General features: G+C 71.9%; 44 protein-coding genes and 1 pseudogene (1 of these 45 running past the window's edge). 23 read left to right on the forward strand and 22 right to left on the reverse strand.

Features of this window, described 5'->3' with window-relative positions; all coding sequences use genetic code 11:
• The 3 genes from AB0G15_RS15820 to AB0G15_RS15830 all read right to left on the reverse strand — a co-directional run.
• The coding region (locus tag AB0G15_RS15820) for a CoA-binding protein (RefSeq protein ID WP_362839684.1) at nt 1-497 on the reverse strand (497 nt) is incomplete at its 3' end.
• On the reverse strand, nt 497-1,678 hold the full coding sequence (gene sucC / locus AB0G15_RS15825) for an ADP-forming succinate--CoA ligase subunit beta (protein ID WP_362839687.1): 1,182 nt from the start codon (nt 1,676-1,678) through the stop codon (nt 497-499). The genes sucC and AB0G15_RS15820, both read right to left, overlap by 1 nt.
• Before the next feature lie 378 nt (nt 1,679-2,056).
• The gene (locus AB0G15_RS15830) at nt 2,057-2,464 is read right to left on the reverse strand and encodes a cobalamin B12-binding domain-containing protein (RefSeq protein WP_362678679.1); all 408 of its coding nucleotides are present in this window, start codon (nt 2,462-2,464) and stop codon (nt 2,057-2,059) included.
• Nucleotides 2,465-2,895: 431 nt separating this feature from the next.
• Here AB0G15_RS15830 and AB0G15_RS15835 point away from each other — a divergent pair, with 431 nt between their 5' ends.
• Nucleotides 2,896-3,807: a hypothetical protein gene (locus tag AB0G15_RS15835; RefSeq protein ID WP_362839689.1), complete on the forward strand. Its 912-nt coding sequence runs from the start codon at nt 2,896-2,898 to the stop codon at nt 3,805-3,807.
• 263 nt (nt 3,808-4,070) lie between these two features.
• On the forward strand, nt 4,071-4,979 hold the full coding sequence (locus tag AB0G15_RS15840; protein ID WP_362839692.1) for a hypothetical protein: 909 nt from the start codon (nt 4,071-4,073) through the stop codon (nt 4,977-4,979).
• A 154-nt stretch (nt 4,980-5,133) separates the two neighbouring features.
• On the opposite strand, the gene pcrA is transcribed toward AB0G15_RS15840, so the two are convergent.
• Nucleotides 5,134-7,392 (reverse strand): DNA helicase PcrA, encoded by a 2,259-nt coding sequence (gene pcrA, locus AB0G15_RS15845; RefSeq protein WP_362839977.1) that lies wholly within the window; start codon nt 7,390-7,392, stop codon nt 5,134-5,136.
• A 126-nt stretch (nt 7,393-7,518) separates the two neighbouring features.
• On the opposite strand from pcrA, the gene AB0G15_RS15850 reads away from it, so the two are divergent.
• Both AB0G15_RS15850 and AB0G15_RS15855 read left to right on the forward strand, forming a co-directional pair.
• The gene (locus tag AB0G15_RS15850; RefSeq protein WP_362678670.1) at nt 7,519-8,238 is read left to right on the forward strand and encodes a PIG-L deacetylase family protein; all 720 of its coding nucleotides are present in this window, start codon (nt 7,519-7,521) and stop codon (nt 8,236-8,238) included.
• A gap of 168 nt (nt 8,239-8,406) precedes the next feature.
• Entirely contained in the window at nt 8,407-9,192 is a 786-nt protein-coding gene (locus tag AB0G15_RS15855) for an ABC transporter permease (protein ID WP_362839695.1), read from the forward strand.
• Here the strand turns inward: AB0G15_RS15855 and AB0G15_RS15860 are convergent.
• The 6 genes from AB0G15_RS15860 to AB0G15_RS15885 form a co-directional block, all read right to left on the reverse strand.
• Entirely contained in the window at nt 9,141-10,142 is a 1,002-nt protein-coding gene (locus AB0G15_RS15860) for a CPBP family intramembrane glutamic endopeptidase (RefSeq protein WP_362839980.1), read from the reverse strand. The genes AB0G15_RS15855 and AB0G15_RS15860 overlap by 52 nt on opposite strands.
• Nucleotides 10,143-10,245: 103 nt before the next feature.
• On the reverse strand, nt 10,246-10,524 hold the full coding sequence (locus AB0G15_RS15865) for a WhiB family transcriptional regulator (RefSeq protein WP_362839698.1): 279 nt from the start codon (nt 10,522-10,524) through the stop codon (nt 10,246-10,248).
• 213 nt (nt 10,525-10,737) lie between these two features.
• Nucleotides 10,738-11,412: a neutral zinc metallopeptidase gene (locus AB0G15_RS15870; protein WP_362839701.1), complete on the reverse strand. Its 675-nt coding sequence runs from the start codon at nt 11,410-11,412 to the stop codon at nt 10,738-10,740.
• 181 nt (nt 11,413-11,593) lie between these two features.
• Complete coding sequence (locus tag AB0G15_RS15875; protein ID WP_362839705.1) at nt 11,594-13,063, reverse strand: glutamate-cysteine ligase family protein; 1,470 nt, start codon at nt 13,061-13,063, stop codon at nt 11,594-11,596.
• 110 nt (nt 13,064-13,173) lie between these two features.
• Nucleotides 13,174-13,812, reverse strand: a complete 639-nt coding sequence (locus AB0G15_RS15880) for a response regulator transcription factor (RefSeq protein ID WP_362839708.1) — start codon at nt 13,810-13,812, stop codon at nt 13,174-13,176.
• A 139-nt stretch (nt 13,813-13,951) separates the two neighbouring features.
• Nucleotides 13,952-15,166, reverse strand: coding sequence for a PspC domain-containing protein (locus tag AB0G15_RS15885; RefSeq protein WP_362839711.1), 1,215 nt, complete (start codon nt 15,164-15,166; stop codon nt 13,952-13,954).
• Nucleotides 15,167-15,308: 142 nt separating this feature from the next.
• On the opposite strand from AB0G15_RS15885, the gene AB0G15_RS15890 reads away from it, so the two are divergent.
• From AB0G15_RS15890 to AB0G15_RS15920, 7 genes are all read left to right on the forward strand, one after another.
• A complete protein-coding gene (locus tag AB0G15_RS15890; RefSeq protein ID WP_362839714.1) occupies nt 15,309-16,910 on the forward strand; it encodes a PspC domain-containing protein in 1,602 nt (533 codons plus the stop codon).
• On the forward strand, nt 16,900-17,109 hold the full coding sequence (locus tag AB0G15_RS15895; RefSeq protein ID WP_362839716.1) for a hypothetical protein: 210 nt from the start codon (nt 16,900-16,902) through the stop codon (nt 17,107-17,109). Before AB0G15_RS15890 ends, AB0G15_RS15895 begins: the two co-directional genes overlap by 11 nt.
• A gap of 75 nt (nt 17,110-17,184) precedes the next feature.
• Nucleotides 17,185-17,760, forward strand: coding sequence for an ABATE domain-containing protein (locus tag AB0G15_RS15900; protein ID WP_362839720.1), 576 nt, complete (start codon nt 17,185-17,187; stop codon nt 17,758-17,760).
• 197 nt (nt 17,761-17,957) lie between these two features.
• Nucleotides 17,958-18,401: a VOC family protein gene (locus tag AB0G15_RS15905; protein ID WP_362839723.1), complete on the forward strand. Its 444-nt coding sequence runs from the start codon at nt 17,958-17,960 to the stop codon at nt 18,399-18,401.
• 6 nt (nt 18,402-18,407) lie between these two features.
• A complete protein-coding gene (locus tag AB0G15_RS15910; RefSeq protein WP_362839726.1) occupies nt 18,408-19,298 on the forward strand; it encodes a pyridoxamine 5'-phosphate oxidase family protein in 891 nt (296 codons plus the stop codon).
• A gap of 180 nt (nt 19,299-19,478) precedes the next feature.
• On the forward strand, nt 19,479-20,579 hold the full coding sequence (locus AB0G15_RS15915; RefSeq protein ID WP_362839728.1) for an SRPBCC domain-containing protein: 1,101 nt from the start codon (nt 19,479-19,481) through the stop codon (nt 20,577-20,579).
• 257 nt (nt 20,580-20,836) lie between these two features.
• Nucleotides 20,837-22,075, forward strand: coding sequence for an MFS transporter (locus tag AB0G15_RS15920; RefSeq protein ID WP_362839732.1), 1,239 nt, complete (start codon nt 20,837-20,839; stop codon nt 22,073-22,075).
• 126 nt (nt 22,076-22,201) lie between these two features.
• On the opposite strand, the pseudogene AB0G15_RS15925 reads toward AB0G15_RS15920, so the two are convergent.
• Nucleotides 22,202-22,717, reverse strand: a pseudogene (locus tag AB0G15_RS15925) (WYL domain-containing protein); the annotation flags it as partial.
• A gap of 94 nt (nt 22,718-22,811) precedes the next feature.
• On the opposite strand from AB0G15_RS15925, the gene AB0G15_RS15930 reads away from it, so the two are divergent.
• From AB0G15_RS15930 to AB0G15_RS15940, 3 genes are all read left to right on the forward strand, one after another.
• On the forward strand, nt 22,812-23,453 hold the full coding sequence (locus AB0G15_RS15930; RefSeq protein ID WP_362839735.1) for a class I SAM-dependent methyltransferase: 642 nt from the start codon (nt 22,812-22,814) through the stop codon (nt 23,451-23,453).
• Between the two features lie 136 nt (nt 23,454-23,589).
• On the forward strand, nt 23,590-26,397 hold the full coding sequence (locus tag AB0G15_RS15935; protein ID WP_362839738.1) for a CDP-glycerol glycerophosphotransferase family protein: 2,808 nt from the start codon (nt 23,590-23,592) through the stop codon (nt 26,395-26,397).
• 50 nt (nt 26,398-26,447) lie between these two features.
• The gene (locus tag AB0G15_RS15940; protein ID WP_362839741.1) at nt 26,448-27,566 is read left to right on the forward strand and encodes a glycosyltransferase; all 1,119 of its coding nucleotides are present in this window, start codon (nt 26,448-26,450) and stop codon (nt 27,564-27,566) included.
• A 133-nt stretch (nt 27,567-27,699) separates the two neighbouring features.
• Here the strand turns inward: AB0G15_RS15940 and AB0G15_RS15945 are convergent, their stop codons facing one another.
• From AB0G15_RS15945 to AB0G15_RS15960, 4 genes are all read right to left on the reverse strand, one after another.
• Entirely contained in the window at nt 27,700-28,743 is a 1,044-nt protein-coding gene (locus tag AB0G15_RS15945; RefSeq protein WP_362839744.1) for a sulfotransferase, read from the reverse strand.
• Nucleotide 28,744: 1 nt separating this feature from the next.
• On the reverse strand, nt 28,745-29,755 hold the full coding sequence (locus AB0G15_RS15950) for a sulfotransferase (RefSeq protein ID WP_362678619.1): 1,011 nt from the start codon (nt 29,753-29,755) through the stop codon (nt 28,745-28,747).
• Between the two features lie 25 nt (nt 29,756-29,780).
• Complete coding sequence (locus tag AB0G15_RS15955; protein ID WP_362839747.1) at nt 29,781-30,782, reverse strand: CDP-alcohol phosphatidyltransferase family protein; 1,002 nt, start codon at nt 30,780-30,782, stop codon at nt 29,781-29,783.
• Nucleotides 30,783-30,974: 192 nt separating this feature from the next.
• Nucleotides 30,975-34,463: a bifunctional glycosyltransferase family 2 protein/CDP-glycerol:glycerophosphate glycerophosphotransferase gene (locus tag AB0G15_RS15960; RefSeq protein WP_362839750.1), complete on the reverse strand. Its 3,489-nt coding sequence runs from the start codon at nt 34,461-34,463 to the stop codon at nt 30,975-30,977.
• A 491-nt stretch (nt 34,464-34,954) separates the two neighbouring features.
• Between AB0G15_RS15960 and AB0G15_RS15965 the strand changes: the two genes are divergently transcribed.
• The 3 genes from AB0G15_RS15965 (at nt 34,955) to AB0G15_RS15975 (ending at nt 40,774) form a co-directional block, all read left to right on the forward strand.
• Complete coding sequence (locus AB0G15_RS15965; protein WP_362839754.1) at nt 34,955-36,568, forward strand: NAD(P)/FAD-dependent oxidoreductase; 1,614 nt, start codon at nt 34,955-34,957, stop codon at nt 36,566-36,568.
• A 121-nt stretch (nt 36,569-36,689) separates the two neighbouring features.
• Entirely contained in the window at nt 36,690-39,590 is a 2,901-nt protein-coding gene (locus AB0G15_RS15970; RefSeq protein ID WP_362839757.1) for a bifunctional glycosyltransferase family 2 protein/CDP-glycerol:glycerophosphate glycerophosphotransferase, read from the forward strand.
• A 56-nt stretch (nt 39,591-39,646) separates the two neighbouring features.
• A complete protein-coding gene (locus AB0G15_RS15975; RefSeq protein ID WP_362839760.1) occupies nt 39,647-40,774 on the forward strand; it encodes a glycosyltransferase in 1,128 nt (375 codons plus the stop codon).
• A gap of 181 nt (nt 40,775-40,955) precedes the next feature.
• Here AB0G15_RS15975 and AB0G15_RS15980 read toward each other — a convergent pair whose 3' ends face one another.
• Complete coding sequence (locus tag AB0G15_RS15980) at nt 40,956-42,515, reverse strand: hypothetical protein (RefSeq protein WP_362839763.1); 1,560 nt, start codon at nt 42,513-42,515, stop codon at nt 40,956-40,958.
• A 273-nt stretch (nt 42,516-42,788) separates the two neighbouring features.
• On the opposite strand from AB0G15_RS15980, the gene AB0G15_RS15985 reads away from it, so the two are divergent.
• Nucleotides 42,789-43,643, forward strand: coding sequence for a polysaccharide deacetylase family protein (locus AB0G15_RS15985; protein ID WP_362839765.1), 855 nt, complete (start codon nt 42,789-42,791; stop codon nt 43,641-43,643).
• Here the strand turns inward: AB0G15_RS15985 and AB0G15_RS15990 are convergent.
• The 3 genes from AB0G15_RS15990 to AB0G15_RS16000 all read right to left on the reverse strand — a co-directional run bounded on the left by AB0G15_RS15990 (nt 43,613) and on the right by AB0G15_RS16000 (nt 47,560).
• Nucleotides 43,613-44,869 carry an acyltransferase gene (locus tag AB0G15_RS15990; RefSeq protein WP_362839769.1) on the reverse strand — a complete coding sequence of 419 codons (1,257 nt, stop codon included), beginning with the start codon at nt 44,867-44,869 and terminating at the stop codon, nt 43,613-43,615. The genes AB0G15_RS15985 and AB0G15_RS15990 overlap by 31 nt on opposite strands.
• 206 nt (nt 44,870-45,075) lie before the next feature.
• On the reverse strand, nt 45,076-46,626 hold the full coding sequence (gene guaA, locus AB0G15_RS15995) for a glutamine-hydrolyzing GMP synthase (RefSeq protein WP_362839772.1): 1,551 nt from the start codon (nt 46,624-46,626) through the stop codon (nt 45,076-45,078).
• 49 nt (nt 46,627-46,675) lie between these two features.
• Complete coding sequence (locus AB0G15_RS16000) at nt 46,676-47,560, reverse strand: SDR family NAD(P)-dependent oxidoreductase (protein ID WP_362839775.1); 885 nt, start codon at nt 47,558-47,560, stop codon at nt 46,676-46,678.
• 330 nt (nt 47,561-47,890) lie between these two features.
• On the opposite strand from AB0G15_RS16000, the gene AB0G15_RS16005 reads away from it, so the two are divergent.
• Nucleotides 47,891-48,637, forward strand: coding sequence for an SDR family oxidoreductase (locus AB0G15_RS16005; protein WP_362839779.1), 747 nt, complete (start codon nt 47,891-47,893; stop codon nt 48,635-48,637).
• Between the two features lie 49 nt (nt 48,638-48,686).
• On the opposite strand, the gene AB0G15_RS16010 is transcribed toward AB0G15_RS16005, so the two are convergent.
• Entirely contained in the window at nt 48,687-50,210 is a 1,524-nt protein-coding gene (locus AB0G15_RS16010) for a DUF885 family protein (RefSeq protein ID WP_362839781.1), read from the reverse strand.
• A 503-nt stretch (nt 50,211-50,713) separates the two neighbouring features.
• On the opposite strand from AB0G15_RS16010, the gene lanL reads away from it, so the two are divergent.
• Nucleotides 50,714-53,620 carry a class IV lanthionine synthetase LanL gene (gene lanL / locus AB0G15_RS16015; RefSeq protein ID WP_362839784.1) on the forward strand — a complete coding sequence of 969 codons (2,907 nt, stop codon included), beginning with the start codon at nt 50,714-50,716 and terminating at the stop codon, nt 53,618-53,620.
• 195 nt (nt 53,621-53,815) lie between these two features.
• On the opposite strand, the gene AB0G15_RS16020 is transcribed toward lanL, so the two are convergent.
• Complete coding sequence (locus tag AB0G15_RS16020; RefSeq protein WP_362839787.1) at nt 53,816-54,655, reverse strand: NAD(P)H-binding protein; 840 nt, start codon at nt 54,653-54,655, stop codon at nt 53,816-53,818.
• A gap of 84 nt (nt 54,656-54,739) precedes the next feature.
• Here AB0G15_RS16020 and AB0G15_RS16025 point away from each other — a divergent pair, with 84 nt between their 5' ends.
• A complete protein-coding gene (locus AB0G15_RS16025; RefSeq protein ID WP_362678573.1) occupies nt 54,740-55,147 on the forward strand; it encodes a helix-turn-helix domain-containing protein in 408 nt (135 codons plus the stop codon).
• 14 nt (nt 55,148-55,161) lie between these two features.
• Here the strand turns inward: AB0G15_RS16025 and AB0G15_RS16030 are convergent, their stop codons facing one another.
• The gene (locus tag AB0G15_RS16030) at nt 55,162-56,556 is read right to left on the reverse strand and encodes a pyridoxal-dependent decarboxylase (protein ID WP_362839790.1); all 1,395 of its coding nucleotides are present in this window, start codon (nt 56,554-56,556) and stop codon (nt 55,162-55,164) included.
• 65 nt (nt 56,557-56,621) lie between these two features.
• Between AB0G15_RS16030 and AB0G15_RS16035 the strand changes: the two genes are divergently transcribed.
• A complete protein-coding gene (locus AB0G15_RS16035; protein ID WP_362839792.1) occupies nt 56,622-57,089 on the forward strand; it encodes an Lrp/AsnC family transcriptional regulator in 468 nt (155 codons plus the stop codon).
• 338 nt (nt 57,090-57,427) lie between these two features.
• Nucleotides 57,428-57,671, forward strand: partial view of a hypothetical protein gene (locus AB0G15_RS16040; RefSeq protein WP_362839796.1) — the beginning only. The gene runs 293 nt beyond the window's last position; 244 of the gene's 537 nt are visible here — the first part of the coding sequence; its start codon is at nt 57,428-57,430; its stop codon lies beyond the right edge, outside the window.

The raw sequence follows: 57,671 nt of genomic DNA on the forward strand, positions 1-57,671 counted from the left end.
TCGTACATGAGCTGGTAGGTCAGCGTGCCCGACTTCGAGACCAGGCCGATGCGGCCCGCGCTGGTGATGTCGGCCGGGATGATCCCCGCGTTGGAGGCGCCGGGCGAGGCGATGCCGGGGCAGTTGGGCCCGATGATCCGGGTCTTGCCGCCCTTGGCGACCGCGTACGCCCAGAACTCGGTGGTGTCGTGGATCGGGACACCCTCGGTGATGACCACGCACAGCGGGATCTCGGCGTCGACGGCCTCCTTGACGGCGTCCTTGGTGAACGCCGGGGGCACGAAGACGACCGACACGTCGGCGCCGGTCTCCTTGATGGCCTCGGCGACGGTGCCGAAGACGGGCAGGCCCTCGTGGACGGTGCCCGCCTTGCGGGCGTTGACGCCGCCGACGACGCGGGCGCCGGAGGCGAGCATCCGGCGGGTGTGCTTGGTGCCCTCACCGCCGGTCATGCCCTGGACGATGATCTTGCTGTTCTCGTTCAGCCAGATGGCCATTACGCACCTACCGCGGCGAGCTCGGCGGCGCGCTTGGCCGCATCGTCCATGGTGTCCACCAGTTCGACGCCGGAGAGCTTGGCGTCGGAGAGAATCTGACGCCCGAGTTCGGCGTTGTTGCCGTCCAGACGGACGACCAGCGGGCGGCTCACGCTCTCACCGCGGGCGTCCAGCAGCTGGAAGGCCGAGACGATGCCGTTGGCGACCGCGTCACAGGCGGTGATGCCGCCGAAGACGTTGACGAAGATCGACTTCACCGCGGGGTCGGAGATGATGATCTCCAGGCCGGCCGCCATCACCTCGGCCGAGGCGCCGCCGCCGATGTCGAGGAAGTTGGCGGGCTTGGGCTGACCCGGGAACGCCTCACCCGCGTAGGCGACGACGTCCAGGGTCGACATGACCAGGCCGGCGCCGTTGCCGATGATGCCGACGGAACCGTCGAGCTTGACGTAGTTGAGGTCCTTGGCCTTGGCCGCGGCCTCCAGCGGGTCCTCGGCGGCCTTGTCCTCGAAGGCCGCGTGGTCCGTCTGGCGGAAGGACGCGTTGTCGTCGAGGGTGACCTTGCCGTCGAGGGCCTTCACCTGGCCGTCGGCGGACAGGATCATCGGGTTGACCTCGACGAGGGAGGCGTCCTCGTCGACGAAGGCGCACCAGAGCTTCTCGATGAGCTCGGCGGCGCCGTCGAGCGCGGCCTCCGGCAGCCCTCCGGCCTGGGCGATCTCGCGGGCCTTGGCCCGGTCGACGCCGTCCAGGGGGGAGACCGGGACCTTGGCGACCTTCTCGGGGGTGCTGTGCGCGACCTCTTCGATGTCCATGCCGCCGGCCGCGGAGCAGATGGCGAGGAACGTACGGTTGGCGCGGTCGAGCAGGAAGGAGAAATAGTACTCCTCCGCGATCGCGCTGGCCTCCTCGATCAGGACCTTGTGGACCGTGTGGCCCTTGATGTCCATGCCGAGGATGTCGGTGGCCTTCCGCTCGGCGTCGGCGGCGTCGTCGGCGACCTTCACGCCACCGGCCTTGCCTCGACCACCGGTCTTGACCTGGGCCTTGACAACGACACGGCCGGTCAGCTGCTCGGCTGCCGCCCGTGCCTCCTCCACGGTGTGCGCGACCACGCCGCGCGGCACCGGGATGCCGTACTCCGCGAAGAGCTCCTTCGCCTGATGTTCGAACAGGTCCACGAGGGTCCGTCCTTGCTTGTCCGGCTGGTGTACAGATGTGAGCGAGCCGACTCCATGATCCAAGGGGGAGCCCGGCGGTTTTGCGCCAATGAAGCCTAGCCCGCCTCGTGGCATGACCAGGTAACCGGGTTCCAGATCGTACGCCCCGAACGCTGTTCGCGCCGAACCGGCCGGTCCGGCGGCCGGTCCCGCGAGCCGGTTCACCGGGCCGGCGGGCGATCCGTCGGCGATCCGTCAGAGGTTCGCCGGACACCGGCTCGGGCGCTACGGCGAGAGACCCGTCGGGCGGGTGGGGACCGCCAGACGGATGAGGCGTCGTCGAACGGGCGAGAGGACCGTCAGACGGGTGAGGGGACCGTCAGACGGGCGAGAGAACCGTCAGACGGGTGAGGGGACCGCGCTCCGCACCCAGTCGACGATCTCCTGGGTGGTGGCTCCCGGGGTGAAGACGCGTGCGACGCCCATCTCCTGGAGGGCGGGCATGTCGGCCTCGGGGATGATCCCGCCACCGAACACCACGATGTCGCTCGCGTCGTTCTCCTTCAGCAGCTCCAGCACCTTGGCGAAGAGCGTCATGTGCGCGCCCGACAGGATGGACAGCCCGACCGCCGCGGCGTCCTCCTGGATCGCGGTGCGCACGATCTGCTCGGGCGTCTGGTGCAGGCCGGTGTAGACGACCTCCATCCCGGCGTCCCGCAGCGCCCGCGCCACGATCTTCACGCCCCTGTCGTGACCGTCCAGCCCCGGCTTGGCGATGACGACGCGGATCCTTGACACGGCATCCATCCAGACCTCCTTGTCTGCGCTCCCCTCGCGACGTGGGAGCTGTCCGCAGCGTAACCGGCCGCGCCGCGCCGGGCTCGGCGGGTCACCGCGAACCACGGTACAGCGCTGCAAACTCCACCGCCTTTTCCGTACGGCGCCGCGGTTCGCCTCCTCCCCGCGGCGGCGCCTCGGTTAAAACCGGCCGGAATGCACGGCGGAACCGAGGCCGTACGGAAAAAGGGAAACTAACCGTCCGTGATTGTCCGGAAACGAATTCCCGTTCCGGCGCCGCCGGATGACGGCCACAAAGGCCGGAAGGACGCCTCTGCACCGAACATGCACAATTAATTCAGACCGGCCCTTCAAATGCGCTACCGTTTTGTGATCTTTCCCCGCCAGACTATTCCTCCCCTCCCCCATCAGGGCGGGGGGTCAATCAGGAGGACTTTCCTTTGAAGCGATACATCGCCGGGCTGGCGTGCGCCGCTACGGCCGCGCTGAGCGTTCCGGCGCTGGCATCGACCGCGCACGCGCAGGCCGCCGATCCGGTCAGCGCGCTGAGGAGCCAGCTCAAAAGCGGCAACGGCGTCGCGTTCGTCGACACCGTCAAGATTCGAAGCGGCAAGAAGAGCACGCTTCTCGCCGACCGCAAGGGTGAATTGCAGCTCGGCCCCTCCGGAGTCGAGGCGTCGGACCACACCACCCAGTTGCGGGTCGAGGGGGACCTCTTCGCGTTCGGCACGGAAGAGAATACCTTCGGCCCGAAGGATGACGACGCCGAGGAAAAGAGCGAGGCGCAGAAGGACCTCGACAGGCTGTTCGCCGGGATGGCCGAGCCGGAACGAGTCGTGCGGGTCAAGAAGAAGGCGTATATCTGGGGCGGGGCGTTTGGCCAGTTCCTGCCGGCGGACAGGCCCTGGCTCGCGTACCCGAAGGACACGTTCGGCCTGACCGGCTCGCTGGGCCAGTTCGTCAACCCCGCCGAACCCGCGACCCTCAAGGCCCTCCTCGCGCGCGCCACGGTCAAGCGTCCGACCGCCTACTCGGGGAAGATCACTTTTGGTGAGCTCAACAAGGTCTCACCGTGGTTCCGTGCCAGGCAGGAGATCCCCCTGTCCAAGCAGCAGGCGAAGCTCACGGTCAGCTGGCGGCTGTTCCTCAACGCCGACCGCCTCCCCGTGCGGCTGACGACCTCGTCCCTGGATTTCACGGACGGGCCTACCACCACGATCGACACCCGCTACAGCGGCTGGGGCTCGAAGGTCACGATCGAAGCCCCGCCCGCCGACCAGATCTCCACGGTCAAGGAGCTGAACGAGCGGTTCGCGGCCGACACGCCCATTCCGCTGCTCACCGTCAAGTGATCCCTCCGCGCTGATCGCACCCCGGATCACCCGAGCCGCGCCCGGCGGGCCTCACCCGCCGGGCGCGGCTCGCGGCGTTCCGCGCCCCGCACAAGACCCGGCCCGTCGAGGAGTCTCCGCTCCCCCGATGGCACCCATGGCGTTCTCCATTCGCAGGGTCCCGATACCTCTGTCGATTCTTGATCCGATATTTCGGGATATAGGTAAGAATCTTGGTCCACCCTCCGCGACGACGCGAGGACACCTACGGGAGGACCCCCTCGATGAGGCGAATCATCGCCACCCTGACCGGCGCCACCATGGCAGCTCTGATCGTTCCCACGCTGGTGACCGTCACCCCGGCGGGCGCCAAGACCACCTTGACCGCCCAGGCCGCCGCGACCGACCCGGTCTCGGCGCTGAAGCGACAGTTCAGGACCCACCGGGGCGTGAAGCTCACCGAGAACACGAAGGTCATCGGTGAGGGCAAGAAGAACCGGACGATCTTCACTCGGCGGAACGGGGTGCTGGAGTTCGGCAGGACCGGCATGGTCGCCTCGGACCTGACCACCAAGTTCAACCTGCCTCTTCCGGACAGCGAGCTCAAGGGCCTGTTCGCCCCGTCACGGACGATCTCGCTGAAGGGCGTCAGCTACACCTCGGGCGGCATCTTCGCCGAGTCCATGCCCGAGGGCAAGAAGTGGCTGCGTACGCCCAGCGGCAAGGTCTCCCTGGTCAGCGCCGTCCAGCAGATCATCAGCACCGTCGAACCCGGCACGCTCAGGGCGACCCTCGCCCACACCCGCGCCAAGCGCCCCGGCGGGACGTGGGACGGCACCCGGACCACGGTCCACTCGGGCACGATCACGCTGGCCGAGCTCTTCAGGGTCTCTCCCGCGGTGCGCACGATGCTGGGCAAGAAGCCCACCGGCAGGTCCGCGACGCTCCCGGTGACCTGGAAGATCTATCTCGGCTCCGACCAGCTGGTCCGCCGGATCGTGTCGTCGTACACGGAGTCCACCCGGGGCCTCAACAGCACCGAGCTGACCTACGTCAACGACACCCGCTACACCGGCTGGGGCACCAAGGTCACGATCAAGGCACCGCCCGCCGGCCAGGTGGTCGAATTCGACGAGCTCCTCGGCGACGTCAACCAGCCCGAGGACCCCATCCAGGAGCTCTTCCAGGGCTGAACCGGCCCGAGGTGATCGGGGACGAACCGGCCGCGCCGATTCGCGGGCCGAACCGGCCCACGGTGCTCGGGAGGGCACCGCGGACACGGGAAGGGCCCGGGAGCAGCCACTCCCGGACCCTTCCCGGACTTCCCCGGGCGCCATCCGGCGGGGGTTAGAGCTTCTCCAGGGGCGCGTACGCCAGCAGCAGGGTCTTCTCTCCCCCGCCACCGAAGTCGATCTTGACCTTGGTCTTCTCCGCGATGCCGTCCACGGACACGACCGTGCCCAGGCCGAACTGGTCGTGGGTGATCCGGTCGCCGGGGGTCAGGTTGGGGATCTGCCTGCCGCCGGGCTTCCTGGCCGGGGCGGGGCGGGAGTCGCGGCGGGTGGCGGCGCTCCAGGCGCTCTTCTCCGGGTCGCTGCGCCAGTCGACGAGATCGGACGGGATCTCGGCGACGAACCGGGAGGCCGGGTTGAACGCGGGCGAGCCCCAGGAACTGCGGACGGCCGCCCTGGAGATGTAGAGGCGCTGCTCGGCCCGGGTGATGCCGACGTAGGCCAGGCGGCGCTCCTCCTCCAGCTCCTTGGGCTCGCCGAGCGAGCGCATGTGCGGGAAGACGCCGTCTTCCATGCCGGTGAGGAACACCACCGGGAACTCCAGCCCCTTCGCGGTGTGCAGCGTCATCAGCGTCACCACGCCCTGGCCGCCGTCGGCCGCAGGGATCTGGTCGGCGTCGGCGACCAGGGAGACCTGCTCCAGGAACTCCACCAGCGTGCCCTCGGGGTTGGCCTCCTCGAACTCGGAGGCGACCGAGACCATCTCGTCCAGGTTCTCCAGGCGGCTCTCGTCCTGCGGGTCGTTGGAGGCCGTGAGCTCCAGGCGGTAACCGGTGCTCGCCAGCACCTCCTGGGCCAGCTCCGAGGGCGTCATGTCGTCGGCCTTCACCATGAGCTCGTCCATCAGCGCGACGAACTCCTTGATCGCCTTGAGCGAGCGGGTGGCCATGCCCGGCGCCTCGTCCGCCCGGCGGAGCCCCTCCCAGTAGGGGATCCGCTCCCTGGTCGCGAACGCCTCGACCATCGCCTCGGCCCGCTCGCCGATGCCGCGCTTGGGCACGTTGAGGATGCGGCGCAGCGACACCACGTCGTTCGGGTTGGACAGGAAGCGCAGGTAGGCGAGCAGGTCGCGGACCTCCTTGCGCTCGTAGAAGCGCACCCCGCCCACCACCTTGTACGGCAGGCCGGTCCGGATGAAGATCTCCTCGAACACCCGGGAGGCGGCGTTGGTCCGGTAGAACACCGCGACCTGGCCGGGCACGACGTCCTCGTGGTCGGTGAGCCTGTCGACCTCCTGCGCGACGAACATGGCCTCGTCGTGCTCGTTGTCGGCGACATAGCCGATGATCTTCGCCCCGGCGCCCTGGTCGGACCAGAGGTTCTTGGGCTTGCGGCTCGCGTTGCGCGAGATCACCGCGTTGGCGGCGGACAGGATCGTCTGGGTGGAGCGGTAGTTCTGCTCCAGCAGGATCGTCCTGGCCTCCGGGTAGTCGCGCTCGAACTCCAGGATGTTGCGGATCGTCGCGCCGCGGAAGGCGTAGATCGACTGGTCGGCGTCACCGACCACGCACAGCTCGGCCGGGGCGACCGCGCCCTCTCCGCCCTCCCTGACCACGTCCCCGTCGGCGGTGCGCGGCTCGGGACGGCCGGCGATCTCGCGGATCAGGGTGTACTGGGCGTGGTTGGTGTCCTGGTACTCGTCCACCATGATGTGGCGCCAGCGGAGCCGGTAGTGCTCGGCCACGTCGGGGAAGATCTGGAACAGCGTCACCGTCAGCATGATGAGGTCGTCGAAGTCCATCGCCCCGGCCTCGGTGAGCTTCTGCTGATAGTTGCGGTACGCCTCGGCGAGCTTGCGCTCCAGGTGGGTGGACGCCTGGGCCGACGCCGTCTCGTAGTCGATCAGCTCGTTCTTGAAGTTGCTGACCTGGGCGGAGAACGACCTCGGCGGGTAGCGCTTGGGGTCGAGGTCCATCTCGCGGCAGACCATCGCCATCAGCCGCTGGGAGTCGGCCTGGTCGTAGATGGAGAAGCTCGTGGGGAAGCCCAGGCGCCTGGCCTCGCGGCGCAGGATCCGCACGCACGCGCTGTGGAAGGTCATCACCCACATCGCCGCCGAGCGCGGGCCGATGAGCCGGTCGACCCGGTCCTTCATCTCCCTCGCGGCCTTGTTGGTGAAGGTGATCGCCAGGATCTCCTGCGGCTGCACGCCCCGCTCGCCCAGCAGGTAGGCGATGCGGTGGGTCAGCACCCGGGTCTTGCCGGAACCCGCGCCCGCGACGATGAGCAGGGGGCTGCCGTGGTGCACGACGGCCTCGCGCTGCTGGGGGTTGAGCCCGTCGAGCAACGGATGGGTCAGGGAAGAGGCTGGGATCGACACGTCCCCTAGGTTAGAGCGACCGACCGACAACCGGGTCCAGCCACCGCAAAGGAATGCGGGTGGACTCCCTCTCGGTTGTGATGACGGAGCGGTACGCGGAAAAAACGGAAAGGCCTTCTCATGCTGTCCGAGAACGAGATCAACCGCGTATTGGCGGTCACCGCACACCCCGACGACGTCGACTTCGCCGCCGCGGGCACGATCGCGCTGTTCACCGACCGAGGCGTCGAGGTGACGTACTGCGTGGTCACCGACGGTGACGCGGGCGGCTTCGACCGCGAGCTGGACAACGGCGGCATGGCCGAGCTGCGCCGGGCCGAGCAGTCCAACGCCGCCAAGGCCGTCGGCGTGACCGACGTGCGCTACCTCGGCCACCACGACGGGACCGTGGTGCAGAGCCTGGAGCTGCGGCGTGACATCACCCGGGTCATCCGCCAGGTCAGGCCCGACCTGGTGATCACCCACAGCCCCGAGCGCAACTACCGGTTCATCGCCCCCAGTCACCCCGACCACCGCGCGGTCGGCGGCTGTGCCCTCGACGCCGTCTATCCCGACGCGCGCAACCCGTACACCTTCCCGTCGCTGCTGCTCGACGAGGGGCTGGAGGCGTGGACCGTCCGCGAGGTGTGGCTCAACGGCGGTCCGGCGCCCGACCACCACGTGGACGTCACCGACACCTTCGACCGCAAGCTCGCCGCCCTGCGCGCCCACGCCAGCCAGATCGGCCACCTGGAGGACTTCGAGAGCTTCCTGCGGGGCCGTTTCTCGCAGATCGCCGTCGAGGCGGGCTTCGGCGAGGGCCGCTACGTCGAGGCCTTCCAGCGGGTCTCCACCGTCTGACCCTCCCGAAGGTTCGAAGAGCGCCGCCGGAGGCGGGCCGCGACCGGGCCGCCGCTCCCGCCGTGAGCCCGGAGGGCACCCGGCCGGAGGAGCCGTAGCCGGGTCCTCCTCGCGGTCGCCGCCGGAGACCTGGCAACCTGGAAGGCACCCGACGGGAGGTCCGCGCCGTTGAACGGCATCGATCTGTCTCTCGCCACCGCCGTCGTCGTCCTCCTGCTGGCCACCGGGGCCGCCGCCGTCGCCCGGCTCGGCCGCCTCGGGCACGCGCCCGCGGTGCTCGTGGCGTGCCTGCGCGCCGCCGCCCAGCTCGGCGCGGTGTCCCTGATCATCGTGTGGGCCGTCGAGCGCGCGCTCGCGGTGACGGTCTTCGTGCTGGTCATGTACGGGGTGGCGAGCGTGACCGCCGGACGCAGGATCACCTCGGGTCCCGCCGCCTGGTGGGCCACGGTGCCCATCGCGGCCGGGACCCTGCCGGTCCTGGCGCTGCTGTTCGGCAGCGGCGTCGTCCCTCCGCTGGGCATCACGCTGATCCCGGTCGCGGGCATCCTGCTGGGCGGGTGCCTGACGGCCACGGCCCTCGCCGGACGGCGGGCCCTGGACGAGCTGGCCCACCGGCGCGGCGAGGTGGAGGCGGCGCTCTCGCTGGGTTTCTCCGAGCGGGACGCGGCACTGGAGATCTGCCGCCCGCCCGCGGCGCAGGCGCTGGTGCCCGCGCTGGACCAGACGGGAACCGTGGGCCTGGTCACGCTGCCCGGCGCCTTCGTGGGGATGCTCCTGGGCGGGGCCGGCCCGCTCCAGGCCGGAGTGGTGCAGCTCGTCGTGCTGGTCGCGCTGCTGGCCGCCGAGGCGGTGGCCGTGGTCGTCACGATCGAGCTCGCCGCCCGCGGCCGCTTCGGCGGCGGTCAGCGGCCGGGAGCGGGCCCCTCCGGCGGGGCCAGGCGGGCGAACAGGTAGCCCAGGGAGTTGGTCGCGACGTGGAACATCGCGGGGGCGGCCAGGCCTCCCCTCCTGCGCAGCTCGGTGAAGAGCACCCCCGCGAGGCCCGTCATGATCACCGACCCGGCCACGACGCGTGCCACCTGCCACGCGGGCGCCCTCCCGGGGACCCCGGACACGCCCGGTGTGCCCTGCACGTCCCGCGTGTCCGATCCGGCGGGCGTGCCCTGCGCGTCCTGCGCGTCCTGCGCGTCCGATCCGGCGGGCGTGTCCGGGGTGCCGGGCGTGTCCGGGGTGCCGGGGGTGTGCTCGCTCCCCGGCCCGCCCCCGGGACCGCTCCCCGTGCCCTCCGCGCCGGGGTCGCGGGCGGCCGTGATGTCGAGGGCCTCCCCCGCGGCCAGGCGGCTCAGGGCGGGGTTGGCGGCCATCATGTCGACGGCGGGCAGGACGTGCCAGAGGCCGAAGAGAACCGAGGAGATCGCGGTCGCCGTACCGTGGCCGTGGGAGCGGGCGACGAGCGCGTGCAGCACCCCGCGGAAGCCGACCTCCTCGAGCAGGACCGTGCCGACCGGCACCTGGAGCAGGGCCTCCTCCAGCGCGCGGGCGCGGGACAGCGACAGGGCGCGCTCGTCGCGGAAGAACCGGCGGGTGGCCGGGACGGCGACGCCCACGGTGTAGGCCGCGGCCACGGCGGAGGCGAGCGCGCCGCCGATCCGCAGGCCCCGCGCGCGCCGGTGGAATCCCAGCTCGGCCCAGGAGAGCCCGGAACGGCGGGCCATGACGACCAGCGCGCCGGTGGCCGCGGCCGAGGTCAGCGGCGCCAGCCTCGGCGCCACGCGGTTGTTGAGCACGTTGGCCGCCACCAGCACCGCCACCGCGCCCGCCTGCACGCCCGCCCGCACGCCCACGGACACACCGGGCACCGCCTCGGGTCCGGCGCAGGCGGCTCCCCCCGGCTCGCGCTCCATGCCCACGACTGCCCACGACTCCCTCGGACGCCGTCCCGCGCCCCGCGTGCCGGGCCGCGCCGGGGATCATGATCTTCGGGATCCCCTCGAATCCGGTTCGAGGCTACGCGATCGGAACTCGGCCCGCGGCGGCCTGGCGCCAGCCGGCGGGGAAGCGCAGGAGACGGCGTTCACGTACCGTCAGGCCGCCCCAGATCCCCTCGGGCTCGGCCGCGCGGAGCGCGTAGGCCCGGCACTCCTTCAGCACCGGGCACCGCTCGCAGACCGCCTTCGCCCGTGCCTCGTGCTCGGCCGACTGCGTCAGCGGGAAGAACAGCTCGGGGTCGCTCGTACCGCAGGCACCCCGCGCGGCCCAGCCGATATCCCGCATCGTCGTCAGCATGACATCGCCCCCTGATCGCCCCCTGGTGGCCAGCTGGTGGCCCGGCGTCCCCAGCCAGACTAGGCGGGCCCCGGCGGCGGGACATCAGCCTCTCGGCGGATTCACCCGTACCCATCGCGGCGTACTCCGGCGGCGCGCCACTCCCGTGACGCCCCCGCGGCGCCCCGGCGCCACCTCGTGGCCCGCCCCGGCGCCGCGTCGCGCGTCGCGGCCTCAGCAGGCTGTCGTCCCCTGGTTGTATCCCTTGGCGAACAGCTCCTGGCGCTGGCCCGCCGTGCCGTGGGCGTCCGGGCGCAGCCAGTCGTCGGTGGGATCGCCCGCCGCGGCGAGGTTGATCAGGAGCTCGTCCTCGTCGCCGGGCTCGGTCTGCAGCGAGCCGCCCTTGACGAGCGCCCCCAGGGTTCCCCCGGCGTAGCAGTCGGCCTGGAGCTCCTGCTCGATGTTCAGGCGGAACGCGGTGTTCAGCTGCGCCTGCACCGCGTGCCCGAACTCGTGCGGAATGATCACGTAGACCGAGCCGTCGCCCATCCGCTCGTAGAGCTCGTTCATCCACTGCTCGTCGTAGGCGATGAAGTGTCCCGCCGAGCAGTAGAAGGCGTTGTTCGGCACCGACGGCCGCCCGCCGCAGTCTGGCCCGTTCTCTCCCTGGTAGGCGATGAACCCGGTGACCGGGCGGTAGGTCAGGCCGGCCGCTGCGAAGGTCTGCTTCCAGTAGGCCTCGGTGAGCTCCCTGGCCAGCTCGACGTCCGACTCGAACGTCTGCCCCCGCGCGCTGGGCGTGGCCTGCCCGCCGGTGGGGCCGGCCTCCGGCTCCGTGCCCTCCTCCACGCTCCCGCAGGCGGTGACGGCCGCCAGAACCAGGGCCAGGACGAAGGAGAAGGCTCTCATACGCCCATCGTGACGGAGTCCGCGGCCCCGCGCGAGCGATCGGTCCGACCGGGGACCGGCCGGCGCGGAGGCCGGTGAGGCGCGGCGGGCCCCGCCGTCCCTCGCAGCGGCGGTCCCACCGGCGTTCCTGGCTGTTCCGGCGGCTCGGGCCGCGGTCCCGGAAACGATCTCGGCCCCGGTCTCACGGGGACGGCCAGGTGTGGACGGGCTCGTTGGTGTGCATGTTCTCGATGTAGCGCAGGGTCATCCGGCGCAGCGCCTCGTGCCTGTCGAGGTCGCCGAGCGCGTTCACCGCGTCGATCTGCCAGCTCGCCCCGGTGGTGCCCGTCAGGCAGCGCTGCTCGACGATCCCCAGCAGCCGGTCCCTGGCCCCGGGGTCCACCCCCCACAGGTCCAGCCCCTCGTGGGCGAGCGGCAGCAGGCGGCGCAGGATCAGCTCGGACGCGACCACCTCGCCGAGCCCCGGCCAGAACAGCCGGGCGTCCAGGCCGTACCGGGCGGCGGCGTGCAGGTTGTCCTGGGCCGCGGCGAACGACATGCGCGTCCAGACCGGGCGTTCGGCGTACGGGAGGACGCGCATGAGCCCGTAGTAGAAGGCGGCGTTGGCGGCGACGTCCGCCACCGAGGGCCCGGCGGGCAGCACTCGGTTCTCCACCCGCAGGTGCGGGGTGCCGTCCACGACCGCGTAGACCGGCCGGTTCCACCGGTAGACGGTGCCGTTGTGCAGGGTCAGCTCGCCGAGCTGCGGGGTGACGCCGCGCGCCAGCTCCTCGCGCGGGTCCTCGTCGTCGCACAGGGGCAGCAGCGCGGGGAAGTAGCGGGCGTTCTCCTCGAAGAGATCGAAGACCGAGGTGATCCACCGCTCGCCGAACCACACCCTGGGCCGCACCCCCTGGGTCTTCAGCTCCACCGGGCGGGTGTCGGTGGCCTGCTCGAACAGCGGGATCCTGGTCTCCTGCCAGAGCCTGCGGCCGAACAGGAACGGGGAGTTGGCCGCCAGCGCCACCTGGGGGCCCGCGACGGCCTGGGCGGCGTTCCAGTTGGCGGCGAACGCCTCGGGGCTGACCTGCAGGTGGAGCTGGAGGCTCGTGCAGGCGGCCTCGGGGGTGATGCTGTCGGCGTAGGCCTCCAGGAACTCCTCGCCCTCGATCGACAGGTGCAGGTCCTCGCCCCTGGCCGCGAAGATCTGCTCGTTGAGGAGCTTGTAGCGGGGGTTGGCCGACAGCGTGCCCTCGTGCACGTCGCTCTCTCGCAGCGTGGGCAGGATCCCGACCATCACCATGTGCCCGCCGACGGTACGGGCCCGTTCCTCGGCGTGGTTGAGCCGGTCCCTGATCACCTTCTCCAGCCGGGCCGCGCCGTCCCCCTCCAGGGATTCGGGCAGGACGTTGATCTCCACGTTGAACTGGCCCAGCTCGGTCGCCCAGTCGGGCTCGGCGATGGCCTCCAGCACCTCGACGTTCTTCATGGTGGCCTCGCCGCGCTCGTCCACCAGGTTGAGCTCGATCTCCAGCCCGGCCCTGGGCTCGTCGAACTCGAACCTGGACTCGCGCAGCATCTGCGCGAAGACGTCAAGGCACCGGCGAACCTTGTCCCGGTAGCGCCGCCGGTCCTCGCGGCTGAACACCATCGCAGGTACATCGCGTCCCATACTTCGCAGAGTCGCACAGAAGTAACTGCTCGTACAGAAGTCCGCGGGGTGAGGATGCCGTGGACGCCGGGGACACCGGGGACGCCGTGGACGCCGTGGACACCGGGCACTCAGACCAGGCGCCGCGCCGTGGCCCAGCGGGACAGCTCGTGGCGGTTGGAAAGCTGCAGCTTGCGCAGCACGGACGAGACGTGGGTCTCCACGGTCTTCACCGAGATGAACAGCTCCTTGGCGATCTCCTTGTACGCGTAACCGCGGGCGATCAGCCGCAGCACCTCGCGCTCGCGCTGGGTGAGCGAGTCGAGCTCGGGGTCGATCGGCGGGGCCTCGCTGGAGGCGAACGCGTCCAGCACGAACCCGGCCAGCCTCGGGGAGAAGACCGCGTCGCCCTCGGCCACCCGGCGGACGGCGTCGGTGAGCTCGCGCCCGCTGATGTTCTTGGTCACGTATCCCCTGGCACCGCCCCGGATCACGCCGATGACGTCCTCCGCCGCGTCGGAGACCGACAGCGCGAGGAAGCGGACCGTGGAACCGGAGCCGAGCACCCGGCGCAGCACCTCCTGGCCGCCGCCGCCGGGCATGTGCACGTCGAGCAGGACCACGTCGGGCCCCAGCGCGGCGATCGCCTTGACCGCGGACTCCACGTCCTCGGCCTCCCCGATCACCTCGATGGAGTCGCCCAGCTCGGCCCGCACGCCGGAGCGGAACAGGCGGTGGTCGTCGACGATCAGGACCTTCACCACACTCATCGGACTTCTTCCCCTCGCGGTCCCGAGGGCCGCTCTCCAGCTCGTCGCGATCCCGGGAGTCGTCCTGAGATCCGCTCTCCGCCCCGCCGCGATCCCGGGGGCGGGGCCCCGGCTCGCCGCGTCGTGGCTCGCTCGCCGCTCACGTCTTCTCCAGCTTCATGGTCAGCATCACTTCCGTGCCCTCGCCGGGCTCGGTCCGCACACGGGCGCTGCCCCCGTGGCGCTCCATCCGGCCGATGATCGACTGGCGGATACCCATACGATCCTCGGGCACATCGTCCATGTCGAACCCGATCCCCCGATCCCGGACGAAAATGGTGACCTCATCCGGTTCCGTCTCGGCGTACACGGAGACGACCTCGGACCCGGAGTATTTCGCGGCGTTGACCATCGCCTGCCTCGCGGCCTGCATCATCGCGGACAGTTCGGGGGTGAGCGGGCCGTCGCCGACGCAGACGACCTCGATCGGCACCCCGTGCGCGTCCTCCTCCTCGGCCGCGACCCGCCGCACGGCCGCGGCCACCGACGCGTCGGCGTCCTGCTGGGGCTGGTAGAGCCAGTTGCGCAGTTCCCGCTCCTGGGAGCGGGCCAGCCGCATCACCTCGCGCGGGTCCTGGGCGTTGCGCTGGATGAGCGTCAGGGTGTGCAGCACCGAATCGTGCACGTGCGCGGCCACCTCGGCGCGTTCCTCTTGCCGGATGCGCTCGCGGCGTTCGCGCTGCAGCTCCTTCCACAGGGCGGCCAGCCAGGGCGCCGCGATCAGCGCGACACCGCCCACGACCACCAGGGTGAACATGATCCCCGGACGCGCGTTGCCCAGCTCGTCGTTGGCCACCAGGAAGCCGATCGCGCCGACCACGACGAGCACGAGCCCGAGGAAGGTGCGGACCCGGTTCTGGCGGACCTGCCCGACGGTGTTGCTCATCCAGCGCTGCCGCCGGTCGGGGTCGGCCTGCTGCCACAGGATCAGCGAGCCGATACCGCCCACGGCGATCGGCCAGGCCCCGATCCCGGCGCCCGAGGCGCCGGTGAGCCAGCCCAGGGCGATGAGCGCCAGCCCGATCGCGGCGTACGCGGTGAGCTGGCTCCAGTCCCTGCCCGGCTCCCTGCCCTCGTACGGCTCGCGCGGGGTGAACATCCACAGGGCGGCGTACGCCAGGGCACCGAACCCGTCCGGGACGGTGAGCAGCACGAAGGCCAGCCGCAGCACGACCGGGTCGAGCCGGAGCTGGGCGGCGGCCCCCTGGGCCACCCCGGCGACCAGCCGCCCCTCCACCGGTCTCACCAGGCGGGGGAAGGGGGCGTCGTCGGAGGTCACGGGCGCCGCGTCGCGAACTGTCTGTCGGTCAGCCATATCGTCAGCATCGTCACATGAACCAGCCTGCCAGTGCATCAGGCGTTCCCCTGAAGCGACCCTGAGAGAGACCTGCCCTCTCCGGGACGACTCAGGGGTCTCCCGGATGCGTCATGGGCCGGGAAAGGCCACGATGAGGAACATGAACGACACCGGGCGGGCCCAGGATCCGGCGAGCTCGCCGTCCGCCTCCTCCCCCCTCGAGGAGCGCGATCTGAGGCGCAGCAACGAGGGGCGCATGCTCACGGGCGTCTGCGCCGGCCTGGGGAGATACGCCCGCATCGATCCCGTGGTGCTCCGGGTCGGTTTCGCGGTGCTGGTGCTCGGCTCCGGAATCGGCATCATGCTCTACATCGCGGCGTTCCTGCTGATGCGCGAGACCGACGGCGGCCCCGGCTACCTGGAGCAGTGGATCCGGCGCGACTTCGACGGCGAGACGGTCCTGACCCTGCTGACCGGCCTGTTCGCCCTCGGACTGATCGTCAACGTCTCCTCGGACGGCATCGGCACCGGCACGGTCGTGGTCGGCACGGTGTTCGCCATCGCCCTGCTCGCCGCCCATTCCCGCGGGGTCGACCTGCTGGCCGTGGCGAGGTCGCTGCCCGACCGGCTGCGCAGGCGCCGCGCCCCGTCCCCGTCCCCGTCCCCGTCCCCGTCCCCGTCCCCGTCCCCGGCCGACCGGTGGCCCGGCTCGCCCGCCCAGGCGCCGGGCGCCCCCGCCGGGCAGCGTCCCGTCGGCGAGCGGGATCCGGTCACCCAGGCCGCCACGTCTCCGGCCGGCCGGCCGGGCGCCGAGACGGTCGCGGAACCGTACGCGCCCGCGGCAGGCCCGGCGTCCGCGACGGCCCCGCCGCCGCCCGACTCCGGAACCCGGCCCATGCCCGCCTTCGAGAACCGCGCCGGGCAGGCGCCGGGCATGCCCCCGGGCCCCGTCGGACCGCCGGAACACGGACCGCGGGACACCCCGCCGGGCCCGTACGGCGCCGCGAGGCCGTTGTTCGACTCCTCCGGCGAACCCTTCTCGCCCTACGGCCCCTACCAGCCTCTGGATCCCCGGAGACGGCAGCAGCACTACTCCCCCTACGACCCGTCCGCGTACCTGGGGACGGTGGTGGCGCCGCCCAGGCCGCGACGGCGCGGATCGCTCGTCGGGAGCGTCACCATCTTCCTGGCCATCATCGTTGGAGGGATCATCGTGGCGATCCAGTCCGCCTCGGGATCGGTCAACATGACGGTCGCCGGCGGCGCGGTACTCGTCGTCATCGGCGCCGGCCTGCTGGTCGCCACCTGGTTCGGCCGGGGAGCGGGGCTGGTCGCGACCGGCACCGTCCTGTCGCTCGCCCTGATCGCGGGGTCCACGCTGGGCGGCGTGCCGAAGAAGTTCGGCGACTACACCTGGCGGCCCACCACCCTGTCCGAGGTGGCGCGCACCTACTCGGTGGACGTGGGAGAGGGCAGCCTCGACCTGGGCGACCTGGCCCTGCCCCCCGGCTCGCGGACCGTCGTGAACGCCTCGGTCTCGGTCGGCGAGATAAGGGTGATCCTGCCCCCGACGGCCAGGGTCGAGGTGAACGGCTCCACCAGGTTCGGCGACGTCAAGATCGACCATACGGTGGAGGGCGGGGCCGACATCCAGCACAACAAGATCCTGGAGCCCGAGGTGCTCCCCGAAGGGGACGTGGCCACCATCGTGCTGAACATCAAGGCCGGCCTCGGGGACGTGGAGGTGCGCCGTGCGGCCTGACCTCGAAGGGACCGAGCGCCGCCGCCGCGTGCACCGCACCGACTGGATGGCCCTGCTCAGCGGCGTGGTGTTCATCGCGGCCGGCATCGTCTTCATCAGCGAGCCGTCCGTCCAGCCACTGGTCATGCTCATGGTCCTGGTGAGCGGCCTGGGCTTCGCCGGTCTGGTCGCCATCCTGGTCAAGGCCGTCCGGCGTTAGGCGTCCCGTCCCGGCGGTCGCCGGCGACGTCAGGACCTCACGGCAAAACGCCAGATCAGGCATTAGAGTCGGAGCATGCCGGCCCTGGAGTTCGTCAGCACCGTCCGCGCGACGCGGGCCGGTCTGACGGACACGCTCGCCGACGTCGAGGGCATGACCGCGTGGGGCCGGGCGCACGCCGCCGAGCTGGGGATCGGCCCGGGCTTCCTCGCCTCGGAGGAGCTGCGCGCCGAGGTGGTGGAGCTGCGGCAGGCCGTACGGGCGCTCTTCGCCAGGGCCGTGCGGCCGGGCCCCGCGAGCGGCGCGGACGCGCACCGGCTCCCGGGGTTCGCCGAGTCGCTCGACCTGGTCAACGCCGCGGCGCTGGCCGTGCCGCTGGCCGCGCGGCTGGAGTGGCCCTCCGACGACGTCCCCCGCGCGCGGACCGTCCCGGACGGGGGGGCCACGGAGTCGGCGCGGATCCGGGCGGCCCTGGCGACGTCGGCGATCGAGCTGCTGGCCGGGCCCCTGCGCGAGCGGCTCCGCACCTGCCCCGCGCCGCGCTGCGTGCTCTACTTCCTCAAGGAGCACGCCCGGCAGGAGTGGTGCTCGGTCGGCTGCGGCAACCGGGCCCGCGCGGCCCGCCACTACCACCAGCACCGCGACGGCTGACCCCGCCCGGCCGGTTCTCCCTTTTCACGCCCCGACCGGTGGGTCTCACCGCCCCGACCGGCGGATCTCATGCCTGGATTCTCGAAGGTGTGATTTGCGTCATACATTTCTAATGGGAAAAATGATGATTATGCATTAGATTTGTCTTCAGTCAGACTAACGGAACCAACCGTTAGAAAGCTGAAGGGAGAGACCAGATGACCTTCCAGACCGGCCACGTCGGCCTCAACGTCTCCGACCTCGACAGGTCCAGGGACTTCTACGTGAAGATCTTCGGCTTCGAGGTCCTCGGCGAGTCCGGCGAGGCGGGCCGCCGGTACGCCTTCCTCGGCCTCGACGGCACGCTGGTGCTCACCCTCTGGCAGCAGAGCGAGGGCCGCTTCGCCACCGGCCTGCCCGGCTTGCACCACCTGTCCTTCCAGGTTCCGGACATCGAGACGGTCCGCCGGGCCGAGGACGCGATCAGGGAGGCCGGCGCCACGCTCCACCACGACGGCGTGGTGGCGCACCGCGAGGGCGCGTCCTCCGGCGGCGTGTTCTTCGAGGACCCGGACGGGATCCGGCTGGAGATCTACGCGCCCACCGGCGCCGAAGGTTCCCCCGTCCCGGTCGCCGCCGCCCCCACCTGCGGCTTCTTCTAAACGATCGTGGAGCACGCAGGAGAGCTCGCGGTTCAGCGGAGGGCCGGGGTACGCGCGGTGGCGCTGGGTTCGGCCAGGACCCGGCCGGAGATCCCGGCGGTGGCGGCCGAGTTCCTGGGGCGGCAGCGGATGCTGCTGATCGGGGCGAGGGGGCGGGACGGGCTCCTGTGGGCGTCCGCCCTGACCGGGCCCGAGGGCTTCGCCCGGGCGCCGGACGAGCGGACGGTCGTGGTCGACGCGCTTCCCGGCGAGCACGACCCGCTGGCCGGACTGGACGGGGGCCAGATCGGGATGCTCGCGATCGAGCCGTCGAGCAGGCGCAGGATGCGGGTCAACGGCACGGTCTCGCGGGAGGGCGGGCGGCTGATCGTCCGTACCGAGCAGGCGTACGCCAACTGTCCCAAGTACATCCAGGCGCGGGAGGTCGTCGCGGAACCGGCCGAGCCGGGGGAGCCCACCCCCGGCTCCGCAGGCTTCTCCTCGGGGACGGTGTTCGGCGACGAGGACCGGGCGTGGATCGAGGGCGCCGACACGTTCTTCGTCGCCACCTCCGCGCCCGGTCTCGGCGCCGACCTGTCACACCGGGGCGGCAACCCCGGGTTCGTCCGGGTACTGGACGACCGGCGGCTGGTCTGGCCGGACTACGCAGGCAACTTCATGTACATGACGCTGGGAAACCTGGAGCTGGATGACAACTGCGGCCTGCTCTTCCTCGACTGGGAGGGCGGCGACGCCCTGCACCTGACCGGGCGTGCCCAGGTCGACTGGGATCCGGGAGACGTCCCGGGCGCGCAGCGGCTGGTCCGGTTCGAGGTGGACCGTATCGTCCGCGTACGGGGAGCCGTCCCGCTCCGCTGGGGACGCGCGGAGTACTCCCGTCACAACCCGCCGGTCTGAGGGCGCGGCGGGCGCATCGTCCCCGCCAACGGGGGCAGTACCAGGGGAGCGGGCACCGAACTGGAGTGCGGACACGGACCGTCGCAGGAGGTCCGGCCGGGCTTCAGGGCGGCATACTGGCAATACGCCCCCGTGTAGTCGTAATGTCGCGACAGCGGCCGACCGGTGAGGAGCCGAGCGATGGCGATGCGATTCGAGCACGAGTTCACGGTTCCCGTACCTGTCGACCAGGCGTGGCCGGTGCTGCTCGACGTCGAGCGGATCGCGCCCTGCCTGCCCGGAGCCGCCGTGGAAAAGGTCGAGGGCGGCTCCTTCACCGGCCGGATGAAGATGAGGATCGGGCCGATCACGGTGACGTACCAGGGCCGGGCCGCCTTCGAGAAGGTGGACGAGGACACCCACTCCATGACCATCAGGGCCTCCGGCAAGGAGGCCAGGGGCCCGGGCACGGCGGGTGCCACGGTCGTCGCGCGCCTGCACCCCGACGGCCGCAACACCCGGGTCACCGTCGACACCTCCTTCGACGTGACCGGCCGCCCGGCCCAGTTCGGCCGGGGCGTGATGACCGAGGTCGGCGAGAAGCTGGTCGACAGGTTCGCGGCCGGCCTCTCCCGCCTGCTGGGCGAGGGCCCCGGCGTGGAGACGGCCGCCGATACGGCCCCGGGGACGACCGGCGTGGGCGGCTGGAGCGCGACCGCGAGGCGGGAAACGGTGCCCGCGGGGCCGGACGACGTTCCGGCGGTCTCGGAGACCTGGGGTCCCGGCCCGGCGCGCCCCGCCGATTCCGACGACTCACGCGAGCCCGTCGACTCCACGACCGCACCCGCCGCGCCCACCGGTCCCGCGGGCTCGACGGCCTCCGGCCAGGAGAGCCCCGGCACCACCGGCTCGGCGTTCCCCGGCCCGGCGGGCTCGACACGTCACGGCACGGAGGGCCACGAGGGCACGGCGGCCTCCGGCGGCACGGACCATGGTGCGGCGTCCGGACTGGGCGGCCCCGGCGGCCCGGAGGACCTGAACGGCCCCGGCGTCCCAGGCGGGCCGGAGCGTCACCTCAGCGCGGTGCCGACGCCGGCCGGCCTCGCGATCGACGAGGAGGAGGAGTCCCGCCAGAGCCACCCGGCGGGCACCTCGCGCACCTCGCTCAGCCCCGACGAGGAGGCTCTGAACCTCCTGGAGGTGGCGGGCATGCCGCTGCTCAAGCGCGTCGCCCCGCTGGTCGCCGCGCTGACGGCCCTCGTCCTGCTCGCCTGGCTGATCCGCCGCGCCCTGCGCCACTAGCCCCGCGCCCGCACCGGCCCGGTACGCCGCTCACCGCGGACACCGGCCAGGCGGGTGAGCGACCGTCCGTCGCAGAGCGTCCGCCCGCGCGACCGGCGCCGGTTCCCCGCCCGAAAGAACATTCTGTCGACCGCCGAAAAGCGATTAGGCTCTGAAGTCGATCACGCTCACCGTGGATCTGATCTCTTGGCCGGTCGGCGGCGAATTCCACGGAAGCGCCGCCGGCCCCCGTGTGTGACGATGTCGCGGAGGTCGCAATGAACACCGACGGCAAGGACGGAACCTTCCGCCAGGCCTTCGCCGTAACCGAGTTCCGGGCGCTGTGGGCGGCCATAGCAATCGTGCGGACCGGAACCCAGCTGGGGCGGGTGGCTCTGGCGGTGCTCGCCTACGAGCGCACCGGTTCGCCCGCCGTCACCGCGCTCGTCTACGCACTCACCTTGCTTCCGGCGCTGATCGGCGGGCCGCTGCTGGGCGGCCTGGCCGACCGCTACCCGCGCCGGCGGCTGATCATCGTCTGCGGGCTGACCCGAGCCGTGCTGATCGCGCTGGTCGCCGTCCCGGCGATCCCGCTCCCGGTGCTGTGCGCGCTGCTCTTCGTCTCTCAGCTGCTCGAGTCGCCCACCGTGGCCGCCCAGATGGCGATGACCCCCGACATCCTTCCCCGCGAGGTCTACCAGGCCGGTATCGCGATTCAGCACCTCACCGCGCAGACCGTCGCGCTGGCCGGGTTCGCGGTCGGGGGCGTGCTGGTGGCGACGGTGGGAACGACCTGGTCGCTCGCCCTCAACGCGGCGGCCTTCGCGCTGGCCGCGCTGATCGTGTCCCGGGGCGTCCACGCGCGACCCGCCGCCCGGGTGCGCGACGCCGACGACCCGGTACGGCGGGACGGGCCGATGGCCGGGCTGCGCCTGCTCGCCGGCGATCGCCGGCTACGGAGCCTGCTGGCGCTCGCCGCCCTGGCCGGTTTCCACGTCGTTCCCGAGGGGCTGGCCGCGCCCTACGCCGCCGGGCTCCAGCAGGACACCGCGATGGTGGGCCTGCTCATGGCCGCCATTCCGGTGGGCAACGTGCTCGGTGTCTTCCTCTTCACCCGGTTCGTGCCCGCCGCGACCCGGTTGCGGCTGCTCGGGCCGCTCGCGCTCGCCACGAGCCTCCCCCTGCTGGCGTCGGCGTTCATCCCCGGCGTCGCCGCGGCGCTGTCGTCGTGGTTCCTGATAGGGATGCTGAGCGCCTACCAGGTCACCGCGAACGCGGAGTTCGCCAGGATCACCCCTACCGAGCGGCGTGGCCAGGTGCTGGGCATCGCGTCGTCGTTGCTGGTGGCGTCGCAGGGGCTGGGCATCATCGTGGGCGGCCTGCTCGCCACCCACCTGGGAGTGATGGGAGCCCTCGGCGTCGCGGGGGCGGCCGGACTGGTGGTCGGCGTACCGGCCGCCCTCGGCTGGCAGCGGGCCCGCACCCGTCCGGAGGTCCTCTCCCCACCGTCCGCGTGACGGCCGGCGGCGACGCCGGCCGCTCGGGACGAGGGTGGTGGTGTCATGAGGTCGAGGTCGGCGAACCGCCGCGCCGGGCGGGCGGTCCGGATCGCGTCGGCGACGGCCCGCAGAGGGCGACGGCTCTCAGGGTGACGCTCCGTAGCGGGTGGCGATCGCGGCGGCGCGGTCGTGCAGGGAGTCGCGCAGCCACTGCGGGGCCAGGGCCTCGGCGTTCGTGGTGAGCTGCCACAGCGCCCATTCGGCGTGTCTCGGGTCCTGGAAGGTCACCTCCAGCCGCAGCCGGCCGTCCGGGTCGGCCTCCTCGGCGTGGACGGCCAGTGCGGTGCCCACCAGCTCCTCCCGCCGCGCCGGGTCCACCCGTACCAGCACGCTGACCAGGTCGCCGCCGGCCCGGAAGCGCGTGCCGCGTTCCTGCCAGACCCGGTCCAGATCGACCCGGTCCGGTCGCTGCGCGGGTTCGGCGAGCTTCTCTGCGGCCAGGACCCGCGACAGCCGGTAGGTGCGGTCCGCGCCGGACCTCGTGGCCAGCAGGTAGCCCCGGTCGCGTACGGTGACCAGGCCGATCGGGCCCACCGTACGCCACTTCGGGGCCTGGTCCGCGGCCGCGTAGTGGATGCGCAGCCTGTGTCCGGCGAACACCGGACGCGCTCGACGAGGCCGCTCCCGCCCGAGCGTCCGGGGCGGAACTCGCTAAACCGCCGAGCCTTCCGGACGGGCTTCACCTCCGGCCCGGATGCACTGGGCCCAAGATCCCGAGCACGGCCCCGGCGCGGAGATTCTTGGAGATCTCCTCACGGCCTCCGTCGTCGAACTCGGTTGCGGGCCGGGGCACCACCTGGCTCATGTCGCGTCCAGTGGCGCGACCGGTGTCGGTGTGGACATCGCCGCCGCTCAGATCGAACGCGCCCGTGCCTCGTACGGGCACCTGCCCAGTGCCACTTTTGTCCTCAAGGACGCCGCGGCTTTTCTCACCGGCACCGGCGACACCTTCGACATCTGCTGCTCCGTCTTCGGAGCCATTGGGCTTACCCCTCTCGACATCCTGCTCCCCGCGATCGCCGTCGCGCTGCGCCCCGGCGGCCTTCTGGCGTTCAGCGTTCCGTTGAGTTGGGCCGACCCGCCATCACCACGAGCCATCCCAATGGATACCTGTGGAAACGTGACCCGGTCGCCGACTGGCCGGGCAGCGCAACGGCGGCCTGGATCGACGACGATTTCACGGCGGCGGATCACAGATGGGCAGCGGATCGAACCGCCTCGGGGACTCCCACGCTCCTCGTCCAGCCCCAATCCGCGATCGGGCTCCTGTCTGGACATCTGGAGACGGTCCGCGCATGGGTGTGCGCCCTCGGCTCATCAGGGCGCGAAGGAATGACGCTTCAGGAACCCGTGTGAGAGCGACGGAGTACAAGCAACCCCAGATCTCTTGAAGCCCCACACAATCCCAAAAACAGTGTCATCAGTGCACAAGTGGGACAACTGCCTACTTTTTCTCGGGAATACCTCGGATCGTGATCAATATCCCGGAATGCAGCGTTGTGGTCATCACCTACAACGATGCCGGGCGGCTGGCCAGGGCCGTGCGGTCCGCGCTCCGGCAGTCCCTGCGCAACATCGAGGTGATCATCGCGGACGACGCGAGCACCGACGGCACGGGAAAGGTGGCCAGGGAGTTGCAGCGCAGGGACGCGAGGGTCCGCTACCTGCGCGGGGAGGTCAACAGCGGCGGCTGCGGGGTGCCGCGCAACAGGGGGGTGGCGGCGGCGCGGGCGCCGTACGTGATGTTCCTGGACAGCGACGACGAGCTGACGAGACACGCCTGCAAGAGCATGCTGCTGGAGATCGAGCGGACCGGAGCGGACTTCGTCACCGGGCAGATCACGAGGCTGTACGAGCAGACGGGGAAGACCGCGCGCTACTACCCCGCGCTGTTCACCAGGCGCAGGACGGTGGAGGGCATCGCCCGGGAACCGGAGATGTTCCTCGACTCCTTCAGCACCAACAAGCTCTACCGGGCCGAGTTGCTGCGGAGGGTGCCGTTCCGCGAGGACATGCACTACGAGGACCACGTCTTCAGCACCGCCCTGTACTGCGCGGCGCGGCGGTTCGCCGTGGTCCCCTGGGTGGTCTACCTCTGGCACCGGGCCTCGGCGGAGGGCGACGAGCGGCTGTCGATCTCGCTGTGCCTGACGGAGATGGCCAACGTCCGCTCCAGGATCAGGGCGGCCCGGCTGAGCGACGACATCCTGCGGGACAGCGGCCTCGGCGGCCTCGGCGACCTGGTGCACGAGCGGCAGCGCCGCTTCATCCGCCAGGACCTGCGGGTCTACCTCAACCCGTTGCCCTCGCGCGACCCGGCGTGGATCGAGGAGTTCGTCTCGGTGATCCACCCCTACCTCGCGGAGCTCGACCCGGTGGTGTTCGAGAAGGTCGACCCGCTCATGCGGGTCTGCTGCAGTTTCATCCTCGACGGCAGGCCCGACGAGCTCCTGGTGGCCGCCCGGTCGCTGAACGGGCCGAAGGCCCCGCCGCGCGTCGCCGTCCGGGAGGGCGGGCGCACCTACTGGGGCACCGTCGCCGACGAGAGACGGGAGATCACCTCGCTCCGGATGGCCGAGCTCCCCTACAGCGCCTCCCGGCTGCGCCACGAGGCGGTCGTCACCGGGCAGGGCCCGCTGATCAGGCTGGCGATCACGACGTACGACCCGTTCGGGGTGCTCGCCGCCACGCCCGGCTGGACCGCGTTCCTGCGGTTCAGGAACCATCGGGTACGGCTCGACCCGCGCCCGCGGGAGGGCGACGGCGGGTACACGAGTGAGGCGACGATCGACCTCGCCGCGATCCGCCACGGCCGCCTGGGCTTCGAGGGCCGCTACGACCCGGTGATCGAGATCGTCAACCCCGACGGGCGGGTCACCTCCGACCGCCTGCTCGTCGACCCGTGCACCGCGCCGTTCGGCACGACCGTCCTGTGGCACGAGGTCGTCGTCAAGGCGGAGGGGTCCGCCGCGTTCCTGCGGGTGCTCTGGCGCCGCCAGGGGATGCTGCGGCAGCTGCCCCGGCTCAAGCGGGCCGCCACCCGCCTGCTGCGGAAGGTGGGCGGGCCCGAGGTGAAGCTCCGCGTCTACAAGGGGCTGATCTCGGTGCTGCCGCCGCGCGCGGACCTGGCCCTGTTCGAGTCCGACGTCGGCGCCGGGTACACCGGGAACCCGCGGTACATCTACGAGGAGCTCAGGCGGCGCGACACGCCGCTGAAGGTGGTGTGGTCGGTCGCCGAACCCCAGGGAAACCTTCCCCCCGAGGTCACGCCGGTGCGGCGGATGAGCTGGCGCCACATCTGGACCATGGCCAGGGCGGGCTACTGGGTCGACAGCCACGGCATGCCGCTGGCCTACCCGAAACCGCCGGGCACCCGCTACCTGCAGACCTGGCACGGCCAGGGCATCAAGTCGGTCGGCTTCGACGCGCCCGACCTGCGCGCCGACTTCGACGGGCCGAGGGCGACCTGGCGGGCCGCGGTGGAGCGCTGGGACGCGCTGGTCTCGCCCAGCGCCGAGTTCGAGCGGGTCTTCGTCCCCTCCAACGGCTACCGGGGGCGGCTGCTGCGGCACGGCTCGCCCCGCTGCGACGTGCTCGTGCACGGCGACCGGGAGGCGGCCGGGCGGGCGAGGGAGGCACTGGAGATCCCGCACTGGTCCAGGGTGCTGCTGTACGCCCCCACCTACCGCGACCGGGCCAAGGGGTCCGGGCAGTCGGTCAGGGCCGACCTGGCCTCGATGGCCGAGGCCCTGTCCGGCGACTGGACGGTGGTCCTGCGGACCCACCCTGTCGAGCGGTTCGAGGTGCCCGAGCACCTGCGCCACTTCGTCCGGCACGCGGGATCGTACCCCGAGGTCAACGACCTGATCCTGCTCTCGGACGCGCTGCTGACCGACTACTCGTCGCTGATGTGCGACTACGCGGTCACCGGACGGCCCATGCTGTTCCTGATCGACGACTGGGACGAGTACCGCAGGGTGGAACGCGGCGTCTACCACGACCTGCCCTCGATCGCCCCCGGCCCCTGCCTGACCACGACCGAGGAGCTGATCGAGGCGCTGCGCGACCTCGAAGGCACGACGGCGGCGTTCGCCTCCAGGTACATCGCGTTCCGCAGGACGTGGTGCGCCGACGAGAAGGGCCACGCCGCGGCGAAGGTGGTGGACGCCTTCTTCGAACCCTCCCGTGCCCGGGCCTCCCGGCCCGCCGGCGTGCGGGAACGCGCCCCGGCCAGGGCGCGGCAGCTGAGCCGCCTGCCGCTGCTGGGACGGCCGCGGTGAGCGGCGGGCTTACGGGGGGCGGGCGTACCGGGGCGGTGGTGTTCGCATGCATGGACGCCGACACCCTGGGCGGCGTCCAGCGGGTCACCCACACCATGGCGCAGGGCCTGGCCGAGCGGGGCCGCGAGGTACACGTGATCGGGCTGCACCGGGCGGAGAAGCCGTTCCGTTACGTGGAAAGGCCGCGCTACACCAGCCATGTGATCCACCGCGCTCCGGTGGGAAGGCTCTCGCGGCTGGGCAGGCGCCGCGAGCGGCGGGCGCTGGGCAGGCTGCTGCGGGAGGTGGGGCCGGGGTTCGCGGTGCTCGCCTCGCCCGGCGTGGTCGCCCGGATCGGGAACCTGCTGCCCGATGGGCTGCTGCCGATCGGGCAGTACCACGGCTCGTACGAGCACGCGCGGGGATCCTGGCACCTCGGCTCGGTCCGCGGCCACTACGCCGCCCTGGAGAAGGCGGTGTTCCTCAGCGAGGAGGACGCGTGGCTGTTCTCCGAGCACGCGCTGCTGCCCAACACCTGGTCCATCCCGAACCCGCTGCCCGCCTGGCCGGCGCGGACCGCGGACCTGACCGCCCGCCGGGTGCTCGGGGTCGGCAGGCTGGAGGGCGTGAAGCGGTTCGACCGGCTGATCTCGGCCTTCGCGGAGGCGTGCGGCCGGCCGGGTCCCGGAGGTTCCGGAGTTCACCCGGAACTCGTGGAGACCCGTCGCGCGGCGGGTGAGGACTGGGAGCTGCACCTGATCGGCGAGGGGGTCGAGCGGGGGCGGCTCCTGTCGCACGCGGCGGCGTGCGAGGTGAGCGACCGGGTGGTGTTCCGCGGCGCGGTGCCCGCGGCCCGGATGGGGGACGAGTACCTGGGCGGGTCGGTGCTGGCGCTGTCCAGCGAGCACGAGGGGCTGCCCCTGGTGGTCGGCGAGGCGGCGTCCTACGGGGTGCCCTCGGTGGCGTTCGACGTGTCGGGCGGGCTCAGGTCACTCGTCCTGGACGGGCGGACCGGGGTGCTGGTGCCCCCGGCCGACGTGACCGCGCTCGCCGCCGCGCTGGCCGGGCTGATGGCCTCGGCCGAGGAGCGGAGGCGGCTGGGAGCCGCCGCCCGCGCGCACGTCGAGGCGTTCCGCCCGGACCGCGTCCTGGACCGGTGGGAGGCGTTGTTCGAGCAGGTCACCCGCTGAGCGGCACGGGCTCGTGCTCAGCGGGTCACCCGCCGGTCCCCACCGGCTCGCCACGAGCAGGTCGGACCGGCCGGGCCGATCACCCGCCGGTCCCCACAGGCTCGCCACGAGCAGGTCGGACCGGCCGGGCCGGTCACCCGCTGACCGCGACGGGTTCGTTGCGCGGCAGCGGCACTCCCGCCATCACGATCTGGGCGGAGGTGAGCCGGGCCCCCAGCGGGTTCGGCTCGCGGAGCCGGATCAGCCGGTCGAACGCGACCCGCTTGACGCGGGCCAGCTTCCGCTTGGCCGCGGTCCGCTCGTAGGAGACCATCCGCGAGGTCTCGACCTTCGGCGCGCCGGTGAGCTCGTACCCGTACGTCTCCAGCCGGTCTCCGAGCACGCTCTCGCACAGCGAGACCTCGCCGGGGTCGAGCCGGTCGCGCCACGAGCCGGTCCGCACGGTGGTCACCTCGCCGAAGGTGCGCGCGTGCCAGGTCTTGCGCGCGGGTACGGCGATGTCGGCCATCGCGCCCGGGTCGCACATGGCGGGGTCGAAGTCCTCGCCGAGGAACTCGCACAGCCTGCGCAGGTGGGCCTCGGGCTCCGCGGTCAGGTCCTCGTAGCGCAGCTCGTGGTAGCTGCCCTCGGGGAGCTTCGGCGCGCCGTGCCGGGCGAAGTCGATCGCCTCGGCCCAGGCGGACACCGCGCTGTAGACGCTCCCGTTGTACCAGGGCATCTCCTTCAGCGACGCCACGCAGTCGCGGCCGTCCCTGATCAGGTGCACGAACTGGGCGTCGGGGAACAACCTCAGCAGCACGTCGGTGTACTGGAAGTACGAGGGCCGCTTGTCGCCCCAGCGCGGCTTGCCGTGCCTGGCCGCGTACGCGCGCAGCACGATGCCCAGCGCGGAGCCGAGCGTCGGCGGCCCGTCGACGATCTGCTCCAGCACGTCGTCGCGGTCCAGGTCCAGCTCGTGGAAGCGCGTCTGGCGCCGGTCGACCACCCACTCGCCGAGCTCGCGCCGGCGTTCGGCGGCGTTGAGGTCGCCGAACTGGAGCCGCCGCTGGTAGGTGGAGACCATGAATCGGGTCTCCGGCGGGATGGCGACACGCGGGTGGGCGTGCAGCATCAGCTGCAGCATCGTCGTCCCCGAACGGGGACAGCCCAGGATGAAGATCGGGCGATCGGAGGTCATGTCAGACCTTCGCAAGCTCGCCGAGCTGCCGGCTGGTGAGCCTCGCGGCCACCGGGCTCGGCTCGCGGAACCGGTTGACGCGGTCGCGGAACTCCTTGCGCCTGCGCGCCCATCGCCGCTTGGACGCCGCCTTCTCGCACGCCTGGACGTGGGCCTTGCTCGCCTTGGGCGCGCCGCTCAGCTCGTAACCGTTGGCGGTGAGCCGGTCGGCCAGCACGGTCTCGCACACCGAGATCTCCCAGGGCTCCAGCCTGGCCTTCCACGAGCCCGCCCGCGCGGTCGTGACGTCGCCGTGGGTGTTGCTGTGCCAGACCTTGTGCTGCGGGATCGCCACCCTGGCGACGTGGTACGGCTCGGTCATCGCCGGGTCGTAGTCTTCGCCGAGGAAGTCGCAGAGCTTGCTCAGCTCGGTCTCCGGGTAGGCCGTCAGGTCCTCGTAGCGCAGCTCGTAGTAGCTGTCGGCGGGAAGCCTCTTGGCGTGCCGGCGGCCGTAGTCGATCGCCTCGCTCCAATTGACCGCCGCGTGGAAGACGTCCTTGGTGTACCAGGGCATCTCCTTCAGCGACGCCACGCAGTCGCGGCCGTCCCTGATCAGGTGCACGAACTGGGCGTCGGGGAACAGCCTCATCAGCAGGTCCACGTGGTGGTAGTAACTGGGCCGCTTGTCACCCCAGCGGCTCTTGCCGTACTGCTCGGCGTACGAGCGGAAGGTGATTCCCATCGCCGACCCCAGCGTGGGCGGCCCCGCGACGATGTCGTCGATCAGCCTGTCCCCGTCGAGCTTGAGCTCCTTGAACTTGGTGTCCTTGTCGCTCACGATCCACCGGCCGACCCTGCGCCGGTTGCGCTCCTCGCGCAGGTCCCCGAAGGAGAACCTGCGGTAGTAGCCGGGCACCACGAACCGTGTCTCCGGAGGCACCGCGATACGCGGGTGCGAGTGCAGCATCAGCTGCAACATCGTGGTGCCGGAACGCGGACAACCGATCACGAAGATCGGACGGTCGGACTGCATGACAACGAACCCCCGTAAAGCTTGGTCAAACAGATACGCGTGGCGCCTTCTGCACGAGCGGCATGACGGGCACCACCCGGGCGAAGAGCCACATTCGATAGATCAGGACGACCTCGTTCAGCAGGAGCAGCACACCCGCCGCGACCGAGAGGGGCACCAGTGCGACCGGCCCGATCAGCGGGGCGACCACGAACACCGCGGCGTGGAACTCGATACCGCTGATCAGGTGGGTCCGTACCCGGTGACGGGCCAGCAGGCGGCCGAACCTGCGGGGCAGTTTCGGCCGCCTGCCCCCCCGGCCCCCCGGCCGCCCGGCCCGTTTCCCGTCCCGGGCCTCGTCCGGGTTCCCGTCCCGGTCCTCGAACCCGGCGACGCGCATCGGCTCGCGCGGCGTGATGACCTCGACGGGCCTGACGTGTCCCGCATGTCCTGCGTGTCCCGCGTGTCCCGCGTGGACGGTGTGCCCGGCGGCCACCGTCGCCTCCCCGGGCCTGGGGTGTCCCACGGTCACCACGGACTCGACGGGCGTCAGGCGCCCGAGCCGGTTCTCCTTGACCACCTCGCGCACGCGCTTCATCTGCGGCGCGTTCACGTAGCGGAACAGGTCGAGCACGGCCACCCCGGCGCCGAGCAGGATGTAGGAGACGTCCCCCGTCGCCACGTACTGTCCGGACGCCAGGCCGGCGGCGCAGCACACCACCCTGATCCGGTCTCCCACGTAGTCGAGCCAGAGCCCGAACGCGGTCCCCGTCCCCTTGAGCCGGGCGATCTTCCCGTCCATGCAGTCGACCATGAAGCTCACGTAGAACAGCAGGGCCCCCGCGACCAGCCGTCCGGACGCGAAGCAGATCGCCGAGCACATCCCGAGGATCAGGGAGAAGCGGGTGAGCCCGTTGGGGGTGACGGACGTGTGGTTGGCGACGAGCAGGGTGAGCCTGCACGCCACCGGGTCGACCAGGAAAACGGTCCACCAGGAGTCTTTTCGTTTCCGGGTCGCGTGAACGTCGTCCAACGAATAGGCCCTCATGCGTTCCAGCATGGCCACGAGGAGTCTCCTCTCATCTACGCTCTGTAACTACTAGAAGATCTCCATGCCACTTCTTGACCGACCCGCGCCACAGCGATCGGGGGCTTTGAGGACGCGAAAGGCGGCGGAGGGCTTCCCCGGCCTTTCGGCCTGGCGGGGCGGGCGGTCACCTCGCCCTCACGGGGCGGGCGGTCAACGGAAGATCCGGTCCACGGCCCTGGCCGACGCGCCGCCGTCCTCCAGCGGGCAGAACCTGGCGGTGAAGGCGTCGTACAGCTTCCGGTACTTGGCGTGCACCTCGTCGGCGTCCCGTACGGCGGCCGCGACCTCCTCGGTCGTGCGCAGCAGCGGCCCGGGGGCCTCGGCCTCGAAGTCGAAGTAGAAGCCGCGCACCTCGTCGCGGTAGCGCTCCAGGTCGTAGGTGTAGAACAGCATCGGCTTGCCGGTCACCGCGAAGTCGAACATCGCCGACGAGTAGTCCGTGATCAGCATGTCCGCCACCAGGTACAGCTCCTGGATGTCCGGGTACGCCGAGACGTCGAGGACGAAGTCCGTGCCGACCCTGGGCAGCCTGTCCGTGACGCTCGGATGCTTGCGGATCATGAGCACATGGTCCTCACCCAGTTCCTCGTCCAGGTGCCGCAGGTCCAGCCGCAGGTCCAGCCGGTAGCGCCCCTTGCTGTAGAACTTGTCGTCGCGCCAGGTCGGGGCGTACAGGACGACCTTCCTGCCCTCGGGCAGGCCGAGCCGCTCCCGGATCTCCCGGGTCCGCGTGGCGGCTCCGGCGCGGCGCAGCAGGTCGTCGCGGGGAGAGCCGATCTCCAGGACCTCCCCCTCGAACCGCAGGGCGCCGTCCAGGACCGAGGTGCACCAGGGACTCGGCGAGATCAGGTGGCTCCACCTGGCGACGGCCCTGGCCAGCCGCTCGTGGTGGTCGGACCGGGTGAACGGCACCTTCTCGACGTCGAAGCCGATGCGCTTCAGCGGGGTCCCGCGCCAGGTCTGCAGCACCGTCTGGCCCTCCCTGCGCTCGAACCAGGAGGGCAGGTGGCTGTTGGTGACGATGTACTGGCATCGGGCCAGGGCGTCGAAGAACTCCCGTCCGTACCGCCGGACCGGCGTCACCCCCTCGGGCAGCTCCACCTGCCCGTCCCTGACGATCCACATGAACTCCAGGTCGGTCCCCCGCCGCACGAGCTCCTCGTAGATCGCCTTCGGGCTGTCGGAGAACTGCCTGCCGCCGTAGCTGTCGAAGAGGACGGCGGGCCGCAGCGGCTCCCGGCACCTCGCGGGGTAGAAGTCCTCGCGCAGCAGCCGCTGCTGCTTCGGCCTGCCCGAGGCGCGCAGGTCGTCGCTCACGGTGAAGACGGCCTCGTCCATCAGGTCGGTGTCGAAGATGAAGGTGCGGGTGGCGGAGATGTGCTCCAACGGCGCGGACAGCCGGAACTCCACCCGCATGTCGCCGGTGCCGGTACGGATCGCGAAGCCGTGCGTGCCCGCCGGCAGCGGCAGCCGGCCGCCGAGCGTGTCGCTCCCCTCGGGCGTCACCGTGGCGATGCCGCCCTCGAGCGGGAAGAGCCGTTCGCTGAGCCGGTTGCGCGAGGTGACGACCAGCCACGCCGGGCCGTCGATCGGGCGCATCGGGGCCCCGGTCACCTTGAGGTGGCCCAGGTCGGTCCACTCCACCCGCTCGACGTAGAACGTCGGCCGCTGCTCGCGCAGCACGAGCCCGCCCGCCTGCGACCGGTCCAGCACCACGTCGCGGCCGCGGAGCCGGTAGAGGCCGCGCTCCACGTCGCGGCCGACGAGCAGCGGCCGGGCCTGACCCCGGCTCTCCGCGCGCCCCGGGTTCTCCGAGGGTTCCGGACGCTCCGGGTCCTCCGGGAGGACCTCGAAGTGCCATTCGGCGCCCGGGTTGAGCGCGCTCATCTCCAGGCCGGCCGGGTCGAGGCCCGGCCAGCGCTCGGACAGCACCTCGTCGAGGTCGATCACCGTCTCGAAGGCGCCGTCCGTCACGGTCATCGGGTAGCGCCGGTCGCGGCCGCCCTGCGGCCGGGTCAGCCGCAGCACCGGCGCGGCGCCGAGGTCGTCGTCACAGCGCCCGCTGATCCGCAGCCTGCCCTCGGCCACCCGGTGGCCGGTGACCCGCCCGCCCGGTCGCTCCACCCGGAGCCTGAACTCCTCGGCGGGCGTCCACTCCGTCCACGCCACGGTCCCCGACTCGCGCTCGGTGAACTCCAGCCGCCGCGCGGCCGGGCTCGGCTGGGACAGCCTGCCCCTGCGCAGCAGGCCCCGGGACAGCACGCACAGGTCGATCCGCCAGGTCGAACCGGCCGGAAGCGCGGCCGGGTCGACGACCAGCCGGAACCCGCACCAGTCCTTGCGCCTGCGCGGCCCGGTGTCGACCAGCGACAGGCCGCGCCGGATCGTGACCGGCAACCGGACCCTGCGGCCGTGGCCCTCGGAGCCCTCGAAGCCCTCGGGGACCAGCCAGGCGAGGACGTGCTGCTGGATCCGCCTGCGGGGGCGCAGGTAGCGCAGCGAGACCCGGCCCTCGACGACCAGCTTGTCGTCCTTCCAGTCCAGGCTGTCCACCCGCTGCCGCAGGTCCAGTTCCTCGCGCATCCGCGTGATCGGCCGCTCGACCTGCACGGGGCTGTTGAGGTGGTACCCGCGCAGGCCGCCGCCGACGACGCGGGCGGTCGGCTTGACCGTCCTGTCCCACTCCAGCAGCTGGACGAGGTCGTCCACCCGGCGCTCCCGTACGAGAGCCCACTTCGCCCGGCGCTGCGCGGGGATGAGCGAGAGGACCTTCGGCCCCGCCTGGTCGAGGTAGGCGCACGCCAGGTCGAGGAAACGGTCGCGGAACTCCTCCCCCGCCTGGTCCAGCACCTGCAGGAAGTTCGGCAGGTCGCTGTCGAGGACCATCCGGTCCCACGCCTTCAGGTGCTGGGCCCGCCCGGTTCCGGCGAGGAAGCTCCGCACCGAGTTGACGGCGGCGAACCGGTCCTCGATCCCCTTGACGTGCCCCCGGTTCTGCGTGATCGAGACGCTCTCCCCCTCACGCTCCCGCCACAGGTAGACCGGGGTGGACAGCACGTCCACCGCCCCGGCCGTGAAGTGGGCGGGCAGGGAGACGGCGATGTCCTCCCACAGGACACCCTCGGGAAAGCTCAGCCCCTGCTCGTCCCAGAAGGAGCGGCGCCACAGCTTGTTCGTGACCAGCCGGTCCTTGAGCAGGATCTCGTCACCGGTCACGTGGGTCCGCCTGGCGGAGCGGGCGAAGATCACCTTGTGCATCGCCGACTGGCGTACCCCCTGCCCGCTGAAGCGCAGGACGTTGCCCGTGACGAAATCGGACCCGCTCTCCCGCAGGCTGCACACCATCGTCTCGACGGCCGTCAGCGGGAGCATGTCGTCGCTGTCCAAGAAGGCGAGGAACTCACCGGTGGCGTGCCTTATCCCGGTGTTGCGCGCGGTGCCGAGGCCCCCGTTCTCCTGCCGGATCAACCGGAAGCGGTCGTCACGCTCGGCGAAGGCCCCGGCGATCTCCGCACTTGAGTCGGGAGAGCCGTCGTCCACCATGACGACCTCGATGTCACTCCAGGTCTGCGCGACCAACGACTCCAGACACGCCTCAAGGTACGGTTCCACGTCGTAGATGGGCACGATGATGCTCACTGGGGCCACGATCGGTCCTCCGGTAGTCGAAAGCTCACAGTCCGGTCCATCGGCGTGAACGCCGGACACGGCACACAGGTGAAGATCCACTCATCGTGGAAGACGTCACGGGCGCGCGGCGGAGGGCCCAGCGGTCGCCGGAAAGCGGCGGAAGGAGCCCGTGTGCCCGTCGACACAACCTGGCGGCCATGAGCGCGACGTAGACGTCACGTCAGCAGCATGGTCTTCGCGACAGGCCGGGCGAACCCAAAACATGACCGCGATGGAGTGAGCTGACCGAGACTTGACCATCTCCCGTGCATCTCCCGCGGGCGGCCCGCCCGTGACGCGGCAACGCCTTCCCCAAGCCCAGGTCAAGGCTGGGAATGCACACGTCCTAGTAAGACGTGATGACCCCTCGGTCCCCCCTGGCCGTCCGACACGATCGTGTGACCGAGACGGGCGAGATCGCGGGAAACGGCATTCGCGGGGGGAAGCGCATGGATTCAACAGTGGTTGTGGGAGCGGGGCCCGCCGGGCTCACCGCGGCCTACGAGCTGGCCCGGCGAGGACACCCCTGCGAGGTCTTCGAGGCCGACCGCGTGGTCGGCGGGATCAGCCGGACGGAGGAACGCGACGGCTGGCGCTTCGACATCGGCGGGCACCGCTTCTTCACGAAGGTGTCGCGGGTGGAGGACTTCTGGAACGAGATCCTCGGCGAGGACGACTTCCTGCTCCGCCCGAGAATGAGCCGCATCCACTACAAGGGCCGTTTCTACGACTACCCGCTCAAGGCGTCCAACGCCTTGCTCAACCTCGGTGTCCTCGAATCCCTGCGGTGCGTCGGCTCCTACGCCTGGGCCCGGGTCAGGCCGCCCGCCGACCAGTCGACCTTCGAGGGCTGGGTCGCGGCCAGGTTCGGCCGGCGACTCTACGGGATCTTCTTCAAGACCTACACCGAGAAGGTGTGGGGCGTTCCCGCCGCGAGCATCCAGGCCGACTGGGCCGCGCAGCGGATCAGGAACCTCTCCCTGGGCAGGGCCATCGCCGACGCGCTGACCCCCGGCAGGAACCGCAAGGAGGTCACGAGCCTCATCGAGGAGTTCCGCTACCCCAAGCTGGGGCCGGGCATGATGTGGGAGGCCTGCGCCGACCGGGTCCGCGAGCGGGGTTCCACCGTGCACCTCGGCACCCGGGTCGAGCGCATCCGCCGCCACCGGGGCCGCCTGGCCGTCACCGTCCGCCAGGACGACGGCGGTGCGACCCTCCACGACGACGGCACCGGCGCCGTCCGCTCCGCCGGTGACACCGGCACCGTTCACCCGGACACCGTTCACCCGGACGGCGGGAGCGCCGTCCGCGAGGCGCGCGAAAGCGCCACCCGCGAGGTACGTGGGAGCGCCGTCCGCGAGGTGTACTGCGACGACCTCATCTCCTCGATGCCGCTCAACGCCCTGATCCGCGCGTTCGGGCCGGACGTGCCCGACGCCGTCGCCGAGGCCGCCGCGGGACTGAGATACCGTGACTTCCTCACCGTCGCGCTGGTCGTCCCCGAGCGGTTCTCCTTCCCCGACAACTGGGTCTACATCCACTCCCCCGAGGTCCGGCTCGGCCGGGTGCAGAACTACGGCTCCTGGTCGCCGTACCTGGTGCAGGCCGGGCGGACCTGTCTCGGCCTGGAGTACTTCGTCAACGAGGGCGACGACCTGTGGCGCGCCCCGGACGACGACCTCGTCGCGTTCGGCACCCGGGAGCTGGAGCAGCTGGGCCTGGTGACCCCCGGCTCGGTCCAGCGGGGATACGTGGTGCGGATGCCGAAGGCCTACCCGGTCTACGACGCCGGTTACGCCGGCAACGTCGAGGTGCTCAGGAAGTATCTCGACGTGGAGTGGCCGGAGATCCACCCGGTCGGCCGCAACGGCATGCACCGGTACAACAACCAGGACCACTCCATGCTCACCGCGATGCTGACCGTGGAGAACATCGTCGACGGAGCCCGGCACGACGTCTGGGACGTCAACGTCGACGCGGAGTACCACGAGGAGCGCGCGGACCGGAAGCGGGCCGCGAGCGGCACCGGCCGTGACGCCCCCGTCCTCCTCCCGGACGCGCCCGCCTCGGCCTGACGCCCCCTCTCCCACACCGACCAACACCAGCGATCCCATGACGCCTTGCCTGGCTCGCGCCCACCGGGCCTGAGCCACCGCAGGTCAAGGCTCTCCTCCCAGCCGCCTTGGAGTTGCGCGCATGACAACACAGCGATACACGGCCCCGGACGTCAGCGTCATCGTCATCACCTACAACGACGCGGCCCGGTTACCCCGGGCCGTGCGCTCCGTGCTCAGCCAGACGCTCAAGAACCTCGAAGTGATCATCGTGGACGACTGTTCCGGCGACGACACCCCCGCGGTGGCCAAGGCGCTCACCGAGGAGGACGGCCGGGTCCGCTACGTACGGCTGCCCGCCAACAGCGGCGGCTGCGGCGCGCCGCGCAACGCGGGCATGGACGCCTCGCGCTCGCCCTTCCTGATGTTCCTCGACAGCGACGACGAGCTGCCCAGGCACGCCTGCAAGAGCCTCCTGCTGGAGGCGGAGGCGACCGGTGCCGACTTCGTCATGGGCACCGTGGAGCGCGTCGACGAGGCGACCGGCGCCGTCACCCTCTGGTACCCCCAGCTGTTCGCGGAACGGCGGGTCGTGGACGGCATCCGCGCGGAGCCCGAACTGCTCTTCAACTGCCTGGCGACCAACAAGCTGTACCGGCGGACCTTCCTCGACGTCACCGGCATCCGCTTCCCCGAGGACATCCACCACGAGGACATCGTCTGGTCGACGGAGCTGTTCTGCCGCAGCAAGCTGTTCGCCATCGTGCCGTGGCCGGTCTACCGCTGGCTGCTCGCCGCCACGCCCGCCACCAGGTCGATCTCGTCCCGGCGGCACGAGCTGGAGAACGTGCGCCAGCGCGTCGCCGCCGCCGTCCTGAGCGACCGCGTCCTCGCGAACACCCACTCCCTCGACCTCAAGGAGGACAAGGACTTCCGCTTCCTCTCCCACGACCTCCGCCTCTACCTGGGCGACCTGCCCCAGCGCGACCCGGCGTGGATCTCCGAGTTCGCCGACATCGTCATCCCGTACGTGGACACGCTCGACCCCGCCGCGATCGAGCGGCTGACGCGGGCGGAGCGGGTGTGCGTCCAGCTCGTCCGCGAGCGGCGCGGAGCGGAGGCGGCGCTCGCCGCCGTCGAGCTGGGGGGCAGGCACTCGGTCCCGCCCCGGGCGGTCACCGCGGACGGCGAGCGGGTGTTCTGGGGGGCGACGCTCCCCGGAGGCGAGCAGGGGCGGAGCGAGCTGGACGTCACCGAGCTGCACCTGGCGGAGCAGCCGCTGTCCGGCGCGCTGCTCCGGCACGAGCTCGTCGACCTGCAGGCGTCGAGGGACCAGATCCGGTTGCGCCTGCGGACCTACGACCCGGGCCGGGTGCTCGACGGCCGGACGCTGACCGCGTGGCTCCGCATCGGCGGCAGGAAGAGGGCGATCACCTCGATCCCCGTCCAGATGGCACCCGTCGTGATCGAGGCGCCGGGCGAACCGGAGGAACGGGCCCCGAAGGGCCTGGAAGGACAGTGGGACCCGGAGGAGCCGGAGAGACCGAGAATCCCGCGGATGCCGGGAGCCGCCCCCGAGGGGACGGGCATCCTGGAGGGGACGGTGACGATCTCCCTGCCCGACCTGGACTGGCCGGACAACGCCGTCAGGCCGCAGGCGGTCACGATCTCGCTCCACGAGGGCGAGCGGCGGAACCTCAGGCCCCTCCTCGCGATCCCGGGGCTGTCGTTCACCTCCGTGGGCACTGTGGGCCCGGCGGGCCCGGCGGGCTCGGGCCGCCTGGTCCTCGAGGCCTCGGCCGACATCCCGTTCCGCCTCACGGCGCGCAGGCTCGGCCCCGCGTCCGGGCGGCGTCTCCCGAACGTGGCGGACCTCTGGCGGAACCTGCTTGCCGACCTCGCCACCCCCCGCAACCTGGGCCGCTTCTACCGGCTGGTCAGCGCGACGGTGCCGGTGAACCGCCGCCTGGTGCTGTTCGAGTCGGCCGAGGGCACCGGCTACACCGGCAACCCGCGCTACGTCCACGAGGAGCTGCAGCGGCGCGCCACGGGCCTGCGGGCGGTCTGGTCCCACGCGGACGTCCCCGAACGCTTCCCCGAGGACGTCGACCTCGTCCGGCGCGACACCTTCCGCTACGCCTGGACCCTGGCGCGCGCCGGGCACTGGGTGGACAGCCACAACCTCCCCTACTGCTACCGCAAGCGCAAGAGCACCCGCTACCTGCAGACCTGGCACGGTCAGGTGCTCAAGAAGATGGGGCTGGACGAGCCCCGGCACCGGGCGCAGCCGTCCCTGGCCAGGAAGTACGCCGAGGCGGTGGCGCGCTGGGACATGCTGCTCACGCCGGGCCCCGACTTCCGCCGCGACTTCGCGGAGGCCAGCGGGTTCAGGGGCGAGCTGCTGCATGCCGGCTACCCGCGTACCGACGTGCTGGTACGGCACATGGAACCGGCGCAGCGCGAGCGGGCGCGGCGGGTCAGGGAGTTCTTCGAGATCCCCGCGGGAAAGCGGGTGATCCTCTACGCGCCCACCTACCGCGACAGCAGGCGCTTCAGCGGCGAGTCGATCAGGCTCGACCTGCCGGCCCTCGCCGGCGTGCTGCCCCCGGAATGGGTGATCCTCGTCCGCGCCCACCAGTACGACCGTTTCGCGGTGCCCGACCCGCTCGGCTGGCTCGTCCGGGACGCCTCGGCGTTCCCCGAGGTCAACGACCTGATGCTCGCCTCGGACGTGCTCGTGACGGACTACTCCTCGATCATGTTCGACTACGCCTGCCTCGGCAGGCCGATCCTCTACTACGTCGACGACTACGAGCGCTACGCCTCCACCCAGCGGGGGGTCTGCTTCGACCTGGCCGAGGTCGCCCCCGGGCCGCTGCTGCGCGACCCCGGAGAGCTGGCCGGGGCACTGGACGGGCTCGCCGAGATCACCGAGCGGTACGGGCGGCGCTACGCGGAGTTCCGCGACCGCTGGTGCGGCCTCGACGACGGGCAGGCGAGCGGCAGGGTCGTGGACGCGTTCTTCCCGGAGGTCACGCGGTGAGATCGCTTCTTCCCGAAGGTCACACAGTGGGATCGCTTCTTCCCGGAGGTCACGCGGTGAGATCGCGCAACGTCTTCTTCCTCAGCACCGACGGCGACTCGATGGGCGGGTCCCAGCGGGTCATCCACACCCTCGCCCAGGGCCTCGGCTCGCGCGGGCACAAGGTCACCCTGATCAGCATCAACCCCTCCCGGCAGCCGCAGACCTACGTCGCCGACCCCGTCTACCGGCACACCACGCTGTACGACACGCCCGCCCCCGAGGCCACCGCCCGCTCGCTGCCGTGGCGCAGGGGCAGGCAGCGCAGGACCCCCGAGGAGGTCGCCGCCGCCCGGCGGAAGCTGCTGCGGCTGACGGACCGGACCCGCGACGGCTACCTGGTCATCGCCTCGCCCTGGGCCGCCCACTGGATCGCCGACCTGCCCATGCCGCACCTCGCCAAGGTCGGCCAGTACCACCAGTCGTACGCCGAGGCGGTGGACTCCCCGAACCTCAGGCTGATCAAGAAGCACTACGCGCACCTCGACAAGGCGCTGTTCCTCTGCGACGACTACGCCGCGTCCTTCACCGGACACCGGCTCGCCAACTGCGGGACCATGCTGAACCCGGTCAGCGTCTTCCCCGAGCGGGCGGCCCCGCTGCGCAACCCGCGGATCGTCTCGGCGGGCCGGCTGGTCAGGGTGAAGCGGATCGACCTGCTGATCGACGCCTTCGCCGCCGCGGCCCCGGCCGTCGCCGAGCCGTGGGAGCTGCACATCATCGGCGACGGGCCGCTCCGGGCGGTCCTGGAGGCGCAGGCCGCGCAGACGGGGCTCGGCGACCGGATCGTCTTCCGCGGGCAGGTCGAGAACGTCGAGGCCGAGTACCTGGACGCCTCCATCGTCACCCTGAGCAGCGACTTCGAGGGGTGGGGGCTGGTCCTCGCCGAGGGCGCGGCCTGCGGCCTGCCCGCCGTGGCCTGCGACGCCTCGGCGGGGGTGAGGACCCTGGTCAAGGACGGGGACAACGGCATGCTCACCGAGCCGGGCAACACCGGGAGCTTCGCCGCCGCGCTGGAGCGCCTCATGTCCGACGCCGAGCTGCGCCGGAGGATGGGGACCAGGGGCAGGGAACGGATGAGGGAGTACCGGCTGCCCAGCGTCCTGGACCGGTGGGAGGCCTTGTTCGACGAGCTCGACCGCTGACGGGCGGGCCGCCCGGCGGGCCGGTGGGACCGAGGCCGGACCCAGGCCGGTGGGACCGAGGCCGGACCCGGGCCGGTGGGACCGAGGCCGGACCGGGGCGGGCCGGCGGGACCGGCGAGGGGCTTCCTGGAGGCCGCGGAAGCCCCGGGGCGCCGCCGGAACGGCTCCGGAGAGGCCCCGCTCATCGACGGGGTACCAGGGCCCCCGCCTCCCGCAGGAGCAGCGGGACGAACAGGACCCCGACGATGATCGGTGACACCATGAACCGGAAGTCCGGCGCGGTGTTGGTGAGGATCACCCCGATCTGCTGCCCCGCGACCACGGCCGCCCCGGCGAGCGCCGCCCGGCTCCCCGTCCGCCACCACACGAGCGCGGCGGCGGCGTAGGCGAGGTAACACCAGAAGGGCGCCCGCCAGAGCAGCCATTCGAGCTGCCTGACCGTGCTCGCGTCCAGCGCGAACAGCCCGGCGGCCAGCAGCCCGGCGGAGATCGGCCGCTGCCGCATCGCCGAGGCCGCCGGGGTGCCCTGCCAGCCTTCGGGGAGCCGTGGATCCCTCAGCGAGAAGCGGTAGAGCTCACCGCCGGGTTCGTCCGACGTGGAAGCGACCTGCCAGGCGAGCGCGGCGCGGCAGACCCGGGTGCTCAGCATCATGCCGGGGGCGCGGACCAGCAGGTCCCGCCAGAGCTCCAGGACGTCGGAGATCCGCCGCTCGGCCCGCGCGTGGCCGAACCCGGGGTCGAAGAAGACGCCCGCCATGGTCTGGCAGGTCGCCCCCCGCCGCCAGGCGTCGAGCGGGGCGATCCCCGCCAAAAGCGCCCGCTGCTCGTGGTCGAAGAGCCGGGGTCTCTGGCCGTACGCCACGGCGAGGTCGCCGAACACCGTCTGGTAGGCGAACGAGCGGGACGGCGGCGCGATGCCCATCGCCGGGTAGCCGACGCCCAGCAGGAGCAGGGGCGCCGCCACCGCTCCGGCCGCCAGCGTCGCGACCCACCGGCGCGCCCCCGGGCGGCCGGACAGGAGTGCGACCAGCAGGACGGCGGCGATCGACGCCACGAGGAAGCCGTTGTTGCGGAAGAGCCCCAGCCCGAGCAGCTCCGCCCCGAGGGCGGCGAAACGCGAGTCCCAGGCCCACCCGCCGCGCCCGCCCCCGCCCCGCCTCCGAACCCCGTCTCGCGCCACGGACCCGGCCACGCCCCCCGCCCGGTCCTCGTCCCGCACAACGGACCCGGCCACGCCACGCGCACGGGACCGGGCACCGCCCCGGGCCGCGAGCCGCACGGCGGTGCCCGCGGCCAGTACCGCGCACACGGTGAACGGCACGTCCTTCCACATCGACACCGTGAAGGCGCCGAGCGGCGGCGACAGCACCGCGCACCCCACCGCCACGAGCAGCGGGCGCCCCCGTACCCCCAGCGACCGGATCGCGCCCGCGAGGTGGGCCAGCGCGGCGGCCATCGCCGCCGTCTGCAGGAGGGTGACCGGGGACAGGTCGCCGGTCACCCTCAGGGAGAGTCCGAGCAGGGCGTCGTAGGCGACCGACTGCCCGGCCACCCAGGGACCCGTCGTGACGTGCGCGACGTAGGTGACGGAGTCGGGACTCATCAGGCCCGGGTGGAAGGCGAGCCACCAGCCGAGCAGCGCGAGCTGGGCGGTCGCGTAACAGGCGAGGGTGAACCACCGGTCGCGGGCCGGCGCCCCGCCGGTCTCCCCCCGCTCCTCCTTGACCGGTTTCGGGCTCACCGTACTGATCATCATGGTTTTCCCAGCGTGCTCCGGCAGGGGGCCGATGCCCATCATCGGGCACGCCAGGGGCCGGCCCAGCCCGTTATACACACCCATGACCTGGGGAAACGTCAAGTTTGCGCGGAGCGCGGCACCACGTGCGGCACTGCGGCCCGATTACGGGAAAATACGCCTTTCACAGGACATCGTGACGCTTCAGCCCCGGGAGGCATCAGGCACCTCGATAGGATGCCCACTCGACCAATGTCGATTTGACCCGGAGCTCCCCTCATGAAGTCTCCTGTCCGAATGTTGCTGGCCGCGTCCTGCGCGCTGGCCATGATTGCCATCCCGACCACCGCGTGGAGTGCGGACCAGCCCAAAACGACGGCCACGACGGCGGGCAAGGCCAAGCCCGCTCCCAAGGCCACGCCCACGCCGAAGCCCGTGCCCGTGGACTGCGCGAAGGTGAAGTGCATCGCGCTCACCTTCGACGACGGCCCCGGCAAGTACGCGGACAAGCTGCTCGACACCTTCAAGAAGTACAAGTCCAAGGCGACGTTCTTCCTCGAGGGCCAGTACGTGAAGTCCCGTCCCGCGTTCGCCAAGCGGATGGTCACCGAGGGCCATGACATCGGTAACCACAGCTACAGCCACCCTCACCTGCGGGAACTGTCGGAAGACAAGATCCGCGAGGAGCTGACCAAGACCCAGGACATCGTCAAGAAGTCCACCGGGAAGTACCCGACGACGATCCGCCCGCCCTACGGCGAGTTCGACGAGCGGGTCGCGGCGATCGCCACCGACATGGGTATGCCGATCGTCCTGTGGAACGGCGGCTCGCGGGACTGGGCGACCAAGAACGAGAAGGCCATCTACGACGAGGTGCTCAAGAACGCCAAGCGTGACGGGGTCATCCTCATGCACGACTGGGTGCTGCAGACCGTCACGGTGATGCCGAAGCTGCTGGCCGCCCTGCAGAAGCAGGGATACCACGTGGTGGCGGTCTCCTCGCTGCGCGGCGCCAAGACCACCAAGGCCGGGGACGTCTACCCGGTCGGCTCCGAGAAGGACGAGGACCTGTCCTCCGATTCGCCCACCGGCGACCCGGACACCTACGCCCAGTCCCCCGAGGACGGCCTCTGAGCCGCAGCCTCACGGGAGGAAGCGGCTGGGGAGGCGCCCGGCCCGCGGGCCAGCCGCCTGCCCAGCCGCTGCATGGGAAGCTCGACGTAGCGGTGGGTGAGCAGGCTCAGGCCGAGCACCACCAGCACGAACGCTGCCGACAGTGACAGCTGCACCACCTGCCCCGCGTCCCGTACGTCGCCGACAACGGCGTGCATGAGCCGCAGCAGCGGGTGGTGCAGCAGGTAGATCGAGTAGCTGACCAGGCCCAGCCAGACGAGGAACCGGGGCAGCCGGCGCTCGCGCAGGGCCATCGCGACCGCGAACGTCACCCCGGCCAGCGCCATGGTCGCGAACCACGGCCCAGGTCGCACCCACCACCAGCCCGCCTGCTCCGACCAGACCGGGGCCAGTGCCACCAGCACGGTCGCCGCCGCCACCGGCCAGAGCCCGCCCGCGCCCTGCTCCCAGCGGCGGATCGCGGTCCCGGCGAACATCACCGCGAGGATCGCCGCCCCCAGCCACGGCACGAAGCCCGAGAAGATCAGCAGTACCAGCGCCATCGCGCCGAGGACGTACGCGGCGGCCTTCCGGAACCGGCCGCTGATCAGGCACGCCAGGCCCGCGAAGAACACCACGCCGGACACGTACGCGGGCCAGGGCCCCTGCAGCAGCGGTCCCGTCAGCAGCAGTCCCGCCACGACCGCGACGGCGCCGAAGCCCACCGCGTAGGTCCCGCTCGCGCGGTGCGCCCCGCCGACGAACAGCGCGGTGACGACCAGGTAGAAGACCATCTCGTAGGAGAGCGTCCACATGGTGTCGGCCAGGCCGCCCAGGTGCACCACGTCCAGCAGCATCGTGGCGTGCGCGGACACCGACGACAGATCCCTGGGCACCTGCTCGCGGACGGGCATCCAGATCGCCATGACCAGGACGGCCGCCGCGACCAGCAGGTAGATCGGGTAGAGCCGGAACACGCGGCTGATCCAGAAGGCCCTGACGTCGCCGCGCCTCTCCAGCGAGACCGGGATGATGTAGCCGCTGACCAGGAAGAACACCAGGACGCCGTACATCCCGAGGTTGAACCAGTACGGTCTCAGCGCGGGCATGAACCAGGGCAGCAGATGCTCCAGCAACACGGCGACCGCGCCGATGCCGCGCAGCGCGTCGAGCCACGCCAGGCGGGCGCCGGAGGTCGGAGGGGAGTCTGCGCCGCCGGGGGTGCCGATGGGGGTGGTGGAGGACACCCGCCCCAACTTACCGCCCGGCACCTCGCGAAACCGCGCCGTCGGCGCCAACCGGCCTGAGCGACCCGCCCCCGCGGATCACTTCTCGCGGATCACTTCCGCGGTTCGGCCCTCGCGGCTCACCCCCGTGGCGCACCCCCGGGCGGCCCGCTCTCCGGTCGCGACCTCCGGGACGCCCCCGCCCCCGCCGCGACCTCCCCGGGCGCCTACTCCCACTCGATGGTGCCCGGGGGCTTGCTGGTCACGTCGAGCACCACCCTGTTGACCTCGCGGACCTCGTTGGTGATGCGGGTGGAGATGCGGGCGAGCACGTCGTACGGGACGCGCGACCAGTCGGCGGTCATGGCGTCCTCGCTGGAGACCGGGCGCAGCACGACCGGGTGGCCGTAGGTGCGGCCGTCGCCCTGGACGCCCACCGAGCGGACGTCGGCGAGCAGGACGACCGGGCACTGCCAGATCTCCCGGTCGAGACCGGCGCGGGAGAGCTCCTCGCGGGCGATGGCGTCCGCCTCGCGGAGGATCTCCAGGCGCTCGCGGCTGACCGCGCCGACGATGCGGATGCCCAGCCCGGGGCCGGGGAACGGCTGGCGCCAGACCATGGCGGCGGGCAGGCCCAGCTCCTCACCGGCCCGGCGCACCTCGTCCTTGAACAGTGCTCGGAGCGGCTCCACCAGCGAGAACTGGAGATCGTCGGGGAGGCCGCCGACGTTGTGGTGGGACTTGATGTTGGCGGTGCCGGTGCCGCCGCCCGACTCGACCACGTCCGGGTAAAGGGTGCCCTGGACGAGGAAGTCGACGGGGCCGTCGGCGATGATGGCGCGCTGCTCGTCCTCGAAGACCCTGATGAACTCACGGCCGATGATCTTGCGCTTCTCCTCGGGGTCGGTGACCCCGTCGAGCGCCTTCAGGAAGCGCTCCTGGGCGTCGACCACGCGGAGCTTGACGCCGGTGACGGCCACGAAGTCGCGCTCGACCTGCTCGGCCTCGCCCTTGCGCAGCAGCCCGTGGTCGACGAAGACGCAGGTCAGCCGGTCACCGATGGCCCGCTGGACCATGGCGGCGGCCACCGCGGAGTCGACTCCCCCGGACAGGCCGCAGATGGCGCGGCCCTCGGGTCCGATCTGGGCGCGGATCGCCTCGACCGCGTCCTCGACGATGTTGAGCATCGTCCACGAGGGGCGGCAGCCCGCGGCGTCGAGGAAGTGCTTCAGCACGGCCTGGCCGTGGTCGGAGTGCAGGACCTCGGGGTGGAACTGGACGCCGTACAGGCCCCGCTCGGGGTGCTCGAAGGCGGCGACGGGCGTCTCGGCGGTCGCGGCGGTGACGGTGAAGCCCTCGGGGGCGGCGGAGACGCTGTCGCCGTGGGACATCCAGACCGACTGCGTGGCGGGCAGCCCCGCGAAGAGCACGCCCTGCTGCCCGACGTCGAGGTGGGTGCCGCCGTACTCGGCGGTGCCGGTCCTGGCCACCTCCCCGCCGAGCTCCTGGGCCATGATCTGGAATCCGTAGCAGATGCCGAAGGTCGGCACACCGGTCTGGAACAGGCCCGCGGGGGCGGCGGGGGCGCCCTCGGCGTACACCGACGAGGGACCGCCGGACAGGATGATCGCCTTGGGCTTCTTGGCCATCATCTCCTCGACCGGCATCGTCGAGGGGACGATCTCGGAGTAGACGTGGCATTCACGCACCCTTCGCGCGATCAGCTGCGCGTACTGCGCGCCGAAGTCGACGACCAGGACCGTGTCGAACTCAGACACCAAGACCCCCAAAAGGAACAGAGCGGTGGCCCCAGTCTATCGGCGCCCGTCAGCGCGCCTGGTCGTAGCCGGGAAACGAGGGCAGCGCGCCCGAGATCAGGGCCTCGGTCTGCTCGCGCAGGGCGTCCGCGTGGCCGGGGTGGGTGAGGACCAGGAAACGCTCCTCGCGGATGGCGGCCACCGCGGCGAGCGCCACCTCGGCCGGGTCGATGCCCCCCTCCACCAGGCCGTCGATGATCGCGGAGGAGGCCGCCTCGTCCTCGGTGCGCTCGGCGGCCACGTGGTTCTCCGGCCGGTGGCGGCTGGAGCGGTTGAGGCCGGTGCGCACCCCGCCGGGGCACAGCGCGCTCACCCGGAGCTTGGAGCCGGCCGTCGCGAGGTCCTGGGCGAGGGACTGCGAGGCGGCGAGCGCGGCGTACTTCGAGACCGTGTAGGGGCCGAGGTAGGGGACGGCGAACAGTCCCGCGGCGGAGACGGTGTTGAGGATGTGGCCCTCGGTGTCCTGGTCGATCATGCGGGGCACGAAGGCCCGGACCCCGTGGAGCACGCCCCACAGGTTCACCCCGAGCATCCAGGCGAAGTCCTCCGGCTCCCGCGTCCACATCCGGCCGCCCTGGAAGACCCCAGCGTTGTTGCACAGGACGTGGACCGCGCCCAGCTCGCCGAACGTACGGTCGGCGAGGTGATCCACGGCCACCGGGTCGGAGACGTCGGTGATCTCGGTGAGCACCTTGCCTCCGAGGATCCTGCCCTCCGCCGCGCTTCCCCTCGCCGCGCTCCCCTCCACCAGCGAGGCGGTCTCCGCGAGGTCCCCCGGATCGACGTCGGCGAGCATGAGGGACATCCCCTCCGCGGCGAGGCTCAGCGCGAGCGCCCTCCCGATCCCGCTGCCCGCCCCCGTGACGACCGCGACCTTGCCCGACAGTTCACGCATGGCGCTTCCTCCAGCATCGTGGTTCACGCATCGTGTTACCTCCGGACCGGCGGTTCACACCTCGCGCCGCCTCCGGCTCGTGCCGTACCCGGCGACCGGTCGGCCGCGAAACCGCCCTGCCCGGCGCCCGCCCGGCCGCGAAACCGCCCTGAAACCGCCCTGCCCGGCGACCGGTGGGCCGCGAAACCGCCCTGCCCGGCGCCCGCCCGGCCGCGAAACCGCCTTGAAACCGCCCTGCCCGGCGACCGGTCGGCCGCGAAACCGCCGTACCTGGCGACCGGTCGGGCTTGAGGCTAACGTGAGGCCCACCACCAGTCGAGGAGGTAACCGATGGCCGGCACCGGAGTCGTCGTCACCGGCGGGGCGTCGGGGATCGGCCGGGCCTGCGCGCTGGCGCTCGCCGAGGCCGGGCGTCCGGTGGCGATCTGGGACCTGGACGAGGCGGGCGCCAAGGAGACCGCCTCGCTCGCCGCCGCGCACGGCGTCGCCGCGATCGCCGTCCCCGTCGACGTCACCGACTCCTCGGCCTTCCCCGCGGCGATCGCCGCCGGCCGCGACTCCCTCGCCTCGATCGGCGGCCTCGTGCACGCGGCCGGGATCGCGGCCCCCACGGCCGTCGGCGACCTGACCGAGGCCTCGTGGGACGCGGTGCTCAACGTCAACCTGCGCGCCCACGCCCTGCTGGTCAAGGCGCTGCTGGAGGACCTGCGCGGCCAGGAGGGTTCCGCGATCGTCGGCATCTCCTCGATCGAGGGCCTGGTCGGGCAGGCCTTCATCCCGGCCTACTGCTCGTCCAAGGCGGGCATGCTCGGCCTGACCCGCTCGATGGCCCACGAGCTGGCCCCGATCCGGGTCAACGCCGTCTGTCCCGGCTACGTCGACACCCCGCTGCTCACCGCCGCCACGGGCGGTGACGCGGGCTATCTGGAGTCCTTCGCCCGCAGGTCGCTCTTCGGCCGCCTGGGCCGGCCCGCCGAGGTCGCGGCGGCCGTACGGTTCCTGCTGAGCGACGAGGCGTCCTTCATCACCGGCACCCACCTGGTCGTCGACGGCGGCGCCACGGCCGTCGACCGCTGAGCACGCGTCCGCCGCGCCTCCGGGTGGACATGCCGCCGGGGGCCGCCGGTCACGTACCGGCGAGGGCGTGGCCGAGCAGGCCGAGCGGCGGGGAGCCGAGGCCGAGCATGGCGGTGTGGAAGCGGTTGAGGCCGAAGCCGGGGCCCCATTCGGCCCTGGCGCGGTCGCGGAGGTCGAGGATCTCCAGCTTGCCCCAGGTGTAGCGGCCGTAGGTGGGGTCGAAGGTGGCCCGCGCGGCCTCCGAGAGCGCGGCGGGGCCGGCGAGGTGGGTGTCGGCGGCGAAGCGGCGGGCGCCCTCCTCGACGGTCATCGCGCCGGAGTGCACGCCGATCGCGCAGGCCAGCCGGGTCACCCTGATGAGCGCCTCCAGCCACACGCCGATCTCGAAACGCGGGTCGTCGGGGGCGAAACCCTCCTCGACGCAGAGCTCCTCCGCGTAGTGGGCCCAGCCCTCCGCGAAGGCCAGCGACATCAGCGTCCGCCGCACGTCGGAGCGGACGTGGCGCAGGGCACGGCCGTGGGAGAAGTGCCCGGGGGCGACCTCGTGCACGTTGATCGCGGGGAGCGTGGTCTCGCTGAAGACCTCCAGCCACTCCTCGGCGTCGCGCTCGGGCCACGAGGGATCGGGCGGGGTGACGTGGTACCAGGAGGGGCCGTCGGGCTCGCCGGGCGCCGACCAGCTCATCATGGCCATCGCCCACCGGCGCGACTCGGGCGCGATGCCGACCCGGCACTCCCCGTCGTGGTAGGGCACCAGGTCCTTCTCCCTGGTGAAGGCGATCGCCCTCTCGGTGCCGATCCTGGCCGCCTCGATCACGCCGTCGGGGCCGGGGTGCTGCCTGACGAGCTCGCGCGCGACCTCCAGCGGCGGCCGCCCGGCGAACCCCAGCGCGGCGCACGACTCCGCCAGCCGGGCCATCAGGCGGTCACGCTCGGCGTCGGCGCGCTCGGCGAGCCGTCCCAGGTCGACCGGGAGGCCGTCGCCCGCGCCCATCAGCCTGGCGAGCCCCCCGGCGCCGAGGGAGGCGTCCGGGTCACCGGTGTGCGCGGCCTTCTCGACGTGCTCCACCAGCCGGGCATGAGCCCTGAACGCGGCCTCGCGCACGCTCTCCTCGGCGTCTCCGGGCACCCCGGAGGCCAGGCCGCGCACCGCGCCGAGCAGGGCGGTCGCGACGGGGGCGCTGAGCAGGTCGAGCGAGGCGACCGCGTTGTCCACCGCCTCGGGCCAGCGGGCCAGGTGCGCGAGCTTGGCGGCGTGCCGCTCGGCCTCGGGGGCGTACTCGCGGTCGTAGGTGGCCAGGTCGAGGTTGCCCAGGTGCTCCAGCGGGCTGCGGCGGTGCAGCTCCAGCTCGCCGAGCTGCACCCGGGCGGCCTCCTCGAAGATCTGCAGGTGCGCCGCGTCGTACGGGTCGGCGGGCAGCGGTCCCCGCCCCAGCGCGGCCAGCGCGGCGCGCACCCCCTCGGGCGACAGGTCCTGGATCAGGCCGTCGTACTCGTGCCGCCCGGCCATTTCCCGGACGCCGGAGACGGCGAGGTCGCACACCGCGCGCAGGCGGCCGTCGAGTTCGGTCATGGACGCGACGCTATATCAGGAGGAGTCTCCCGAGCCCGGGAACGACACCCGCGCATCCGGGGGCGGGCCTCGCTCGTTTCCTCCCGGACGTCCAGGTGAAGCGCTCCACGGCGGACCGGAATCAATATACGGGAATATGAAATAAGCGCATTGAATACTCGGCGGATCCACGTGCCGGACGAGGAGTGCGTACTTTTACATGGCACACCCGTATCCACCGTGTTTTCGTATTGCCAGCGCCGGCAGGCGGAAAAGAATGCGGCGGCTCCGCCGATCTCACATATGCGCGATCACCACGACGCGGTCCCGGTGACGGGAGCGACGCGGCGGCCGCGCCCCGGCGGGATCCACGCCATCGGCGCGGCTCCCGGGCGTGAACACCTCACGCGCTCCCCGCGTCCCTCCCACCCGTGTGACGCATTTCCCATGTGACGCATTTCCCGTTTGACGTCGGGCCGATTCCCGCATGACGTCGAACCGCGACAGCCGAAGGATGAGCTCCCGTGAAAAGCCCAGCGGGCGACAGCGCCCTCCTGCGTGACATCGCGATCGCCGAGATCGGACGGGTCCCGGCCCGCGACTGGTCGGTCACCGAGGGGGAATTCTGGTGCCTGGTCGTTCCCGGCGGATACGCGATGCCCGCGCAGGGCTGGAAACTCCACGTCTCCGCGACGATGCTCTCCGCTCCGATCGTGCTTTCCCGGGTCGTGCGAGTGCTGGCCGCCGAGGGATGCGCCTTCAAATTCCCCGCGCGGCTGGGCGACTACTGGGAGTTGCTCGCCCCCCACTGCGCCCGCGCCCAGGCGGGGAAGTTCGTCACCGCCTACCCTGCGGGCGGCGCCGAGGCGGCCCGGCTGGCGCCGCTGCTCGACGAGGCCACCCGGGGGCTTCCCGGCCCGGCGATCCTGTCGGACCGTCCCTACCGGCCCGGCGGGATCGTCCACTACCGCTACGGCGCCTTCGGCGGGCACCGGGTGCTCGGCAACGACGGTTTCTACGAGGTCCGGCTCCGCACGCCGGAGGGGACGACGATCCATGACGAGCGGCTGCCACGGTTCTCGCCGCCCTCCTTCGCCACCTCACCCTTCACCACGTCCGGCGCCCCCGAGAGGCCGGAGCGGCGCGCCGTGATGCTGAACGGCCGTTTCGTGGTCCGCGAGGCGGTGCGACACGCCAACAGGGGCGGCGTGTACATCGCGGAGGACACCGAGAGCGGCGCCGAAGTCGTGATCAAGGAGGGCCGGCCGCACGCCTCGTCGGATCTCGGGGGCCGGGACGCGCGCGACCGGCTGGCGACGGAGAGGTCCCGGCTGGAGGCCCTGGCGTCCAGCGGGGTCGTCCCGGCCGTGGTCGACTTCTTCGAACAGGGCGGGCACGCGTTCCTCGTCGAGGAACGCGTGCCGGGGACGACGCTGCGGCGCTGGTCCGAGGGGAACGCCGGGCCCCTCGGGCACGACGGCTTCGGGAACGGCGCCGCCGAGGTCCGGCCGATCCTGCGGCGCCTCGTCGACGCGCTGCGGGCCGTCCACGACCTCGGCCACGTCTTCCGTGACCTCTCGCCGGACAACGTGATGCTCCTGCCCGGCGGTGACCTCCGGCTCGTCGACCTGGAGTACGCGACGGTGCCGGGCGACATCGTCATGATCGGTGGAACCCCCGGCTACCTTGCTCCGGAACTGGTGCCGCACACCGGCGAGCTCCGGCCGGCGCCGGGAGAGACGGCCGACCTGTTCGGCCTCGGCGGGCTGGCGTACTTCCTCGCGACCGGCGCCGGGCTGGAACTCCCCGAGGACGGCACGACGGGCCCGGCCCGCGGCCGGCGCCTCCTCGACCACGTCGCCGCGGTGTCCGCGGCCAACCCCACCCTCGCCCTCCTCCGCCCCCTGGTGGAGGGACTGGTCACCGAGCCGGAGGAGCGCTGGTCGCTGAACCGCTGCGCGAGGTATCTGGACGCGCTCGCCCCGGCGGCCTCCTCCACCGGCCTCCCCGGCTCCCTCGCCGCGGCTCCAGCCGCCGACCTCGCGACGGCGCGGGAGACGGGGAAGACCGGCCCCGTCCTCGCGGGCACGAGGGCGGGCGGGGTGCGACGGGCGGACCTCCTGGTGGCGGACGGGCTGGCGCGGCTGGTGGAGACCATGGACCCCCGGCGGGACAGCCCGTCGCCGTGGCCCAACGCGGTCGCCGGGGCCGGCGGGGCCGAGGCGGACCCGTGCTCGGTGAACGGGGGCGTACCGGGCATCCTGGCCGTCCTGACGCTCGCCTCCCGCGCGGCCGTCACCGACAACGCCGTCACAGACGACACGGCCGGCGCAACCGGCGCAAGAGGCGCGGCGGTCGCCGCGGCCGGGTGGCTCCGCCGCCGTCTCTCCGACGAGGACGTCTGGCCCCCCGGCCTGTACTTCGGGCGCTCGGGAGCCGTCTGGGCCCTTCACGACGCGGCGGAGACCACGGGCGACGACGAGATGCGGGAGTTCGCGCTGCGGGCGGCGGCCCGGCTCCCGGTGGACCATCCCAGCCCCGACGTGACGCACGGGCTGGCCGGGGCCGGCATGACGGTGCTGCGCCTCGCCCTGCGCTCGGGCGACCCCGTACTCCGCAGGCGGGCCGTGGAGACGTTCGAGAACCTGCACGGCGCGCGGTCCTACCGGACGGGGCACCCGCGGTGGCCGACGCCGGAGTCGTTCGACTCCGGTCTCGCGGGCGCCGACCACCTCGGTTTCGCGCACGGGATCGCCGGGGTCGGCACGGCGCTGCTCTACGCCGCCGTCACCCTCGGCCGCCCGGAGTGGATGGCGACCGTGCGCGAGGTCGCCCGCGCCCTGTACGAGCACGCCGACGTCGACGGCGACACCGCCTGGTGGCCGGCCCTCGCGGGGGATCCGCGGACGGTCCTGCCGCGCCGGCCGCACTGGTGCAGCGGCTCGTCGGGGGTCGGCTCCTTCCTCGTCCGGTACTGGCGCGCCACCGGCGACCCGGACGCCCTGCGGCTCGCCGGTCAGGCGGCGGTCGCGGTGCACAGGACCCGCTGGCAGTCGGGGGCGGTGCCGTGCCACGGCCTGCCCGGCGACGGCGAGTTCCTCCTCGACATGGCCGGGTTCACGGGCGACGACCGGTATCTGCGCTGGGCCGGGGACCTGGCCGGGTGCCTGGAGGCCAGAGCCGTGACCCGCTCCGGCAGGCTGCTCGTGCCGGACCCCTTCTCGAAGGTCGTCCCGACGTTCCTCGGCGGCACGGCCGGGATCGTCGCCTTCCTCGTCCGGCTGCGCCACCGGCACACGCGCCCGTGGATGCTCGACGACGTCGTGGGGGACGCCTGGCGTCCTCCCGTCCCAGGCTCGCCGCCCGCTCCGGGGCGGCGGAAGGAGAAGCGGTCCGCGCCCGGCGCGGCCACGAGATCGGCGAGGAGGTGAAATCGATGTCGTTCGACGTTCAGGACCTTCAGGGTCTTCAGGAGCGCGAGCCGACCGCCGTCGAGGCGGGCCGCGTCACGAACTGCCGTATCCACATGTTCTGCACCGACAACTGATCACACGGGCCCCCTGCCCTCTCCGCGGCCGGGCAGGGGGCCCCTCGGCCGGCGCGGCCGCCGAGCGCCCTGCCCCTGTTCACCCCTGTTCGCGAAGTCCCGCGACGATGACCTCCAGGGCGGACCGGGGAGCCCCGCCGAGCAGAGCCCGCAGGTCGCCGCCCGTCGCGTCCATGAACCCGTTCGCGATCGAGGAATAGGTGCTCACCAGCATCGGGACCTGGAAGGGCGCCAAGCCGAGGGCGGCGAACGCCTCGCGGGCCCCGGCCAGGGTGCCGGGCTCGTACGAGACGGTGTCTCCCGTGGCCTCGGTGAGGACGGCGGCCAGCTCCGCGCCGCCGATCGCCGCCTCCCCGACCAGCTCGTAGGTCCGGCCCGCGTGCGCGGGAGCGCCGGTCGCGACCAGGGCGGCCACGTCGGCCAGGTCCTCGCGGGCCACCGCGGCCAGCCGTCCCGCTCCCAGCGGCGCGGTGATCCTGCCGTCCACGGCGGGCGCGAGCGTCGCCAGCAGTTCGGCGTAGAGGCCGTTGCGCAGGATCGTCCAGCTCGCGGTCCCCTCGCGGAGCCTGCGCTCGGTCCAGCGGTGGGCGAGCGCGTAGGCCAGGTGGTCCCCGGCGGCGCTGAGACTGGTGTAGACGATGTGCGCGACCCCGGCCTTCTCCGCCGCCTCGATCGCCGCGCCGTGCCTGGCGATCACCACGTCGTCCTCGCCGTAGCCCGCGGAGATCAGCAGCAGCGTGTCCACCCCGGCGAAGCCCTCCTCCAGCGAGGCGGGGTCCTCGAAGTCGATCAGCCGGGCCGGCTTCCCGGTGGGGACCGTCTCCGGGGCGCGGCTGCCGATCACCACGTCGTCCCGCCCGGCCAGCCGCGTGGCGACGAGCCGCCCCAGTGCGCCCGTCGCCCCCGTCATGAGAATCATGGAATCTCCCCAGTGTGAGTGGTTCTCTTCGGTAACCGGGTCCATCATCGACAACCAGGACACGTGGCATAAGGAGGCACTTCGATGTCAGTGGGGCACACCGCGGTAACCACGGAGCCGGTCGTCTCCTGCGGGGGCGAGGACTGCGGCATCCGTGAGGTCCTCGACCGGATCGGCGACAAGTGGTCGGTGCTGGTGGTCGTGGAGCTGGCCCAGGGGGTGCGCCGGTTCCGCGAGCTCCAGCGGGCCCTGCCCGGCATCTCGCAGCGGATGCTCACCCTGACCGTGCGCCGCCTGGAGCGCGACGGCCTGATCTCCAGGACCGTCCACCCCGTCGTCCCGCCGCAGGTCGACTACGAGCTGACCCCGTCCGGGCACAGCCTCACCCACCTGTTGCGGACCCTCGTCGACTGGTCGGCCGAGCACCGCGACGGCATCGCCGAGTCGCGCCGCCGCTGGGACGCCGCCCACCCGGACTCCGGGATCCGCTGAGGCCCGGTGGGGGCTCAGCGGGGACCGGCCACGACCTCCAGTCCGGCGATGCGGTCGAGCAGCGCCTCCAGCGTCTTGTCGTCCGTGGCGGGGGCCATCACGGTGGCCCGCAGGTGGCGGACCCCGCCGACCTCGGCCGAGGTCAGCTGGAAGGCCCCGTCCTCCATCAGGCGCTCGCGGATGTCCGCCTGGTCGCCGGTGCCGTACCGGAAGCAGACGATGTTGCTCTCCGGCTCGTACGGGCACTCGAAGCCCGGCCGCTCGCGGGCCAGTTCCCAGAAGCGGTGCGCGGTGGCGTAGCGGCTCGCGACGTACTCGCCCAGGCCGCGCTCGCCCCGCCAGGCCAGGTTGAGGAAGACCTTCAGGCCCAGCTCGGCCTTGCTGCACTCCACGGTCCTGCCGATGAGGTCGAAGCCCTGCTCCCCGTAGAACAGGTAGCTGGCCCGCTGCCGGAAGGCCGCGTCCAGGTCGCCCTCGCGCCGGGTCAGCACCGCCGCGGCCAGGCTGGAGGTACGCAGCATCTTGTGCGCGTCCCAGATCAGCGAGTCGGCGAGCTCGATCCCGTCGAGCAGGTGGCGGTGCCCGTCGGACAGCAGCGCGGAGGCGCCGTGGGCGCCGTCCACGTGGAACCAGAGGCCGTTGGCGGCGCAGAACTCCCCGATCCCGCGCAGGTCGTCGTAGAGGCCGGTCCCGGTCGCGCAGGCGTTCGCCACCAGGGCCATCGGCCGCCGCCCCGCCCTGCGCACCCGTTCCAGGGCCTCGGGCAGGCGGGCGACGTCGATCCTGCCGAGCCCGTCCACATCCAGCGGCATCACGGCCCGCTCCCCCAGGCCGAGGATCGCGGCGGCGCGGGTGAGCGAGTAGTGCGACGACGCCGGAGCGAGCAGCGCGAGGTCGCCGGGGACGCCCTCGGTCCACGCCTCCGGGGCCACCGACGCCCGCGCGGCCAGCAGCGCGGTGAGGTTGGCCAGCGATCCCCCGTGGGTCAGCACCCCGCCGCCCGCCTCGCCGAAACCGACCTTGCCGAGCATCCAGCGCAGCACCTCGAACTCGACCGTCGCCGCCGAGGCGCCCATCTCGTAGATCGCCATCGGGTTGTTGTGCGCGCCGTGCACGAAGTCGGCGAGGGCCGTGGGGAAGTCGGGGGTGGCGACCTGATGCCCGAGGTAGGCGGGATGGTGCAGCCGCGTGCCCTCGGCGAGGTAGGTGCGCAGGAACTCCCGGTACCCCTCCGGGGTCATCCCGCCCTCGCGGATCCACCGGACGAGCCCGAGCCGCTCGGCCAGCTCGCCGGGGGGTCGGCGGCCGACGACGCGCGGCACGCCCCGCTGGCTCTCGTCGACGTAGGCGGCCAGCTCGTCGACGGTCACGCCCGCCGCGTTCACGAATTCCTCAACGTTCCATGTCACACGGGGATACTGGTGGAATTCACGGCGGCTCGCCATGCGAGCCGAATTCGACGGAGGTGAACCCGGTGAGCGTCGAACTGGATTCGGTGGACCGGCGAATTCTGGCCGAGCTGCAGAAGGATGCGCGGCTCCCCAACAAGGACCTGGCCGAACGGGTGGGCGTCGCCCCCTCCACGGCGCTGGAGCGGGTGCGCTCCCTGCGGAGGCGCGGGGTGATCGGCGCCTTCCGCGCCGAGGTCGACCCGGCGACGCTGGGCCGTCCCCTGCAGGCGCTGCTCGCCCTGCGGGTCCGGCCGCACACCAGCCAGCTCGTCGACCCGCTGCGGGCCTTCGTCCTGGGCCTGCCCGAGACGATCGCCCTGTTCCACGTGGCCGGCCCCCAGGACTTCCTGGTCCACGTGGCGGTCGCCGACGCCGACCGCCTGCACCGCCTGCTGCTGGAGAAGTTCCTGATCCGGCCCGAGATCGTGCACGTCGAGACGACCCTCATCTACCGGACCGAGACCCAGCCCGTCCAGCGGCCCACCGGCTGACCCACCTGGAAAGAGAACCTCTTCCACCTGGCCGACTTGTGCGTTCTGTAGAATTAACTCTACGTCAGGTATCATCATCTCCGCGTGGATCGGCATCCCAACAAGGAGATACGAGCGGCGATCGATCACATGATCGCCGCAGGCTGGATCATCGAGAAGTCAGAAGGCCACGCATGGGGACGCGCTTCATGTCCCGGTGGACATCGGGGATGCAGACCTCCCACGTCCATCTGGTCGACACCGCGCTCGCCCGAGGGGCACGCCAAGCGGCTGCGACGTCTCGTCGACCAGTGCCCACACGGGTTCGAGAACGACCTATCAGAGGGAGCGTGAGCCCCGTGACCGTCTACAGTTTCGAGCTTCACTTCACGGCTCCGAGCGGTGAAACGGTGATCGACGCCCTGTACGAGGCCGGATGGGACGACGCCACGGTGTCGTTCGACCCCGTGGCGGGAGGACCCGGCGTCGCGGCTTTCGACCGTGAGGCCGGCGGGGCGGTGGAGGCGATCGCGTCCGCGATCGTCCAGGGGCGCTCGGCGGGAATCGAGGTGACCGGGGTGAGCGAGGATCTCGTGACGCTCG

Source organism: Streptosporangium sp. NPDC023825 (assembly GCF_040639575.1).
Lineage (GTDB): Bacteria > Actinomycetota > Actinomycetes > Streptosporangiales > Streptosporangiaceae > Streptosporangium.

Bases quoted from the DNA above. Each gene is read 5' to 3' on its own strand.
- AB0G15_RS15830 (WP_362678679.1), bottom strand. From the start codon at position 2,464: ATGGATGCCGTGTCAAGGATCCGCGTCGTCATCGCCAAGCCGGGGCTG.
- AB0G15_RS15840 (WP_362839692.1), top strand. From the start codon at position 4,071: ATGAGGCGAATCATCGCCACCCTGACCGGCGCCACCATGGCAGCTCTG.
- AB0G15_RS15850 (WP_362678670.1), top strand. From the start codon at position 7,519: ATGCTGTCCGAGAACGAGATCAACCGCGTATTGGCGGTCACCGCACAC.
- AB0G15_RS15860 (WP_362839980.1), bottom strand. From the start codon at position 10,142: ATGGAGCGCGAGCCGGGGGGAGCCGCCTGCGCCGGACCCGAGGCGGTG.
- AB0G15_RS15865 (WP_362839698.1), bottom strand. From the start codon at position 10,524: ATGCTGACGACGATGCGGGATATCGGCTGGGCCGCGCGGGGTGCCTGC.
- AB0G15_RS15870 (WP_362839701.1), bottom strand. From the start codon at position 11,412: ATGAGAGCCTTCTCCTTCGTCCTGGCCCTGGTTCTGGCGGCCGTCACC.
- AB0G15_RS15875 (WP_362839705.1), bottom strand. From the start codon at position 13,063: ATGGGACGCGATGTACCTGCGATGGTGTTCAGCCGCGAGGACCGGCGG.
- AB0G15_RS15880 (WP_362839708.1), bottom strand. From the start codon at position 13,812: ATGAGTGTGGTGAAGGTCCTGATCGTCGACGACCACCGCCTGTTCCGC.
- AB0G15_RS15885 (WP_362839711.1), bottom strand. From the start codon at position 15,166: ATGGCTGACCGACAGACAGTTCGCGACGCGGCGCCCGTGACCTCCGAC.
- AB0G15_RS15890 (WP_362839714.1), top strand. From the start codon at position 15,309: ATGAACGACACCGGGCGGGCCCAGGATCCGGCGAGCTCGCCGTCCGCC.
- AB0G15_RS15900 (WP_362839720.1), top strand. From the start codon at position 17,185: ATGCCGGCCCTGGAGTTCGTCAGCACCGTCCGCGCGACGCGGGCCGGT.
- AB0G15_RS15905 (WP_362839723.1), top strand. From the start codon at position 17,958: ATGACCTTCCAGACCGGCCACGTCGGCCTCAACGTCTCCGACCTCGAC.
- AB0G15_RS15915 (WP_362839728.1), top strand. From the start codon at position 19,479: ATGGCGATGCGATTCGAGCACGAGTTCACGGTTCCCGTACCTGTCGAC.
- AB0G15_RS15920 (WP_362839732.1), top strand. From the start codon at position 20,837: ATGAACACCGACGGCAAGGACGGAACCTTCCGCCAGGCCTTCGCCGTA.
- AB0G15_RS15930 (WP_362839735.1), top strand. From the start codon at position 22,812: ATGCACTGGGCCCAAGATCCCGAGCACGGCCCCGGCGCGGAGATTCTT.
- AB0G15_RS15940 (WP_362839741.1), top strand. From the start codon at position 26,448: ATGGACGCCGACACCCTGGGCGGCGTCCAGCGGGTCACCCACACCATG.
- AB0G15_RS15945 (WP_362839744.1), bottom strand. From the start codon at position 28,743: ATGACCTCCGATCGCCCGATCTTCATCCTGGGCTGTCCCCGTTCGGGG.
- AB0G15_RS15950 (WP_362678619.1), bottom strand. From the start codon at position 29,755: ATGCAGTCCGACCGTCCGATCTTCGTGATCGGTTGTCCGCGTTCCGGC.
- AB0G15_RS15955 (WP_362839747.1), bottom strand. From the start codon at position 30,782: ATGAGGGCCTATTCGTTGGACGACGTTCACGCGACCCGGAAACGAAAA.
- AB0G15_RS15970 (WP_362839757.1), top strand. From the start codon at position 36,690: ATGACAACACAGCGATACACGGCCCCGGACGTCAGCGTCATCGTCATC.
- AB0G15_RS15985 (WP_362839765.1), top strand. From the start codon at position 42,789: ATGAAGTCTCCTGTCCGAATGTTGCTGGCCGCGTCCTGCGCGCTGGCC.
- AB0G15_RS16000 (WP_362839775.1), bottom strand. From the start codon at position 47,560: ATGCGTGAACTGTCGGGCAAGGTCGCGGTCGTCACGGGGGCGGGCAGC.
- AB0G15_RS16005 (WP_362839779.1), top strand. From the start codon at position 47,891: ATGGCCGGCACCGGAGTCGTCGTCACCGGCGGGGCGTCGGGGATCGGC.
- AB0G15_RS16010 (WP_362839781.1), bottom strand. From the start codon at position 50,210: ATGACCGAACTCGACGGCCGCCTGCGCGCGGTGTGCGACCTCGCCGTC.
- AB0G15_RS16020 (WP_362839787.1), bottom strand. From the start codon at position 54,655: ATGATTCTCATGACGGGGGCGACGGGCGCACTGGGGCGGCTCGTCGCC.
- AB0G15_RS16025 (WP_362678573.1), top strand. From the start codon at position 54,740: ATGTCAGTGGGGCACACCGCGGTAACCACGGAGCCGGTCGTCTCCTGC.